General features: G+C 37.2%; 51 protein-coding genes and 1 other annotated feature (1 of these 52 only partly in view). Of the genes, 25 read left to right on the plus strand and 26 right to left on the minus strand.

What is annotated here, in order from left to right; genetic code table 11:
* Positions 1–64: 64 nt before the first annotated feature.
* Together O7776_RS17425 and O7776_RS17430 are read right to left on the minus strand one after the other, a co-directional pair.
* Positions 65–1,315, minus strand: coding sequence for an NRAMP family divalent metal transporter (locus O7776_RS17425; protein WP_274308198.1), 1,251 nt, complete (start codon positions 1,313–1,315; stop codon positions 65–67).
* Positions 1,305–2,081, minus strand: a complete 777-nt coding sequence (locus O7776_RS17430; protein WP_274308199.1) for a LamB/YcsF family protein — start codon at positions 2,079–2,081, stop codon at positions 1,305–1,307. Before O7776_RS17430 ends, O7776_RS17425 begins: the two co-directional genes overlap by 11 nt.
* 275 nt (positions 2,082–2,356) lie before the next feature.
* Here O7776_RS17430 and pxpB point away from each other — a divergent pair, with 275 nt between their 5' ends.
* Complete coding sequence (gene pxpB / locus O7776_RS17435; RefSeq protein WP_274308200.1) at positions 2,357–3,097, plus strand: 5-oxoprolinase subunit PxpB; 741 nt, start codon at positions 2,357–2,359, stop codon at positions 3,095–3,097.
* Positions 3,098–3,102: 5 nt separating this feature from the next.
* Complete coding sequence (locus O7776_RS17440; protein WP_337999446.1) at positions 3,103–4,086, plus strand: 5-oxoprolinase subunit C family protein; 984 nt, start codon at positions 3,103–3,105, stop codon at positions 4,084–4,086.
* 43 nt (positions 4,087–4,129) lie between these two features.
* Here the strand turns inward: O7776_RS17440 and O7776_RS17445 are convergent, their stop codons facing one another.
* Complete coding sequence (locus O7776_RS17445; RefSeq protein WP_274308202.1) at positions 4,130–4,888, minus strand: IclR family transcriptional regulator; 759 nt, start codon at positions 4,886–4,888, stop codon at positions 4,130–4,132.
* A 391-nt stretch (positions 4,889–5,279) separates the two neighbouring features.
* Here O7776_RS17445 and O7776_RS17450 point away from each other — a divergent pair, with 391 nt between their 5' ends.
* The 5 genes from O7776_RS17450 to O7776_RS17470 all read left to right on the plus strand — a co-directional run bounded on the left by O7776_RS17450 (position 5,280) and on the right by O7776_RS17470 (position 10,064).
* Positions 5,280–5,768, plus strand: coding sequence for a hypothetical protein (locus tag O7776_RS17450; protein ID WP_274308203.1), 489 nt, complete (start codon positions 5,280–5,282; stop codon positions 5,766–5,768).
* Between the two features lie 769 nt (positions 5,769–6,537).
* Positions 6,538–6,663 (plus strand): hypothetical protein, encoded by a 126-nt coding sequence (locus tag O7776_RS17455; RefSeq protein WP_274308204.1) that lies wholly within the window; start codon positions 6,538–6,540, stop codon positions 6,661–6,663.
* 33 nt (positions 6,664–6,696) lie between these two features.
* Positions 6,697–7,941: an amidohydrolase gene (locus O7776_RS17460; RefSeq protein WP_274308205.1), complete on the plus strand. Its 1,245-nt coding sequence runs from the start codon at positions 6,697–6,699 to the stop codon at positions 7,939–7,941.
* Positions 7,938–9,152 carry an amidohydrolase gene (locus tag O7776_RS17465; protein ID WP_274308206.1) on the plus strand — a complete coding sequence of 405 codons (1,215 nt, stop codon included), beginning with the start codon at positions 7,938–7,940 and terminating at the stop codon, positions 9,150–9,152. Before O7776_RS17460 ends, O7776_RS17465 begins: the two co-directional genes overlap by 4 nt.
* Before the next feature lie 3 nt (positions 9,153–9,155).
* On the plus strand, positions 9,156–10,064 hold the full coding sequence (locus O7776_RS17470) for a DMT family transporter (protein WP_274308207.1): 909 nt from the start codon (positions 9,156–9,158) through the stop codon (positions 10,062–10,064).
* A gap of 210 nt (positions 10,065–10,274) precedes the next feature.
* Here O7776_RS17470 and dgoD read toward each other — a convergent pair whose 3' ends face one another.
* From dgoD to O7776_RS17495, 5 genes are read right to left on the minus strand one after another with little or no spacing between them, the layout of a single operon-like run.
* Positions 10,275–11,426: a galactonate dehydratase gene (dgoD, locus tag O7776_RS17475; protein WP_274308208.1), complete on the minus strand. Its 1,152-nt coding sequence runs from the start codon at positions 11,424–11,426 to the stop codon at positions 10,275–10,277.
* Positions 11,423–12,298, minus strand: coding sequence for an SMP-30/gluconolactonase/LRE family protein (locus O7776_RS17480; RefSeq protein ID WP_274308209.1), 876 nt, complete (start codon positions 12,296–12,298; stop codon positions 11,423–11,425). Before O7776_RS17480 ends, dgoD begins: the two co-directional genes overlap by 4 nt.
* A 5-nt stretch (positions 12,299–12,303) precedes the next feature.
* Complete coding sequence (locus tag O7776_RS17485; RefSeq protein WP_274308210.1) at positions 12,304–12,942, minus strand: bifunctional 4-hydroxy-2-oxoglutarate aldolase/2-dehydro-3-deoxy-phosphogluconate aldolase; 639 nt, start codon at positions 12,940–12,942, stop codon at positions 12,304–12,306.
* Between the two features lie 11 nt (positions 12,943–12,953).
* Entirely contained in the window at positions 12,954–13,913 is a 960-nt protein-coding gene (locus O7776_RS17490) for a sugar kinase (protein WP_274308211.1), read from the minus strand.
* 11 nt (positions 13,914–13,924) lie between these two features.
* A complete protein-coding gene (locus O7776_RS17495; RefSeq protein WP_274308212.1) occupies positions 13,925–14,707 on the minus strand; it encodes an SDR family NAD(P)-dependent oxidoreductase in 783 nt (260 codons plus the stop codon).
* A gap of 300 nt (positions 14,708–15,007) precedes the next feature.
* On the opposite strand from O7776_RS17495, the gene O7776_RS17500 reads away from it, so the two are divergent.
* Positions 15,008–16,762 carry a glycoside hydrolase family 35 protein gene (locus tag O7776_RS17500; protein WP_274308213.1) on the plus strand — a complete coding sequence of 585 codons (1,755 nt, stop codon included), beginning with the start codon at positions 15,008–15,010 and terminating at the stop codon, positions 16,760–16,762.
* Positions 16,763–16,783: 21 nt separating this feature from the next.
* Positions 16,784–17,986, plus strand: a complete 1,203-nt coding sequence (locus O7776_RS17505; protein ID WP_274308214.1) for an ROK family transcriptional regulator — start codon at positions 16,784–16,786, stop codon at positions 17,984–17,986.
* Positions 17,987–18,528: 542 nt separating this feature from the next.
* On the opposite strand, the gene O7776_RS17510 is transcribed toward O7776_RS17505, so the two are convergent.
* Both O7776_RS17510 and O7776_RS17515 read right to left on the minus strand, forming a co-directional pair.
* Positions 18,529–19,599 (minus strand): nucleotide kinase, encoded by a 1,071-nt coding sequence (locus O7776_RS17510; protein ID WP_274308215.1) that lies wholly within the window; start codon positions 19,597–19,599, stop codon positions 18,529–18,531.
* Between the two features lie 186 nt (positions 19,600–19,785).
* Positions 19,786–20,232 carry an SRPBCC family protein gene (locus O7776_RS17515; protein ID WP_274308216.1) on the minus strand — a complete coding sequence of 149 codons (447 nt, stop codon included), beginning with the start codon at positions 20,230–20,232 and terminating at the stop codon, positions 19,786–19,788.
* 459 nt (positions 20,233–20,691) lie between these two features.
* Between O7776_RS17515 and O7776_RS17520 the strand changes: the two genes are divergently transcribed.
* Positions 20,692–21,153: a nucleoside deaminase gene (locus O7776_RS17520; protein ID WP_274308217.1), complete on the plus strand. Its 462-nt coding sequence runs from the start codon at positions 20,692–20,694 to the stop codon at positions 21,151–21,153.
* 256 nt (positions 21,154–21,409) lie between these two features.
* On the opposite strand, the gene O7776_RS17525 is transcribed toward O7776_RS17520, so the two are convergent.
* Together O7776_RS17525 and O7776_RS17530 are read right to left on the minus strand one after the other, a co-directional pair.
* Positions 21,410–22,771 (minus strand): sodium-dependent transporter, encoded by a 1,362-nt coding sequence (locus O7776_RS17525; RefSeq protein WP_274310538.1) that lies wholly within the window; start codon positions 22,769–22,771, stop codon positions 21,410–21,412.
* An 85-nt stretch (positions 22,772–22,856) separates the two neighbouring features.
* Positions 22,857–23,088: a binding site (T-box leader), on the minus strand.
* 1,116 nt (positions 23,089–24,204) lie between these two features.
* Positions 24,205–24,741, minus strand: a complete 537-nt coding sequence (locus O7776_RS17530) for a D-glycero-alpha-D-manno-heptose-1,7-bisphosphate 7-phosphatase (protein ID WP_274308218.1) — start codon at positions 24,739–24,741, stop codon at positions 24,205–24,207.
* Positions 24,742–25,335: 594 nt separating this feature from the next.
* Here O7776_RS17530 and O7776_RS17535 point away from each other — a divergent pair.
* The gene (locus tag O7776_RS17535; protein WP_274308219.1) at positions 25,336–25,644 is read left to right on the plus strand and encodes a hypothetical protein; all 309 of its coding nucleotides are present in this window, start codon (positions 25,336–25,338) and stop codon (positions 25,642–25,644) included.
* 537 nt (positions 25,645–26,181) lie between these two features.
* On the opposite strand, the gene O7776_RS17540 is transcribed toward O7776_RS17535, so the two are convergent.
* Together O7776_RS17540 and O7776_RS17545 are read right to left on the minus strand one after the other, a co-directional pair.
* Entirely contained in the window at positions 26,182–27,210 is a 1,029-nt protein-coding gene (locus O7776_RS17540; RefSeq protein WP_274308220.1) for a DUF4179 domain-containing protein, read from the minus strand.
* Positions 27,203–27,736: a sigma-70 family RNA polymerase sigma factor gene (locus O7776_RS17545; protein WP_274308221.1), complete on the minus strand. Its 534-nt coding sequence runs from the start codon at positions 27,734–27,736 to the stop codon at positions 27,203–27,205. Before O7776_RS17545 ends, O7776_RS17540 begins: the two co-directional genes overlap by 8 nt.
* Before the next feature lie 621 nt (positions 27,737–28,357).
* Between O7776_RS17545 and O7776_RS17550 the strand changes: the two genes are divergently transcribed.
* The 4 genes from O7776_RS17550 to O7776_RS17565 all read left to right on the plus strand — a co-directional run bounded on the left by O7776_RS17550 (position 28,358) and on the right by O7776_RS17565 (position 32,604).
* A complete protein-coding gene (locus O7776_RS17550) occupies positions 28,358–29,266 on the plus strand; it encodes a copper amine oxidase N-terminal domain-containing protein (RefSeq protein ID WP_274308222.1) in 909 nt (302 codons plus the stop codon).
* 226 nt (positions 29,267–29,492) lie between these two features.
* Positions 29,493–29,912 (plus strand): hypothetical protein, encoded by a 420-nt coding sequence (locus O7776_RS17555; protein WP_274308223.1) that lies wholly within the window; start codon positions 29,493–29,495, stop codon positions 29,910–29,912.
* 215 nt (positions 29,913–30,127) lie between these two features.
* Positions 30,128–31,045 carry a hypothetical protein gene (locus O7776_RS17560; protein WP_274308224.1) on the plus strand — a complete coding sequence of 306 codons (918 nt, stop codon included), beginning with the start codon at positions 30,128–30,130 and terminating at the stop codon, positions 31,043–31,045.
* 503 nt (positions 31,046–31,548) lie between these two features.
* Positions 31,549–32,604 carry an acyltransferase family protein gene (locus O7776_RS17565; protein WP_274308225.1) on the plus strand — a complete coding sequence of 352 codons (1,056 nt, stop codon included), beginning with the start codon at positions 31,549–31,551 and terminating at the stop codon, positions 32,602–32,604.
* A gap of 49 nt (positions 32,605–32,653) precedes the next feature.
* Here O7776_RS17565 and O7776_RS17570 read toward each other — a convergent pair whose 3' ends face one another.
* A complete protein-coding gene (locus O7776_RS17570; RefSeq protein ID WP_274308226.1) occupies positions 32,654–33,364 on the minus strand; it encodes a GDSL-type esterase/lipase family protein in 711 nt (236 codons plus the stop codon).
* Positions 33,365–33,904: 540 nt separating this feature from the next.
* Positions 33,905–35,272, minus strand: a complete 1,368-nt coding sequence (gene rlmD, locus O7776_RS17575) for a 23S rRNA (uracil(1939)-C(5))-methyltransferase RlmD (RefSeq protein WP_274310539.1) — start codon at positions 35,270–35,272, stop codon at positions 33,905–33,907.
* 187 nt (positions 35,273–35,459) lie between these two features.
* Between rlmD and O7776_RS17580 the strand changes: the two genes are divergently transcribed.
* Complete coding sequence (locus O7776_RS17580) at positions 35,460–37,145, plus strand: methyl-accepting chemotaxis protein (protein ID WP_274308227.1); 1,686 nt, start codon at positions 35,460–35,462, stop codon at positions 37,143–37,145.
* Positions 37,146–37,198: 53 nt separating this feature from the next.
* On the opposite strand, the gene cydS is transcribed toward O7776_RS17580, so the two are convergent.
* The 5 genes from cydS to O7776_RS17600 all read right to left on the minus strand — a co-directional run bounded on the left by cydS (position 37,199) and on the right by O7776_RS17600 (position 41,455).
* The gene (cydS, locus tag O7776_RS20395; RefSeq protein WP_420802130.1) at positions 37,199–37,300 is read right to left on the minus strand and encodes a cytochrome bd oxidase small subunit CydS family protein; all 102 of its coding nucleotides are present in this window, start codon (positions 37,298–37,300) and stop codon (positions 37,199–37,201) included.
* A gap of 12 nt (positions 37,301–37,312) precedes the next feature.
* Entirely contained in the window at positions 37,313–38,338 is a 1,026-nt protein-coding gene (locus tag O7776_RS17585) for a cytochrome d ubiquinol oxidase subunit II (RefSeq protein ID WP_274308228.1), read from the minus strand.
* Between the two features lies 1 nt (position 38,339).
* A complete protein-coding gene (locus tag O7776_RS17590; RefSeq protein WP_274308229.1) occupies positions 38,340–39,674 on the minus strand; it encodes a cytochrome ubiquinol oxidase subunit I in 1,335 nt (444 codons plus the stop codon).
* A 132-nt stretch (positions 39,675–39,806) separates the two neighbouring features.
* On the minus strand, positions 39,807–40,724 hold the full coding sequence (locus O7776_RS17595; RefSeq protein WP_274308230.1) for a diacylglycerol kinase: 918 nt from the start codon (positions 40,722–40,724) through the stop codon (positions 39,807–39,809).
* Positions 40,725–40,897: 173 nt separating this feature from the next.
* Positions 40,898–41,455: a thioredoxin family protein gene (locus O7776_RS17600; protein WP_274308231.1), complete on the minus strand. Its 558-nt coding sequence runs from the start codon at positions 41,453–41,455 to the stop codon at positions 40,898–40,900.
* Between the two features lie 356 nt (positions 41,456–41,811).
* On the opposite strand from O7776_RS17600, the gene O7776_RS17605 reads away from it, so the two are divergent.
* From O7776_RS17605 to O7776_RS17625, 5 genes are all read left to right on the plus strand, one after another.
* Entirely contained in the window at positions 41,812–43,437 is a 1,626-nt protein-coding gene (locus tag O7776_RS17605; RefSeq protein ID WP_274308232.1) for a peptide ABC transporter substrate-binding protein, read from the plus strand.
* Between the two features lie 242 nt (positions 43,438–43,679).
* Positions 43,680–44,609: an ABC transporter permease gene (locus O7776_RS17610; RefSeq protein WP_241370286.1), complete on the plus strand. Its 930-nt coding sequence runs from the start codon at positions 43,680–43,682 to the stop codon at positions 44,607–44,609.
* Positions 44,609–45,541 carry an ABC transporter permease gene (locus tag O7776_RS17615; RefSeq protein WP_274308233.1) on the plus strand — a complete coding sequence of 311 codons (933 nt, stop codon included), beginning with the start codon at positions 44,609–44,611 and terminating at the stop codon, positions 45,539–45,541. Before O7776_RS17610 ends, O7776_RS17615 begins: the two co-directional genes overlap by 1 nt.
* Before the next feature lie 14 nt (positions 45,542–45,555).
* A complete protein-coding gene (locus tag O7776_RS17620) occupies positions 45,556–46,602 on the plus strand; it encodes an ABC transporter ATP-binding protein (RefSeq protein WP_274308234.1) in 1,047 nt (348 codons plus the stop codon).
* A 1-nt stretch (position 46,603) separates the two neighbouring features.
* Positions 46,604–47,512, plus strand: coding sequence for an ABC transporter ATP-binding protein (locus O7776_RS17625; RefSeq protein WP_274308235.1), 909 nt, complete (start codon positions 46,604–46,606; stop codon positions 47,510–47,512).
* Positions 47,513–47,614: 102 nt separating this feature from the next.
* On the opposite strand, the gene pruA is transcribed toward O7776_RS17625, so the two are convergent.
* Positions 47,615–49,159, minus strand: coding sequence for an L-glutamate gamma-semialdehyde dehydrogenase (gene pruA / locus O7776_RS17630; RefSeq protein WP_274308236.1), 1,545 nt, complete (start codon positions 49,157–49,159; stop codon positions 47,615–47,617).
* A gap of 158 nt (positions 49,160–49,317) precedes the next feature.
* On the opposite strand from pruA, the gene O7776_RS17635 reads away from it, so the two are divergent.
* The 4 genes from O7776_RS17635 (at position 49,318) to O7776_RS17650 (ending at position 54,070) form a co-directional block, all read left to right on the plus strand.
* Positions 49,318–50,613: an AAA-type ATPase lid domain-containing protein gene (locus tag O7776_RS17635; protein ID WP_274308237.1), complete on the plus strand. Its 1,296-nt coding sequence runs from the start codon at positions 49,318–49,320 to the stop codon at positions 50,611–50,613.
* Positions 50,614–50,990: 377 nt separating this feature from the next.
* On the plus strand, positions 50,991–51,965 hold the full coding sequence (locus tag O7776_RS17640) for a proline dehydrogenase family protein (RefSeq protein ID WP_274308238.1): 975 nt from the start codon (positions 50,991–50,993) through the stop codon (positions 51,963–51,965).
* 91 nt (positions 51,966–52,056) lie between these two features.
* Positions 52,057–53,544: a sodium/proline symporter PutP gene (putP, locus tag O7776_RS17645; protein WP_274308239.1), complete on the plus strand. Its 1,488-nt coding sequence runs from the start codon at positions 52,057–52,059 to the stop codon at positions 53,542–53,544.
* 211 nt (positions 53,545–53,755) lie between these two features.
* Positions 53,756–54,070: a YbjQ family protein gene (locus O7776_RS17650; RefSeq protein WP_274308240.1), complete on the plus strand. Its 315-nt coding sequence runs from the start codon at positions 53,756–53,758 to the stop codon at positions 54,068–54,070.
* Between the two features lie 182 nt (positions 54,071–54,252).
* Here the strand turns inward: O7776_RS17650 and O7776_RS17655 are convergent, their stop codons facing one another.
* The 4 genes in view from O7776_RS17655 to O7776_RS17670 are tightly spaced (at most 1 nt apart) and all read right to left on the minus strand, a layout consistent with a single transcriptional unit that may run on beyond the window.
* Positions 54,253–55,113, minus strand: coding sequence for an ROK family protein (locus O7776_RS17655; protein WP_274308241.1), 861 nt, complete (start codon positions 55,111–55,113; stop codon positions 54,253–54,255).
* Complete coding sequence (locus tag O7776_RS17660; RefSeq protein WP_274308242.1) at positions 55,094–56,053, minus strand: GNAT family N-acetyltransferase; 960 nt, start codon at positions 56,051–56,053, stop codon at positions 55,094–55,096. The genes O7776_RS17655 and O7776_RS17660 overlap by 20 nt, the downstream gene beginning before the upstream one ends.
* Position 56,054: 1 nt before the next feature.
* Positions 56,055–57,629, minus strand: coding sequence for an FAD-dependent oxidoreductase (locus O7776_RS17665; protein WP_274308243.1), 1,575 nt, complete (start codon positions 57,627–57,629; stop codon positions 56,055–56,057).
* Positions 57,629–57,671: the 3' end of a hypothetical protein gene (locus O7776_RS17670; RefSeq protein WP_274308245.1), read on the minus strand. Its footprint extends 1,481 nt past the window's final position; only the last 43 of its 1,524 coding nucleotides appear in the window; the start codon falls outside the window, past its right edge; it ends in the stop codon at positions 57,629–57,631. The genes O7776_RS17665 and O7776_RS17670 overlap by 1 nt, the downstream gene beginning before the upstream one ends.

Consider the following 57,671-nt stretch of genomic DNA (forward strand, 5'->3'; position numbering starts at 1 on the left):
CCTATCTAAAAGAAATACTTCATAAACTAACCTATATTGATGATGCTCACCGATAGTTGTTAGATTAGCCAAATAATTTTTGCATTTGTTCCATCAGTGTAATTACGCTCAAATAGCCCATAAGGACGATGACGATTATACCCGTCACAGTTAACCAACGAGGGTGCTTATATGTACCCACAATGTCTTTTTTATGTGCTGCAATCAAAATAACACTAAGTGCTAATGGTAAAATCAATGCATTTAATGCCCCAACAATAATCAATACATTAACAGGCTTACCGATGAAGGCGAAAGTTGCTGTTGAAACAATGATAAATGCGATAATCACCCAGTTGTGATATTTATCAATTTTTGGATGGAATGAACGAATAAATGAAACAGATGTATAAGCCGCACCTACTACAGAAGTAATCGCTGCCGCCCACATAATCATACCGAACATGCGATAACCGATATTACCGGCAGCAAGTTGGAATACAGATGCAGGTGGGTTTTCAGGGTCAATAGCTAAACCTTGAGATACAACGCCTAGAACCGCTAAGAATAATGCAATACGCATAACTCCTGTAATCAAAATCCCTGTTACAGAGCTTTTTGTTACTTCTGGCAAAGATTCTTGACCTTTAATGCCAGCGTCCAACAAACGGTGACCACCAGCAAACATAATGTATCCGCCAACTGATCCACCGACCAACGTCACGATTGCAAACCAGCTAATTTCTTGAGGCATAAATGTACTCGCAATCGCTTCCCCTACAGGTGGTGAAGTTTTAAAAGCAACAAATACCATAAGTAAAATCATAATACCACCAGCTATTTGCGCTACTTTGTCCATTACCTTTCCTGCTTCTTTATAAACAAAGATAAATATAGCAAACAATGCACTTACGACTGCTCCGGTAATTGGATCTAAACCAATCATGGCATTTAACCCTAGACCAGCTCCAGCAACGTTCCCAATATTAAATGCTAAACCACCAATAACGATCATGATGGCAAGGACAACACCTAACCCTGGCAATATTTTATTGGCAATCTCTTGTCCACGTAGACCAGAAACAGCAATGATTCGCCAAACATTAACCTGTGCAACAATATCTAAAATTAAAGAAATTAAAATAACAAATCCAAAACTAGCAGCTAATTGCTGAGTAAATACCGTTGTTTGTGTTAAAAAACCTGGTCCGATAGATGAAGTAGCCATTAAAAATGCTGCGCCTAATAAAACGCTTTTACTAGCCGTTTTTTTCGCAAACTTACTTTTTTTCTTTTGCTCAAGTTCTTCTTGATTCACTTTGTTATTAGCTTCCATTTAGTTCCTCCTTGATTGCACAGACAGATATTTGCTGTTCTGTTAATTTTGCATGAATCTCTTTCGCGAATTCTACAGCATGTTCCCCGTCTCCATGAATACAAACTGTATCTGCTCGTAATCCAACTTCGATTTGCTGCTGTGATAGGACTTTGCCTTCTTTCACCATTTTCACAACTTGCCCGACAGCTTGTCCGTTATCCGTAATCAATGCATCCGATTGTTTACGAGACGTTAACGAACCATCCTGCTGATAAGTACGATCAGCAAACACTTCATGAGCTGTTTGAAGCCCAATTTTTTCTCCGGCTTTCGTTAATTCACTACCAGACAAACCGAATAACACAATTGAAGGTGAAATATCAAACACGGCTTGTGCGATGGCCTCGGCAATTGCTGGATCTTTAGCCGCCATATTATAAAGCGCTCCATGTGGCTTAACATGCTGCAATGTTTCATTGTGAATTGTTAAAAAACCTTGCAATGCTCCAACTTGATATATGACCATATCATAAGCTTCTTGAGGCGTAATATTCATTTCACGTCGCCCAAAGCCAATTAAATCCGGTAATCCAGGGTGTGCCCCAATTTTCACACCATTAGCAATGGCTAGCTTAACCGTTTCACGCATAACCGTTGGATCTCCACCATGAAAACCACAAGCAATATTAGCAGATGTTACATATTTCAAGATTTCTTCTTGCTCTCCAAGTTGATAACGACCAAAGCTTTCGCCTAGATCGCAGTTTAAATCAACACGAAACATCTTGTTCCCCCACTTTCTTTTCACTAACGGACTATTATGAATGCGTTTCCAAAAATTTGGTACCGATATTCGGAACTTTAGTTTTGAAATTTAAAAAAAATTTTAGCATACTTTATTATTGTAGGAAAGAAAAAATTTTAAATGTTAAGAAATAATATAATTTTTTCACTTTTAATAACATTCCGCTTGTTTTTACGCATTCTTAAAATATAATATTTATTATCCGTAATTTAAAACTTAAATACCGAATTACGAAACTTAAGGGGGTGGGTTTCATGCGAAATTTATTAGAAACTATTCAAATCAGACCTTTGAGCGATTCTGCACTTGTTGTTCAAGTCGGCGAAGGAATCAACGAGGTAACACATACAAAAGTAAAAACAATATTAAATTTATTAGAAAAAAATCCTTTTAACGGATTTATCGAGGCTGTACCTGCCTATAATAGTGTGACCGTTTATTACAATCCGATTAATGTATATTTTTCAAATTTGGAAAAAGGTGTCCAATCGCCTTACGAAAACGCAAAAACCAAAATTCTTTCTTTAATGAACCAATCAAACATAGCTGATACAACATATAATCGTCTTGTAAAAATACCTGTAGCGTATGGTGGTGAGATGGGACCAGACTTAGAATTTGTAGCATCTTATAACGGTTTAACACCTAGTGAAGTTATTAAAATCCATTCTTCAGCTCAATATCTTGTCTACATGTTAGGCTTTGCTCCAGGTTTCCCCTTTATGGGCGGAATGGATAAACAAATTGCAACACCACGAAAAGAATCGCCACGTTTAGCAATTGCACCTGGATCTGTTGGAATTGCGGGTAGCCAAACAGGGATTTATCCATTAGAAACACCTGGTGGATGGCAAATTATCGGACGAACACCATCTCGTTTATTTCTCCCTGAACAATCTCCCCCTACGTTATTACAACCAGGAGATCGAATTCAATTTGTGCCTATTTCATTGGAGGACTATGCGAAAGATTTGGAGGTGAAATCATGGGAGTAAAGGTATTGCAGCCAGGTATGCTGGCAACAATTCAAGACTTAGGAAGATTTGGACTGCAAAAGTTTGGGGTTATCGTAGGAGGAGCAATGGATTCAAATTCCTTACGAATTGCAAATTTACTCGTTGGAAATTCTGAAGGAGAAGGCGCTTTGGAGGTCACACTTTTTGGCACTAGCTTGTTATTTGAAAGTGATGAACTTATTGCCATTACAGGTGGGAATCTACAACCGACAGTAGATGGAAAAGAAGTACCTATGTGGCAACCGCTTTTTATTCGAAAAGGATCGGTTTTAAAATTTAAGGCTGCGATTAGTGGTAGCCGCGCTTATGTATCATTTAGTGGAGGCATTCAAGTACCCGAAGTAATGGGCAGTAAAAGTACCTATATACGTGCGGGCATTGGAGGTTTTCAAGGAAGAAAACTGCAAAAGAATGATGTTTTTGAATGCAATACACGAACAGAATCTGGAGAGGATCTTTTTAATCAATTACAAAAGAAAACCTCTTATCTTTCTTGGTCCGTTCATTACACACCTTTTGTTACTTTCAAAAAAACACAAACAATCCGTATTATCAGAGGCTCTGAATATGAGCGTTTTGATGAAGAATGTTTAAAAAAATTCTTTTCAACGCCTTACACCATCTCAACACACTCCGATCGAATGGGCTATCGATTTGAAGGAGAAGATGTCCAATTAAAAGAGCCGTTTGAATTATTATCTGAAGGGGTAACATTTGGAACAATTCAAGTCCCTTCTAATGGGCAGCCGATTATTTTAATGGCGGATTGTCAAACAACTGGGGGCTATCCGAAAATCGGACAAGTTATTTCTGCCGATTTACCATCTTTAGCACAAATGCAAGCAAATGATCAGGTATTTTTTAAAGAAGTCACGCTTGAAGAGGCGCAGTGGGCATTAATCCATCAAGAAAAAGAAATGACTAACTTGGCATTTGGACTAAGTATAAAAAGGTTGCATCAATTGTGAGTACAATAGGGAGTCTCAAACTTTAATTGAGACTCCCCGTTTTTTAAAGCTGTTCATAACCCAATTGTCTAGATATTTCGGCTGTGGCCATTTTTAGTTTCTCCACGAAGATTTCAGCCCTGCCTTCTTGGTAATTGGTCTCCAAGCCTGCGATGCTCATGGCCGCAATGACTTCGCCTTTATGATCGAAAATCGGCGCAGCAATAGCAGATGTATAATTTTCTAATTCTGAATGGCTAATTGTATAACCATGTTCTCTTGCATGGACAATCGCTTCATAAAGCCTTTCCTTATCGGTAATTGTTCCCTTTGCAAATGGTTTAAGTTCTATCGATTCAAGATATTCCTTTATTTCACCATCTGGTAAAAAAGATAAGACAGCACGAGAGCATGCCCCTGCGTAGAGAGAACTTTTTCTACCGATTGCTGTATAAAGTCGAACTTTTTGCTTCGTATCCACTTTCTCGATATAAATAGCTTCATCACCATCACGCACAATTAAATTAATCGCTTCTTTTGTATCATTATGTAACTCATTCATAATCGGATAGGCAATTTTCCGTACATCCAAACGCATGGAAACAAGGTGTCCAAATTTAAGGAACAAAATACCCAACCTATACTTTGCATCCGTCCCCTTTTCTAATAACTCCATTTCCTCTAATGATTTTAACATACGGAAAGCAGTCGTTTTAGGGATTCCTGATAACTCAATTACTTCTTGAAATGACAGTTCTATATGATCGATAAATAGATTTAAGATGTCCATTGAACGGACAACTGTTTTATTTTTATTTGTCAATTCAGGTTTGTCTTCCTTTCGTTTTAGACTTTAATTTAAGACAATATATATTCCTCTTAATTTCGAATGAATTCCTTCTATTAACCACTGTAAAATAGGTTCATAGATTTTTTATCCGTCTGATTGGCTTATCTTTCTTTTTCAAATTCTAATTATACCTAACAACTTACTGTTTTTGTATACCTTGTATATCGGTTAATATGGACGAGATAATTTGCTCCGTGGGTAAAAGTAATTGTTGAACTTTCGGTTGCTAGTGAAGAGTCCATTTTCTTCTTTTCTACATATAATGTTTAGGAGCTAACTTACTGGAGCTTTCACACGTTTTTTCAACTTAATGTAAAATTGGTACCGCGAGAAGGACTTTATCTTTTAATTACGGAGGTATAATATGACAAGTTTTCATTCGTTTCATGGAACGATAACGGAGATTACTAATTTTAATGCAGGTAAGGGTGAAAAAAAAGGTTGTAATAAACTTTTTACTGTAAGAAATAATTTGGGAGTCATCGTAAATTTCGTCGTTTCACCTTCAACTTACTTCGTTGACCATGAAATGTTAGTAGTGGGGGATAATGTGACAGGCTATTATGACGGAAATGCGCCTACTATCCTTATTTACCCTCCACAATATCAAGCGCTTGTGATGGTAAAGGATAACCCAAATCAGAATGTAAAAGTTGATTTTTTTAATAGTCAATTAGTGAGTAGTGATGGGCAATTACAATTAAATTTATCTTCTAATACCCACATCGTTTTAACAAATGGACAATTCTTTTCAGGATATCCAGGAAACCACGATTTAATTGTATACTACGGACCTACGACAAGAAGCATCCCAGCTCAAACCACGCCGTATCGTATTGTCGTTTTATGTTGAGGACAATATAATGACGTGTACTGAGTTCAAAAGTAATTCAGATAATTAACTAAAACTCAAAAAGCTGTGCCTGAAATTCCAATGGGTATCGGATTTTTTGGCACTGCCACTACTGTCAAAATCCAAATAGACGTTGGAAATTGATTTGTTTTTTATATCCCTGTAGTTCTTCTTTAAACCTGGTTTAGGGTCAGTACCATTTTCAACAGCTCCCTCATATTCCTTCACCCAATTTAGTGGATGTTGATACCTTTCAATTAAAAATGTATTCGTAAGCCATTCCTCCCACTCCTCTACCAAGTAACTCAGTCTTGTTGTTTACACTTACAGGCAGTCCTCCTGCTTTTGCGGCTTGTATCGCCATATCTTCCATCGGAACAAGTACAAAAACCGGTTTCGCTAAATCGTTCCCTAAATTTTATTTCATATATAAATTCAAATTCTCTCATTATTGGTACATAGTCAAACACTCGTACCTAGCTTTATTCATTTATGTCCCCAATGTCCTCGAAGGCGTTTTCTAAACTTGACCCGAACTGAGTTTAAAAAAGATATAGAAAGAGCTGTATCAAAAAATCCGATTTTCATTGAATTTTTCATTAATTAGTTGTGTAGACAATGCATTTAGATAATACATTTCGAATTATATCGAATAATCTGAATTGTTTTTATAGTGGGTGCAGATTATTATAAAGATGTAGATAAATAAATCGAGGAAGCCCGTAGTGAAGGAGTATTAGTAGAACGGGCAATTTTATAAGGATAATCAATGAAAATTGAGCTTGAAGAAGCTGTCTATATTCCTGTTCTTAATTACGAGCACTTTGGTGTTTATAGTAATAAAGTAAAGAACTTTTGGATAGATGCATCAAACTTCACGATGATAATGATGTAGAGTTTCAAAATAATAGAAAGGGTGATTTATAGAATGAAACAATTAATTAAGCAAGTTCATTTAGAAACAGGTTATCAATATGAAGATAGCGTAGTGATAGGGACGACGATTGCTCCTTTCGATATTTTAATAGAAAACGGGCAATTTTCGAAAATCGAACAGATGATTGAAGTGACATCTGATATGCAAGTAATGGAGGCACATGGGCAGTTATTATTGCCTTCCTTTAGAGAAATGCATATTCACATTGATAAAACTTATTTTGGTGGAGAATGGAAAGCACCTACAGCAATAACGAAAGGGATCTTAACGCGCATTGAAGAAGAGCAAACCTTACTCCCGAAGCAACTTCCTTATGCGAAAGAGCGTGCCATCAAAATGGTGGAACATCTAATCGCTAATGGACATACACATATTCGTTCACATTGTAATATTGATCCGCAAATCGGTACGAAACACATCGACATAACAATGGAAGTATTGGCATCATTCAAAGGTAAAATTACTTACGAAATCGTCGCGTTTCCACAGCACGGATTAATTCGATCAGCCGTTGAACCTTTAATGCGTGAAGCGATGGAAAAAGGAGCAACTCATGTTGGTGGTGTAGACCCAGCAATTGTTGACCGCGCAACACACCAATCTTTAGAAACGATGATTCAAATTGCTATTGATTATGATAAACATATCGATATTCACCTACATGACCGCGATACGCTTGGTGAGCATGAATTCCATGTAATGATGGATTTATTAGAAAAGCATAACTTTAATAATGAGGTAACAATTAGTCATGCAATTGCATTATCAGATTTACAAGGTGCTTCTTTAGAAAAGCTCACGAAGCGTCTTGCATCATTTAATATCGATGTAACAACTACAGTACCAATTGGACAAAATAGCTCGACAATACCTATTCCATATTTATATGAAAATGGTGTACAAGTTTCCGTTGGACATGATAGTTTAACAGATCACTGGTCTCCTTTTGGTACTGGCAATACGATACAGAAACTGAATGTATTAGCTGAGCGCTTTAAATATATTAATGAATATCAATTAAGCCAGTCTTTGAAATATGCAACAGGTGGTATTACTCCACTGAACGCACAAGGTGAGCAAGTATGGCCGAAAGTTGGACAAACAGCAAATGCATTACTTGTTGATGCAGTTAGCGCAGCCCATACAATTGCCCGTATTTGTCCAATTACTACCGTCATTTCAAAAGGTGCAGTTATTTTTGAGAATAATATCGAATTGAAAGGAGCTTACCGATGAGCCAATGGTTATTAAATGTTCGTTTAGAAATAGGCGAAGATTTACACGTAGATGGAAGTATCCGTACAAAGACAAATTTATTCCATATCGAAATCGATGATAAGGGACTTATCGTACAAATAAAGGAAAATGCCGCTTCATTCCAACCTGAAAATGCACAAGATATGCAAAGTCAATTAGCATTACCTGCCTTTAAAGAAATGCACAATCATTTAGATAAAACATACCTATCTTTACCGTGGAAAGCTTGCCGTACTGTGAGTGGACTTGAAGAGCGTTTGCATTTAGAGTCACTTGAACTTTCTGCTTTAGCAGAAAATTGTGAGCAACGTGCGAGCGCGATGATTGAGAAAATTTTAGGATTTGGTTCAAACCATATCCGTACGCACGTAAATATCGATCCCTATATTGGATTAAAAAATTTAGAAGGCGTTTTAAAAGCACTCGATAACTATAAAGATTATGTCACTGCAGACGTAATTGCTTTCCCACAGCACGGACTACTGCGAGATGATGTCCCAAATTTATTACGTGAAGCATTACGTAATGGTGCGACGATGCTTGGTGGATTAGATCCAGGTGGAATCGACCGCAATATAGAAAAGTCTTTACAAACGACGATGGAGATCGCCCAAGAATTTAATGTAGATGTAGATTTTCACTTACATGACAATGGACATTTAGGTTATTACACAATTGATAAATGGCTAGATATGGTCGAGGAAAATGATTTTAAAGGGAAAACGGATTTTAGTCATTCTTTCTCCTTAGGTGATGTGACAGTACCTGAGCAAATTGCGATGGCGCAAAGATTAAAAAGACACAATGTCGCAATTATGTCGACAGTGCCGTTTAATTTAGGACGCAATATTCCACCGATTGATTTACTAACTGCACACGGTGTAAACGTGCATTTCGGATGTGATGGATTCTATGATTCTTGGAGTCCTTATGGTTCGGGGGACATATTACAAAAAGCTTGTACATTTGCTGATGTTACACGAAAAATTACAGAAAGGGAACTTCGCCAAAGTTTAGCATACATTACCAACGGAATTACTCCGCTAGACAATGAAGGGAAAATGCAATGGCCACAAGTTGGTGATGAGGCAAGCTTTGTTTTTGTCGCATCTAGCTGTAGTGCTGAAGTTGTAGCAAGACCACCAGCAAAACGTCTATTGATGAATAAAGGAGTATTTTTTAAGCAATAATTTATGAAGTTAAAAATTTATGGAACTCTTATTTTTTGTGTTAGTTTATGGGCATCCAACTTTATTATAGGTGCAGTGCTGGTCAATTATTGGTCAGCACTACACGTCTCGATTTATCGGTTAATTTGTATTAGTTTATTTTTAGGCGTCATCGGCTTTCCTATGATACGAAAAGCACGTATTCGTCCGAAACAATGGCTATTACTATGCATCGCAGCTATTCTCGGTGTAAGCATTAACCATTTGAGCTTTTTCAAAAGTTTGGAAACGACGAGCCCTATTACAGCTGCCTATATTTTAGCACTCACACCCATTATTACAGGAATTATTAACGGCATTGTGCGGGGGGAAAGAAAAAGCTGGCTGTTTTGGCTCGGTTCTATCATTTCTTTCATAGGTGTCGGCTTTATTATTTCAGCAAAACAAGGAGCTAGCATGCAGTTTGGCATCGGGGAATTTTTTAGTTTTTGTACAATGCTTAGCTTTGCGATTTTCCTCGTAATGCTTGATGTATTACGGAAAGAGCTTGATAGTTTTACAATCACTTTTTTCACAAGTTTTCTAGGCTGTATTGCACTGCTCCCTTTTTTATTTTTCGCACAAGTGCCCGTAAAACAGGTAGCAGAATTACCTATCATTTTATTATTAATCATTTCAGCTATTCTCGTACATGGTGTGAGTAACCTTGTATGGAACGCAAAACAACACGAAGTTGGCTCTACAAATGCCGCGATATTACTAAATTTAGAGCCTATCATCACGATGATATTGAGTATGATTATTTTACAAGCCATTATCCAGTCAAATCACATTATCGGTGGTGTACTCGTATTGGCAGGGATTGTAATTTCAGTTATAGTGAATGATAAAGTGCTACTGCAAAAAAATGTTAAAAGCAAACTACAATTTTAATGAGTAGTTTGTTTTTTTATGGCTTGAGCCAGTGCCTCCAGAAAAGCGTCCGCCAGAACGGAGAACAATAGCTAAGAAGTAGAAATAAAAATAAAGCAGTTCAAATTTTACTCAGCGTAAATTTGAATTGCTTTTAGTTTTGAGGTGGGGTTTGTCCCACCTCTTTTTATTTATAATAAACTCATTATTTTCAAGAATCTTAAAGAGCATTTACCACTCTGCAATAGAGCCATCTTTATGACGCCAAATTGGGTTCTTCCAATCATGTCCTTGTTGTGCCATTTCCCTTATATAAGCCTCATTCATTTCAATACCTAAACCCGGTCCATCAGGAATAGTAATAAAGCCTGCTTCATAATGAAACACTTGGGGGTTTTTTAAATAATCTAATAAATCCTGACCTTCACGATTATAATGAATCCCTAAACTTTGCTCCTGTATAAACGCATTATAGCAAGTAGCGTCTACTTGTAAACAACTAGCCAATGCAATCGGACCAAGCGGACAATGTGGAGCTAAAGCAACATCATATGCTTCTGCCATCGAAGCTATTTTTTTCGTTTCTGTAATACCTCCTGCATGCGATAAATCCGGCTGGATGATATCGACAAAACCTTCTTGTAGTACTTGTTTAAAGTCCCATCTTGAGAACATCCTTTCACCGGTTGCAATTGGCGTCGAACTATTTTTCGTAATATCTTTTAGTGCTTCTAAATTTTCAGCAAGAACAGGCTCTTCTATAAATAATAAGTTGAATTGCTCTAATTCTTTTATTAATACTTTTGCCATCGGTTTATGAACCCTTCCATGGAAATCTAAACCGATATCTAAGTCATATTTAAATGTATCTCGAAGTAATCCAATGCGCTCGACCACCTCATCGACCTTTTTGAATGAATCGACTATTTGCAATTCTTCTGTGGCATTCATTTTAACTGCTGTGAACCCTAAGTCCATCACTTTTTTAGCTTCATCTACCAAATCCTGTGGACGATCTCCACCGATCCAGCTGTATGTTTTTATTTTAGAGCGGCATGCCCCTCCCATTAACTCATGGATGCTTGCATTATAAAAATGCCCTTTAATATCCCAAAGTGCCTGATCAATACCAGCAATTGCACTCATTAGAATAGGACCTCCTCGGTAAAATCCACTCCGATACATCATATTCCAATGATCCTCAATGTGAAGAGGATTTTTGCCAATTAACTGGCTCATTAATTCTTCAACTGCTGCCTTTACCGTATGGGCCTTCCCTTCAATCACCGGCTCTCCCCATCCTACAAAGCCCTCATCTGTTTCAATTTTCAAAAACAGCCATCGTGGTGGGACTTGAAATAATTCAAAACGGGTAATTTTCATTTCGTTTCTCCTCTATACAATGAATTTTTTGCTCCCTTTGTATTCATTTGAACAGCAAAAACACTTCCAGATAACGGGTATTGTTGTAGTTGATCCTCTGTTAAATCACTTTTTGCTGTAGTAATCCAGAGCGTATCCAAAAATTCACCGGCAAATGAACAGCTTGTAACATACGGTGCTGGGACAATAATTTCACTTACAATTTCTCTACGTTGTGGATTAAACTGAATTACCTTTCCACCGCCCCAAATTGCTATCCATATATCCCCTTCCGAGTCGATTGTTATGCCATCAGGTGTCATTCCCTCTGGCAAACAAAAAATAACTTCTTTATTATCCCAATCATATCTATTATTTTTCTTCTGTACTGTATACAATTCCCTTTTGCCGCTATCTACGATGTACATCGTGTCGTTGAACCAGGAAATACCATTCGGAATAATAAAGCCTCGTGCCTCCTCTATAAGCTGACCTGTTTTTGTATAGCGGAAAATCGAACCATGCGGCTCTACAGGATTGTATTGCATTGTTCCAAACCAAAAATCACCATGCGGATCCACCTTGCCGTCATTACATCTCATATGAGAAGGAAGTTGGAAAGACTCACATAGCTGTTCATATTGATGGTCATCAAAAGAATAGCTAAACAAGCCTTTACTTGTGGCTAGTAGCATACGCTCTTCTTGCTCGTAAAATGCAAAACTACCAATATGAAATGGCAACTTACGCTTTTCAATTGCATCTCCTGTGATGTTTGAACGATATAAGCAACCATTTAAAATATCAGTCCAATATACTTTTTGACCTTTTTTATCGCAAAGCGGTCCTTCCCCTAAAGTTTGCTGTAATTTAACTTTTAATTTGGCTTCCATTGTCCTCACCTCTTTTGGAATTCATTTACAATCATTGTTATTTCCAGCGCTTTTTTTACAATTTCTTGATACTCAAGATCACCTATTGTTTTTCCATTTACGGGGAACGCACTTGATACACCTAAACAATATGCACCAGCTTCAAGGTATTCTAAAATATTCGAGGAATCTATACCACCAGTTGGTGCACATGGAATGAAGGGTAATGGGCCTGATAAATCCTTTATAAATTTACTACCTAGTAAATGCGCGGGAAAAACTTTAATGACTTGTGCACCTGCCTCATATGCTTCCAACATTTCAGTAGGGGTAAACGCACCTGGTATCATAATACAATCATTCAAAACAACTTTTTGAATGACCTCTTTATTCACAACAGGTGATAGCATAAAATCAACATGACAATTAAGCAATTGCTCTGCCATGTCTATTGATAGCACTGTCCCTGCACCAACTTTCATGGATGGGTAACGTTTTTTAATTTCACCAATTGTTGACACAATATCTTCTGAATCAGCTGTAATTTCCACACTCCTTACGCCACCTTCATAAAGCGCTTGGACAGCTTTTAAGCAATTCTCTTGTGTTAAACGCCGTAAAATAGCGATAATAGGATACTTTTTTAAATGCTCTAACGTGTTCATCTTTGCACTCCTCATCGAAAGACAGTATCATTTCCAGTAATTCGCTTTAGAAATCTGTCGAGTTCATCTATAGTCGGTAAATTTTCGATATCCCCCTCAGCCATAACAGCCATTGCGCCCATTGCATTTCCTTTCAATACACTGTCTCTCAAACTATCATTATGCAACGTGCTGTAAATCATACCAGCGGCAAAGGCATCGCCTGCTCCTATCGCATCCACCTCTTCTACTTCAAATGCTTCGACAAATCCACTCTCTTCTGGACTGAAAAAATAAGTACCTCTAGTGCCATCTTTTAAAATAATAAAAGCCTTTATTTCACTAGCCAGTTTATCGAGAATAACTTTCGGATCGGTAGATGTAATATTGAATAGAAATTGCGCTTCATGCACATTGGGCATAAAATAATCACAATGCATGACTAATTCTTTTAATTTTGCTATTTGGTCGTCACTTGATAACAACTTCATACGAATATTTGGATCAAAAAATATGCGCATCTGGTGTTTTTTTGCTAATCGTACACATTCCATACAGGTTTCATAAGCACTTTCACTCAACAATGGCGTAATTCCAGTAATATGCAAAATTTTCGCTTGTATGAACAATGACTCATCAATTTGTGTCTTATGAATTTGTGCAAAAGCAGAGTTTTGTCTGTAATAGTAAACGTTTGTCATCTCTACATTTCGATTTTCCTTCAACATAAGGCCTGTCGGGGCTTTCGTCGTAAATTTAACATTTGATATATCAACGGAATGCCCTTTCATAAATGCATAAATCGCATGCCCTAATTCATCGTCTCCTAGCTGACTAATCCATGACACTTGAACTTTCAAATTAGATAAAGCTATCGCTACGTTGGACTCTGCTCCAGCAAAGCTTCTTTTATAGCTAGAGGCATAACGCATTTTCCCTCTTTGGCTAGCAGTAAAAACTGCCATTGTCTCCCCTAATGTAATGACCTCCAAACCGTTCTCCCCTATTCGTATTGTGAAGTATATAATCTCGTGCTTAATCCACCATCTAAGACGATATTTGCACCGGTCATTTGCTTTGCCAGTGAAGAAGATAAGTAGACACACATATTGCCTACTTCCTCTGGATTACCAATCCTTCTTGTTGCATGCAATCCATTAATATGTTCTTGTACAACATCTGGTTGTTCAAATTGTGTAAGCCAAGTTCTATGATGATGTGTATCCATAAATCCTGGGGAAATCGCATTTACCCTTATTCCCTTATCACCTAAGCTTAATGCCAAACTTTTCGTGAAACCAATGACACCTGATTTTGCGGCAGCATACATCTCTGTATTTGGTAAAGTAGCTAGTACATGATTTGAAGCAATATTGATGATTGCCCCATTCTTTCTTTTCACCATTTCCTTACCGACTGCTTTCGATAATAAGAAAACACTTCTTAAATCCGTGTTCATGATTTTATCCCAATCTTCTAATGTGCAATCAAATATCGATTTAAATATGGTAATACCTGCATTGTTCACTAATGTATCTATTTTCCCGAATTCTTCAATTACTTGTTCCACTAATTGATCGATTTGAGATGCATTTGTTACATCTGTTTGTATAAACTTTGCTCGGTATCCAGCGCTCAATAGTTCTTGCTCAAGCGCCATACCTAACTGCTCCTGCAGTTCAGCAATAATAACAATCGCTTCCCTTTTCGCATATTCCCATGCAATGCCTCTGCCAATTCCTTGCCCTGAACCTGTCACGATAACTACTTGACCTCTTATATCCATTAAAAAGCACCTCACTTAGAACTTAATTAATTAATTTTATTAAGAATATACTATAACGTTATTGAACAATCAAACACAATATTGCATTTGTTTGAAATATTATTAAATTTCAGTTAATTAATTGACTACTATTTTTTATTTTGCTACATTCTATTTAAATAAAGTTAATTAATTAAATTTATTTAAGAGAATCAATTTATAACTTGTTCAATGGTAAGAAAGATAATATTTTCAGTTGTAAGCATACAGTTTATTTCTAATATTTTAGCGGGAACTATTAAAGAATAAGGAGCGAAAATGATGAATTCAAAAAAATTATTATCTTATAAAGGGAAACAACTATTTTTAAATGAACAGCCAATACAATTAATCTCAGGAGCGATTCATTACTTCAGATCAATGCCTGAAGATTGGGTTGATTATTTAACAAAACTGAAGGCTTGTGGATTTAATACTGTAGAAACCTATTTACCTTGGAATTTGCATGAACCTGAAGAAGGTGTCTATAACTTTGAAGGTTTAGCAAATGTAGAAAAGTTTTTTGAAATTGCTCATTCATTAGGGCTTTATGTCATTGCTCGACCTAGTCCTTATATTTGTGCTGAATGGGAATTTGGCGGCTTACCTTATTGGCTATTAAAAGATCACAACATTAATATTCGAACGTATGATAAGAAGTTTATAGAAAAAATAGATGCCTATTATGATGTATTAATCCCTAAATTAGTTCCTTTCCTCTCTACTAATGGAGGGCCAATTATTGCAGTACAAATCGAAAATGAATACGGTAGTTTCGGCAACGATAAACAATATTTAAATTACTTAAAAGATGCACTTCAACAAAGAAACGTAGATGTACTACTGTTTACAAGTGATGGACCTACAGATTGGATGCTTACTGGCGGTACGGTTCAAGATGTTTTACCAACTGTCAACTTCGGTTCACGCCAGGCAGAATCTTTTGAGGTGTTAGAAAAACATGCTGGTTCGGTACCACATATTGTCATGGAATATTGGAATGGTTGGTTTGATCATTGGAATAATGGCCATCATACACGCAATGTAGATGAAGCCGTAGATATCTTTAAAGAAATGTTATATAACGGCGCTTCTGTGAACTTTTACATGTTCCATGGTGGGACGAATTTTGGATTTTACAATGGCGCAAATTGCGGCGAAAAATACAATCCAACAATTACAAGCTATGACTATGATGCCCCACTTACTGAAGCAGGAGATATCACCGAAAAATATTTAAAATTAAAAAATGTCATTGAAGAATATACAGGTATAGATGCTGGACCAGTACCAGATAACTCGAGGAAAATGGCTTATGGTACAGTACAACTTTCTCAAAGCACGCAACTATTCGATGCCTTAAATCAACTTAGTACCCCAATCCGAAGCCCACAGCCATTAACAATGGAAAAGGCAAATCTGGATTACGGCTTTATTTTATATCGAACGATTTTGCCAAAAAATATGGGTGCTGGATCGATTCGTATAGACAATGTGGCAGACCGTGCACATATTTTTATTAACCAAGAATTCAAAGGCATCATTGCTCGCTGGGATCAACAAGAAATCGATATTCATGTAGGAGAGAATGATGTACAATTAGATATATTAGTAGAAAATTTAGGACGGGTAAATTACGGCGAAAAAATGTTTGATCCAAAAGGCATTGTTAAAGGGGTTCGCTTTAAAGGGCAGTTTATTTTCGATTGGGAAATTTATACGTTACCATTAACAAATATAGAGCAGCTTTCATTCAATCCGCTACAGCCGGTTCGCAAAAATGAACCTACTTTTTATAAAGGTACTTTGACACTTAATGAAGTAGCCGATACTTTTATTGAGGTGCCTTCAGGTGGAAAAGGCGTTATCTTTATCAACGGGTTTAATATAGGTCGCTATTGGTCTGTTGGTCCGCAAGAAACGTATTATGTACCAAGTAGCATTTTGCGTAAAGGAACAAATGAAGTCATTGTTTTTGAGCTAGACGCTGAAGAATTACAAACTGTGCAATTTACAGATATTCATCGCCTTGGATAACAAATAGTAGGAGGAAATATTTTGAGACTAGGTACATTTGAATGGATGAAATCAGTGAATCGATCCATTATTATTAATAAAATCAGAATAAACGCACCTATATCTAGAGCTCAAATTGCCAAAGAAACCAAAATCACTCCTCCAACAGTAAGTAGCAATGTAAAAGAATTAATAGCATTAGGCATTGTCGAAGAAACAGATTTTGGCACTTCAAGTGGTGGTCGCAAACCGAAAATGCTTATGCTAACTAATAATAAATATTTTGTAGTAGGCGTAGATGCCGGTTCGCAAAATATTCAAGCTAGTTTGTCGAACTTAAATGGGGAAATTTTGTATCGCTCCCACTACTCACTAGAGGGAGTCAATACTAACGAATTGTTTATTGAAGCTCTTACGACAAGCATCGATACTATCTCATCATTTCTAAAACCTAATCAAGACATTTTAGGCATCGGAATCGCTATGCATGGTGTGGTAAATCCTATCGAAGGGGAGGCCATTTTTGCCCCCAATTTAGGATTAACAAACATCTCGATTAAAGAAAGGCTATCTGAGCATTTTCAAGTGCCAATCCATGTAGAAAATGATGCAAGAGCAATGGCAATGGGTGAGGTTTGGTTTGACAAAACTAACGCTCCTCAATCATTAGTTACCCTCAATATCGGACGTGGTGTCGGCGCTGGGATCATTGTTGATGGGAAGCTTTTTTATGGCAAAGATTACTTAGCTGGTGAAATTGGTCATATGACGATTGATATGAATGGCGATATATGTGACTGTGGGAATCGTGGATGTTTACAAACGTTAACTTCCGGAAAAACAATTGTTTCTAAAGCAAAGGCACGAATCCCCTCCATTCATTTTGAACGGTTTAATGACCAAATTACAGGAGACACGGTATTTCAGCTCGCCTGCTCTGGAAATGAGGAGGCCATTAAAATCTTTCACGAAATTGGACATGCGATTGGTATTGGGCTCATTAATCTCATTCATTTGTTCAATCCCGAACGTATTGTCTTAGGCGGAAGAGTGATGGATGCCTCACAATACTTACTACCGATCGTAAAGCAAATCATTCAAGAAAAAGGGCTAACAGGGAAAGCCAAAAATAGTCATGTTGAAATTTCTAGATGGGGCCATGATGCTACATTAAAAGGAGCTATTGCCATAGTACTTTCCCATGTCTTTAACGATGTTGCAGAGGATGAACTCACTTACGAATGATATATGTTTGAGTAAAAACTAAGATAAATCCTCACTTGGATGTTTAGGAAAAGGCCACCCCCTTCCTAAACATCCATTTTTCGTGTTGCCATAATTATTGCGACTTTGCGCATTGTGACTGTCGCTGCGCTTTCGTTATATCAAAAGCGCATGACTCTCCGTGCTCATATCGATTGACCCCTTATGTTAGGGGGTTAGTAACGTATATCCCATCCATTCAACTAATTTATATACATTGCATAAAATAGATTTGAATGATTAAAAAAAGGATGATGAATATTAAAACTTTGGTAATTTGGCAGCTTATTGTGGCAAGAACTTGTCGCCTAACGAATGCTGAAGAAACAACCAATGACTTGGATATTGATCGTTGGGAGAATGATGGCGGCAGGTAAAATCAAAGTCACATTCTTGTAATATGTTTTCGATTAATAAAATCAATAATTGTATTTTAATAAAAGGAAACACCTTCGACAGAGTATCTTGCTGAAGGTGTTTCCTTTTATTTCATTGTTATCGTGACATATTAATTTTTTTAAATCTTACAAAGTCTGAAATAATTTTGCTGTTCGTTTATTAAATTCCTCTATATTTAGTGAAGCATCAATCGCTTCTCGAACTTTTCTTTCTTCCTCGGCAAATAACTTTGCGAAACGTGTTGCCTCAGCTATTGAAGCTTTATATTTAGCAACAATTTCTTTAATATTATTTTCTTCTGCTTCTGTTGGATGGCAATGCTTGGCGATATCAAAAATCTCATCGCCAGAACGGCTTTTATCCGGGAAGTAAACATGTGGCTCTGTGCTATCAAATATACAAAACTTTAATTCAGGCAAAATTACCATATCAATTGAATTGGAGTCTAACCCACACCACACGAGCTGTACGTCGTATCCCCGCTGCAAAGCGTCGTTCGCCAATTTTTTCATCATCGAAGACTTTCCTGTACCTGGATAGCCCTTGATGAACAATCGTTTTTCAAGATTTTGCGTGATGCTTTGAACTGTATCACGAGCCCCTGCTGGTGTTAATGTTCCAAGTAGGCGATGTGTTAACTTTGCGGACTTCTCTAATTGGTTCTCTCCAAAAAGCTGCTTTGTTAAATCAGCAAACTGTTGATTTAATCCATTCCAATCCATACTTTTTCTCGTCTCTACTTCCCAATCATCGTGAATGTGAATGGCATTTGAAAGTGAGTCAAAGCATTTATCATAATATACTTGCTTTAATTCGGTTATGGAGTGCATCGGCATATTTGAAGAAACCTTTTGCTCATCCAAACAATCATATAGAGAAATGACAATATCCCGATCACCAGTAATTAATGGTTCAATCGCTGGATTTGATGCAGCAAGAAATAAAATTGCAAAAGGTGCTTTTACAAATGTCGCTTCAATTGAATGTTCAAACAAAGGGTCATGAAAATATTCGATTTCTGCACCTTGATCATGATAGTAGGTGCCTAGTTTTTGGAGTAGCTCAGAAATTTTAAATCCATGTGCACCTTTAAGAAAATACACGGTTTTCGCTTCATTCATAACTTCCTTATAGACATTTTTTATACCCTGCCCAGTCATTGCCTGCCCAAAGAAATGGGTAATTGTACTACTCAAAACGTCATCCTTCCATCACCTTATTATTCTTATTTTTATGTTAATAACCTAAAAAAGGTACCGTACCATGCCAACCCTTTACAGTGTGCGTGCACATGGAAATATATAGATGTGAGTAGGTTTAATGGAATCGTTTTTAAATTTCACCTAAAGCGCTCTTTGCTTTAAATAAACATGCTACAAACATTACAATTGTTTTTCAGCGCATTGTTTCAATGCCTTCATTTGTTTTTCTAAACCTTTTTTCATAAATACACGAAAAAGGATACTTAATATCTTTCCTGAAACAGTTTTAGCTGTCACTTCTTCTGTAATAGAAAGAATACTGGAATTAGGGCTAACTTCTTGAAGGTTATATGCAACATTGATTAAGAAAGAAGGATGATTCATTTGAATACTTAATTTATTATTTTTATTGAACTCAGTAACTTGTCCTTCATACTCTTGAATACGATTCCCTTCCCTTAGTTTTTGTTTAAACTTAACACCAACTGGATTACTACTATCAAACTTCGTTAAATACTCAGTTCCTTCTAATCCTGTCATCCATTCTTTTTGTTTATCATTATCTTCTAAGTAAGAGAAAACTACCTCAATAGGGGCTTGAATCTCCATCTGACTTGTAATTAACAATGTTTTGTACCTCCAATTATTAGCATTAGTTATTATTTATTAACTTTTATCCTCATGTAATTACCGCGCATATGTGCTTTTCATCAATGAATTGCATGGCTTACCCTAGCAAAAGTTGCTCTAATTATTTCCTGATCATGCCAATCTTTTCATGACCCAACCTTAGTTGAAATTAGGATAAAGTGGTTCTTCAACTAACTCCCCCATCTCAAGAATGCTACACTGGTTAGTCCGATTATACACTCGCTTAAAAACCTACCTTATAAAATTTATTTTACCAGACGGGTCTAATTGTCAATTATGATTTACATTCATTTTCTTTATGAATATGATAAATCTTCTTTTATCATTTGAATTCGTTCATTGACGATGTATTTCATCCAACGTGTCTCAATCTCATTTCGTAGGTTCAAACTGTGTAAGTTTTAGTTATAATGGTTACAGATGGAGGTTTTATTTATGACACAAAAAGATGAACAATTTATGGATATAGCTATTAAATTGGCTTTAAAATCTAGAGAAGATGGTAATGAACCCTTCGGAGCTATTTTAGTAAAAAATAACGAAATTGTAATGTATGGTGAAAATAAAATAAATAGTAATTGTGATCCTACACATCATGCTGAAATTGGACTTATACGCAATTATTGCTCTGAGAACAATGTTTTTGATCTTAATGAATATACCTTATACACTAGCTGTGAACCTTGCGTAATGTGTACAGGGGCTATGGTATGGTCAAATTTAGGGAAAATCGTTTACAGTGTTTCACATGATCAACTAGCAGAAATTGCAGGCAGTAATATAATGATTTCATGTAAAGAAGTTATCGAAAAAAGTCCAAATAAGCCGATCTTAGTTGAACAGGTTTTAAATGCTGAAGGGCTAAAAGTATTCGAAGGATATACATTTACTCACTAATTTTATAAGTTACTTCAATATTTATCCATGGTATTTATGAATATCATGGATATTTTTGTCCGCTTTTCAAAGTAAGTGTCAAGTGAGACCTAAAGACTCCCTTTCTTTTATTAAACTAAACATTCCCCATTGTTCAATTACTTCAACAAAAAAATGATTTCTACCGTAAGCCCGAAATACAAAAAGTGCTGAAGTTAAGCAGAATTTCTGCTAGCTTCAGCACTTTTTATTGGGTTTCTTCAAGTAGTTTTCTTATTTAAAAGATAGAAATAATTTTATCTAGTATTCCAGTAATATCAAGGAATACGATGATAATTACTAATGGAATAATATATCTCATGATAAAGAACCAAATGTTAAATGCAGTAGCACCCAAACTAGAGTGCTGTAATACTTCTTCACGCAATTTACTTTTCTCAATCTTAAGTGGTACGAAAATAGAGATTAAAAAGACGCCAAGTGGCATTAATATATTACTAACTAAATAATCTGCGGAATCAAATATGTTCTTTGAGAAGATGGTAATATCATCAAGAACACTATATGATAATGCAGATGGAACTCCAACTGCGAATATTAAAACACCGACAATATATGCATATTTTGTTCTCTTCTCTTCTTTTCCTTTAACTAAAGAAGCTACAATAATTTCTAACATAGAAAATGCCGAAGTTAATGTGGCAAATAAAAATAAAGCTAAAAATCCTAATAAAAATGCTTCTCCAAAGATGATTTGATCAAACACAGCAGGCAATACAACAAATAGTAAACCAGGTCCTTCAGCAGGTTCTAAACCTAATGAAAATACAGCCGGGAAGATTGCTAAACCTGCTAATAAAGCGATAAATAAATTCATTGAAACAATTGAAATAGCCGGTTGAATTAAACTTTCTTTTTTTGAAAGATACGAACTATAAGTAACCATTACTGATACACCGACGCTTAGGGAGAAGAAAGCCTGTCCCATTGCATACAGAATACTTTCAGATGTGATACTTGCGAAATCAGGTGCTAAGAAGAATTTCACACCTTCCATAGCATTATCGAGTGTAAGTGAACGAATGATAAGTACAAAAAATAGGATAAATAAGGCGGGCATCAAAATTTTACTTACTTTTTCAATTCCATTTTGAATCCCTTTTGCTACAACTACAACTGTGAAGGCTAAGAATGCAAATTGAGCTCCGATAACTAACATGGGATTTCCAATCGTGTCGTTAAAGACAGATGCATAATCTGCGCCTTCACTAATAATTCCACCTAACAAACCTTTTGCAAAATAGATAACAATCCAGCCACCAATTACACTATAAAAGGACAATAGAAGGAAACATGTGAATACCCCTAACTTGCCGATCCAATGCCAATTAGTATTTGGAGCTATAGTACGATATGCACTTACTGCTTCCTTTCCCGTGCTTCTACCAATGACAAACTCTGCTAATAACAGCGGAAAACCTATGAATAATGAAAATAGGATAAACAGTAGAAAAAATGCTCCCCCTCCACTTATGCCAGTTACATAAGGCAGCTTCCAAATTGCGCCTACTCCAATAGCTGATCCTGCTGCTGATAAAATAAAACCAATCTTAGATGACCATTGCTCTGATGCTTTAATACTTACCAATCCAATCTATATATATTATGAATATTCCTTTAGAAAACTAAGAAAAAGACAAAAAAGCCACGTCTCTATCTTTAACGATAGGGACGTGGCTGTTCACGCGGTACCACCCTAATTGGAAATAATTCTAGTTTCCCACTTACTTGGTAAAATAACGGTTTAATCCGTTTTTATACTTTCTTCACTATGATGAAGTATAAAAAAAGCTCTAAGAATGAAATTCACCAAAATCTATGTATCAGTTTCCACCAACCACTGATTCTCTGTCAACAGGGAGACCCGGCTTAATATGTTCTTGTCATCGCTCATTTGCTATTTAGAATATTAAACGAAATTATAGTATGAGAACACATTACGGTCAAGAGTTTTTTCAGAGTTTTACTATTAGTGTGGACGTTATAGTCCATTTTCTAACTTTGAAGACATACTTCTACCGTTACTAACGTATGTCATAAATCCTCAAGAATGTTACAAAAACACAATGTCTTCTTTTTGAAGTAACCTGCCCCATAAGTTAATTCATTTCAAAAAAGAAGACAACACCCCATTAGAGTAATTGTCTTCTAAACGATTAGTTATCTTCTTTTAAAATGAGTTAAGCCACCGCTTTGCAATATGCGGAGTGCATGTGGCAACACATTGTTGCTAGTGGGTTTTTAAAAAATGCTTGGTTCTTTTTAATCACTGAGCAAATACCTACATACCCGTCACTTAACAAGGAATTTTCTTGGCGATTCGGCAGTGGCTGCTATCCTCTTACATAAATACTATTTTGGGCAAACATCCATCCCAAGCTTTTGCATTGAGAATAAACTGGTTATTATGTCTAATTTCAAAAGGAGGAAATCTTAACTTATGCGAAATATGGAACAAATGCCTTTCTATGGCCAGAATCCTAGGGGTCTTGATAATTGTATTTTTCGTTTCACGTATATGTGGCTTAGAAACGGAGACAATTTTTGGTTCTTTTTGACGACTGTTGGACACGAAAGAGTTTATGGCTATAGGTTTTTCGGCGGAAGATGGAATCAATATTCAATAGCTTTAAGAGATATTGTTTCCTTCCACTGCTCTCCCCCGACTCCAACTCCATATTAAAAACTGCACCTGACCTTTGTAAACTTATCATTCGATCTCACTTTAAACACGTCCGGGCTTTCATAATTAAAGATCGTTTTTTTGAATCTAATACAGTAAACACAGGATGTCCTACACCAGGGTGTTCCCTTCCATCTTGTATAAAACGTTAATCATTTCCCTTAACGTTTTTTATACTGAAACTAGACTGAATACCATACGAATATAAGTTTAATCCTCCACAACTTGATTTGTATTATAAAAATATGCTTTTACTTTCCTCTACAAACTGGCCCTTTGGCCACTGTTACAACTACTAAAACCCACAATGGATAATTTTCCACTGTGGGTTATTTCTTATCATTTTTAATATCACGAATAATCCATTGTGCCGCCTCTTTTAAATTTGGGAACACTGCATCTGCTAATGGATCGCTCTCACCAATAAAAACGGTTCTTGTACCTGCTTTTTTACCTGCCTGAATATCCGTATAAGTATCTCCAACCATATATGATTTTTCAAGATCAATTTTGTATTTTTCTCCTAAGTCTAAAATCATTTTGCTATTTGGTTTTCTACATTCACACCCAGCCTTTGGTTTATGAGGACAATAGGCAACCTCATGAATCGTTGCTCCTTTTTTTTCTAATTCAACCACCATATAGTCATGAATTTTATTTAACTGCTTTTCCTTCATATAACCTAATCCAATTCCACCTTGATTTGTTACGACAAACACATAATCAAAATACTCATTTAAACTTTTAATTGCTTCTTCTACACCAGGTAAAAAATAAAATTGATTCGGCTCGTTTACAAATTTCACTCGATCAGTTAGTACTTCATTTATTACTCCATCTCGATCTAAAAAAACTGCCCTTTTCATCCAATCACACCTTTAATTTTTAACATTACTTTTATTATGTTAAAAATTATCGGCTTTAATCAGTCTTATTTCGGATGTCTAATAATTTCCATAATGAAATCCATCAGCTAAAAAAAATAATTTAAAATCTTTTTGCGCCCTATTGTTGAAGATCACAAAAGATAAAAAGTGACGACTGCATACATACGTTTTAATGAAATAAACTAAGCTAATAAAGAACAACTGACTTTGTGCTTTGTTAGTTTAGTTTGACTCTTCTATAGGAGTTGGATAACTACTGAATATAAGGTAAGAATTATTAAGAAAAGAAGGAGAGATACGATGTTCGATCAAGTTGCGTATTTTATTTTAAAAGCCCTGGTAATTCTAACGGTTTTGGTTGTTGTGGTTGGAATCCCTCTTGGGGATACACTGTTTAGAAAAAAATGAGATTGCTTCCAAATGGATGCAGTTTTTGATTTTACATCTTGCTTCGTTTCTATAATAGATTTAGGGATTGGTGAAAAATAGTGAACCATATTGAAGTAAAGCGTCCGATTGTTGTATAACGGGTGGCATCAAATTTATGCATTTACAAGGTTAAGGAAGAAAAACGTGTCCAAACATCGCTTTGGGGACATTTTCAACTTTAATTTATGGCAAAATAATACAAAAATTAATGAGGTATTAACGTTTAAAGAAGGGGGATATTATGAAGAAAAAGGAAAAATTAAAAATATGTTAATAATTTTAATTATATTACTGCTAATTGCTGGATTAATATTATTTTTTTTAGGACATTATAGTATATCTTTTATTTTACTCGGGATTTTTGTAATAATTATAACTGCTATTAGTAATTGGTTACAAATGGAAAATGAAGTTTACATTCACGAAAAAAGCTATAAGAATCATAATAAGTGATAACTATAGTGAACAGTTATTAGAGAAACGACGACCCTAAAGCTCTATATATTATGGATAAACAAACTAACAAAGCTGATGCAGCCAATAAGGATTATTACAATTGATAAAGTTTTGTTTTCATGATTTCCACAACACCTAAATATAAAGGTTCTTTATTGATACTCTATTTTCAAGATTAACTAAAATGACCGTTAGCCATCCATGAAGCGCAAAACCAGCGCTACACCACAGAGAATAAAAGATTATTACGTTCTTTCATGGGAGTTGAAGTAGAAAAAGGCTCTACTCCTTATTGAAGTAAAGCCCGTTAGTAAAAAACTCACTTTAAAAATGACTTGTAAAAATACTCCATTACTAGTAGGAGTAGCGTCAGGAAAATGCGGATTTACAACGTTAAGAAAATTTAATGTGAAAAAGCCGGATTCCAATGGCAATGGAATCCAGCTTTCATTACGGCTTTTAATAAAACTCGTTATTCAACTATCGCGTGTTCATTAGCTTAAGGCACTTCCGCGATATGAGCAAACGAGGTCATCATTTACTTTTATTTAAAGGAACGACCAATTCTAATTCCTTTATTTCTTTGCTAAAACCTTCACTATTTTGTCGACTTGGCTTAAGTGTAAATGATTTTGGTATTGTATCCATTGGAGGTAAAGTCAGTACCATATGATGACCATAGTTCCCAAAAACCATGCCTGCTTGTAGTTTCTCTTTATCATATACCTGACCATTATCATCAACTACAGAGAAATCAAACCATGGCCAAGTATCGTTTTTATCCATTTCAACAGGGTAATCAATCGTTAGGTCTATTCTGGTTGATAGAGGGGAAAAGGTTACTTTGTCCGCTGTTAACTTATAAACATCATCAACCGTTTTAGTTGTAACCTTTGGATAAAACTCAAACACATCGCCTTTTATTTTTTTAAGTGGGAAAGCCACCTTCAACTTGCCCTCATAGCCAAATAAGTTTTCTCCATGGACCTCAATCTCAATGTTATCGCCAAATTCATTATATTTAGAGAAGGTAAATTGATGATGTTCAATTATTGTTTTCGAGTTTATGTCGTCCTGACCTGTTGAACCAATTACTGGTTTAATTTCTTGTTGTCCATTAATTGTTATATAGCTAAAGCCGGCCTTTTCTTCTTCCATCGAAAGTTCTTTTTGACCTGTGTAAACTACTGTTACGATTAACCGGTTGCCATCATAAGCTGCTTCTTTTACAGTCATTGTTAAGCCGTTTTTACTATCTTGTTTATCAATTACTGTCGTAAGTTGATCGTGTTCAATTTTCTCTGAGGCAATGTCTCTAAAATCCTTATAAATTGGACCAATCAGGGGGATATTTGATAATGCTTCTGCCATGCCTGTTGAAACAAATCCAGAACCAAGCAAAGATATACATAACCCACATGCAACCAAGACTGACCGTTTTGTGGTTTTTCCTACTTTTCTTTTTTTCTTAGCTTGAAAGATAGCCGCCTTCTCCCTAGCCATTACCTTTTCAATTGGTACATTTATGTTGTCGATAGATCGATTGAATTTGTCTTTATTCATAAAGATAGCCCTCCTTTAAAATGGGTCTTAGCTCTTTTTTCGCCCGATTTAAGTGTGATTTCACGGTTCCTTCCGGGTAATTCATGATGGTGGCAATTTCTTTAATGGACAAATCGTGATAATACCTCAACAAAATAATGGTCTTAACAGTAGGATTTAAAAATTTAAAGGCCTCTGATAAATCCATCGAATGCATGATAAAATCAACATTTTCAGAAGCGATTAATTCAGTAAAGATTTCCTCATTATCTGTAGTAAAATAGCGGGACTCTTTCCGAATAAAATCAATCGATTTAAAAACTAAAATTTTTGTAATCCAACTTGAAAAACTTTCAGGCTTTTTTAATGTCTTTATTGAAATATAGGCTGTATAAATTGTTTCTTGATAGACATCAAGAGCATCTTGTTCATTTCTAACGTATGCATAGGCTGTTCGGTACAGCTTTTGTCGAACAGAACCAATCAGTTGTTCAAATGATTCATCATCACCCTTTTTTGCCTTTTTCACTAATTTTGCTATATCCATTTTAGTTCTCCTCTCCGTTACACAATAAAGTCGAATGAGGAAGTAAATCGGTTGCAAAACAATTAAATGCATTAAAATTGTTACACATTGTATTTCAATGGCATGATTCATACCTTGATGCTTATCTGTATATTTTTTAACTCTTCCTCGATATTTCCCCTTTTGCTTGGCCATTTTAATTGTAGCTTTGAAATAAAGTTTGAGCAAAACACCTCGTAAATCCTTATTTTACGATAAATAAGAAGAATCCATTTTGAAAAAAAGTTTCATCAAAATGGATTCTTCTTTAGCAGTTTTAAGTTTGTTTTTTATAGAAAAGTTTGTTCATTTTCTTCCTGTGTTACTCCACAATCGCGTCCGATTGTTGAAGTTCGTTATGTTGCTGTCGGAAAGTAAAGTCACCTTTTTTAGTAGCAGAAGTTTTTCTAAAAGAATTAGAAGTCACAGGAAAACGATATAAAAAATCGTAGCAATTTTTGAAAAAGCACCAGTAAATTAAGTAAAAATAGATTGAGAGTATTGGCTTTCTGGTGGTTTTGCTTTAAATTTCCCTGTAATTGATGAAACTTTTACCAATTTAAAGCTACTACTACCGTGAACCACATATTAAGGAGAGATTTTATGAACATGAAAAAATATGCACCTGCAGCAGCAATGACAGCTTTATTATTTGGAAGTGTACTAGTACCAGTCGCTTCAGCAAATGAAAATCCTACAAAAACAGAACAAAACATTCCTCAAATTCAAATCGATCCTGTTCACATTTTCAACAATACGCACGGAACAGTTGAGAATATCAAAAATGGTGAAAATATTAAATATTACACTGTAAAAGATGGTGATCAAACGAACATTTTAGAGATATCAAAAGATACACTAGTGTTCGATAATACAGGTAAGAAAGCAGAGCTTAAAAATGGGGATAAAATAGTAGCTTATACATTTGCAAACAAGCCGCAAACATTAATTTATCCACCAAAATTCAATCCTGACGTTGTCATTGTTGAAACAGAGGAAGCTGGATTAGTTGAAGTTGATTACTTCTATGAAAACTTAACAAATACTTATGATATTTTAAAATTAAACATAAGTGAAAAAACTGAGCTTCTAAACTCCAAGGGGGAGAAAGTTACAGCTAAAGATTTAGCAGAGAAGCACTTAGTTGTTTTTTATACAACCTCAATAGAAAGTGTCTCTGCTCAAACAACACCTTCAAAGGTGATCATTCTTGATGAGTCTGAAAATACCATTGCAGCAGAAATTGAAGCCATAATCGCGGCTGATTTTTATGAGGTAGATGGAACAAAGATGGTTCCGTTACGCTTGATTGCCGAAAAACTGGGCTATAAAGTTGAGGCGATAGATAAAGGTGCCATTGTATCAAAAGAAAATTTATCTTACACTATTACACGCGGAGAAAAAATATTTGGTTTTAACAAAGCATTACGTCCACTTCCTGTAGCACCTGTATTGTTAGAAGCAAATAAAACATATGTCCCCGTTGAATTTGTTGAAGAATACTTAAAATAAGATGGGAAGGGGCCATCCCAAGGATGTTTCTCCATTAAATATCCATAACACAAAGTGCCGAAATGTTGATTTAAAAGTGTTTCGGCACTTTTTGCTATATATATAATAGGGTGAAAAATTAGGCTCTGGGTTCGTAAATAATTGTAATTAAACCAATTATAGAAAACGTCTTTTCTTCGTGATTTTTGAGAAGGTGTGCTATATTCATAGTGTCAGGAGTGAGTTGATGAAAAAGTTTTTAACAATTACCGCAATATTTTTTGTTTTACTTGGAGCAGCTGGCTATGCTGTGTGGCATTTTGGGACAAATATCGCTTCCGAAAAAATAATCGAAAAAGCGGAATCTACTTTAAATGATGAGAATCTGGAAGAAGTAAAATCCTATATCGAGAACGATTCGAAGGTTCAAGAAATTGTGAGCGAGGCAGCAACTACAAATCCAGATACTCTTCCCTTCCAAACTAAGGAAGAAGCGACACGTGTGTTAATAAAAAAAGTGGGCGTTAATCGTTTACTAGATATTCAGGAACAAGCGCAAAACGGTTCAATTAATAAGGATGAAGTATTATCCGAAATTGAAGGTAAACTGACTGAAGATGAAATTTCTGCTTTAAAATATGTTTTATATAAGGAATTGTATAAATAAAACTAACCATTTAAAAGTTTAAAAAGCAGAGAGCTGAGATTCACATAATAGGTACCTGTAGTTTGGACACTTGAATAAGAGTGTTTTAACTGCAGGTATTTTTTTATCTACTAGATATTCAAGATTAAAAGACAGACTAGAGCCTAATAAGACGAGAGTATAGCACAATCATTCATATTAAATCTTTCATATACTTTCTTGAAAGGATGATGTATATGGGAATAACACCGTATATGATTGATTTAGGTACACTTGGGGGAACATTCAGTTCTGCTAATTTTATAAATGAACGTGGACAGATTGTGGGACTTTCGACTACGGCTAATGATTTGGAATTCCACCCTTTCCTATGGCAAAATGGCGTGATGACCGATCTCGGTACGTTTGGTGGATTCTTTAGTCAAGCTCTTGGTATAAATGAACATGGACAGATTGTAGGAGGTTCGGATACGGCTAATGGGGAAGATCGGGCTTTCCTATGGCAAAACGGTGTGATGACCAATCTCGGTACGCTTGGGGGAAGCTTTAGTCAAGCTAATAGTATTAATAACTGTGGACAGATTGTGGGAGGATCGAATACGGCTAATGAGGAAACTCATGCTTGCCTATGGCAAAACGGTGTGATGACCGATCTTGGTACGCTCGGGGGAACATTCAGTTTTGCTACTAGTATAAATGAACGTGGACAGATTACGGGATCTTCGGATTCGGCTAATGGAGAAAGACACGCTTTCCTATTGCAAAACGGTGTGATGACTGATCTCAGTACGCTTGGTGGGAGCGAGAGTTTTGCTGCGAGTATAAATGAACATGGACAGATTGTGGGACTTTCAAATGCTGCTAATGGGGAATTCCATGCTTTCCTATGGCAAAACGGTGTGATGACCGATCTCGGTACGCTTGGGGGAACATTCAGTTTTGCTCTTGGTATTAATAACCGGGGACAGATTGTGGGATCTTCGGAGACGGCTAATGGGGAAGAACACGCTTTCCTATGGCAAAAAGGTGTGATGACCGATCTCGGTACGCTCGGAGGAACATCCAGTTTTGCTTCTGAGATTAATAACCGTAAACAGATTGTGGGAGATTCGGGAACGGCTAATGGGGAAGTTCATGCTTTCCTATGGAAATAGCAGATTCCCTCATTCGCTTTAAAATTTTTTCAAAGTACCCCTAAACTCTGCTTAACTCTGTTCAACAAAACATTGCTTTTTTTCTCTATTTATTACTACTCCGTTAGTTCAATAACTTCAACAAAAATACCTTTAATCCTTTTAAAAAGCCAAGAAAAAAAGAACGAATTCCACCATCGGATATTCGTTCTTTTTTCATTATACTAATTCCAATCACGCAACCGCTTCACAATGCCATGAATGCTGAGCGTGAACAATTTAGATGTAATAGAGTCACATTAAACTGCCTGTCGCAATTCTTTCAGCAAGAATTATCCGAGCTGAAACCGTCACTTCTGTTCAGTGGTTAGGAATTTCTTTTATGATTATAGACACCACAAGAATCCTTTATCTCCGTATATTACCGTTTATTTAACAATTACATATCTATACTGTTACATTGCACTATTAACACGAAAAGAGGGTATATAATAGCAGCATATTTCTTTTAGAGGTGTATATTGATGAAGAAAAAACGGATAACGTGGGTGGATATTACGAAAGGGTTCTTAATGATCCTTGTCATCATCGGGCATTATCCAGGAGAGCTCGACTTTCCACTCGCGAAATATATCTATTGGTTTCATATGCCTGCATTTTTCATATTAAGCGGTTTGTTTTTTAAGCCGGTTTTAGATAAAAAGGATATAAAGCTTACGATTCACAAGCGTTTCATGCAATTAATCTTCCCTTACCTATTTTTCCTTGCTAGTATTACACTAGTTCGTTATGGAATGGAGCTTTTTTCAGGCAATTGGGATTTAGAATGGTATCTTAATGACATATGGACACTTGCCATAGGGGGGCGTTTTATTCGCGGAGCATATGGTGTTTTCTGGTTTGTGACGACATTATTCTTCACATACTTATTATTCATGTGGTTGACGACCTACTTCAATCGGATGAAACAGTTTATAATTCTAGGACTCTTTTATGCTATCGCACATTTTGAGAGCATCATCGCTATGAATGTCATCGGCGGCAAGCCCTCCGAAGCAGCGCAATCGATTCCAATGATTTGGAACATCGATGTTGCGCTGATGGCAATCGTCTATTTTGCAATCGGGTATTATTTCAAAAATCTGTGGATGGATATTTCAAAACGATGGATGAGTACGGCCGTGTTCCTGAGTGCGACGGCGGTATTGCTTGATAGCTTCAATATCATCGATTATCGACTGAGTATGAAGTTCTTACGGTATGACCATCTTATATTGGATTTGGTCATTCCTTTATCATTTACAATCGTATTAGTAGGATGCTTCCAGTTGCTCGCAGCAAAACTGTCGCTCAACTGGCTGCAGAAAATAGAAAATCACTCGCTTTCCATTATGTATTTGCATATATTTGCAGATATTATTTTAAATGATTATTTCACGTACGGGCTTATTGGTTACACAACGATTGGAATATTCATTCCTATTATTGTTTCAATTTTAATAAAAAAATTGCTACCGAACGGGACAATTCTGCTTGGCGGGTTTTCAATCAAGAAAGAAAAGACACCTATTCCGACGTAAAAAAATGCTGGACCTCATCTGTGAGGTTCAGCTTTTTATATACTTGATTTTATTTTGAGCGAAGCCTATCGACCCAAACTTCATACCCTTTCCCATTTAGATGAAGCCCATCACCTGTGAACTGCTTATCCAGTTGCCCGTTTTTATCGATAAAGCTCGAATGCAGATCGATATACTCAATTCCCTTATCATACGCAATCTGTTGCAAAATAATATTAAATCGCATCACTTTGTCATTTGTCACTTCATTTCCGAATAACCCGTTATTCACAGGTAGGATTGATTGAATAGCAAGCTTTGTATCTTTTCCTTCAAACGAATGCACGATTTTCTCTACGTTACTTTTAAATACTTCGGCTTCTGTTCCATAACGGATATCATTGACACCAATCATCAAATACGCCTCTTTCGGGTTGCGGTCCACTACTTCCTGTATCCGATTCAATACACCTTCTGCCCCATCATTCCGGATTCCTCGATTCAGCACAACTTCACCGGGAAAGTATTCTTGGAATTCTCCGTAATCGGAAATACTGTCACCAATGAACACTTTATCTATATTACTAATTGACGAATGTTCAAAGATGCTTTTTTTCGTAAAGTAATAGGCGGAATCCTTCTTGGGAGATGGTGTTGACTGCAGTTTTGTTTTAACAAATTCAAATCCGCCGATATTTTTCACCACATAGCTTCCTGTTCCTAATAACAGTACATTTAATAGTAATGAAATTATAAATATAATATAACTCTTTTCCAACATAAACACTCCTATTTCTAACTTGGCTCTGGGATGTTATTCCCGCTGAGCAGCCGAACAAAATGCAAAGTTCGCTACGTCCTGTTGCAATGCCTTATTTCCACGCCTCCTGCAGAACCCAATCAATCGGGCTTTTACTGGCAGTTGCTCCCCGTATTGACGCAATGCTCTATGTATAATTTGGGGCTTTATCGAAGCGATATACGCTTCGTTATTAGCGGCATGCCTCGAAATACCCGAATCAACCGATTTCACTTGTCATGGCAGCAGCATATCATTTACTACCCTCTTAAGATTGAACTGTAACATGGCGTATCTTTTCGAACTTAAGCATTTGTCTACATGAAACTCTATGTACTAAAATTACAATATCAATTTTAGCCCGCTTCATCCAAATTATAAAAGTAAAAACAGACGGCCAATTAGAGGTGCATTACCGCACTTCTAAACCGTCTGCTTTTTATGTTTTAACAAATATTAAGTTAGATATACCAAAGACACATCCGTATAAAGCGTACGTTAATAAACTCACCTAAATAAGGATTAGTCAGCTAATTCAAGCCACGCAACCGCTTCACAATGCGTCGTATGCGGGAACATATCTACCGGCTGTACTTCCTGCGTCTTATACCCACCATCTTCTAAAATACGAAGATCACGTGCTAGTGTGGCTGGGTTACACGAAACATAAACAACACGTTTTGGTTTTTGCTCGATAATTGTGTATAGTAGTGCTTCATCGCAGCCTTTACGCGGTGGGTCTACTACTAATACGTCGGCAACTTTACCTTCTTTGTACCAGCGTGGAATGACTTCTTCGGCAGGGCCTGCTTCGAAATACGTGTTCGTGAAGCCGTTTAGCTCGGCATTGCGTTTTGCATCTTCAATAGCTTGCTCTACAATTTCAACACCCATAACATGACCGGCTTTTTGTGCTAAAAATAGCGAAATGGAGCCGATACCACAGTACGCATCAATAACACGCTCATTGCCTTCAAGCTGTGCATAGTCTAGTGCTTGCTTGTAGAGCACCTCTGTTTGAATTGGGTTTACTTGATAGAACGAACGCGCTGAAATTTCGAAGCGTACGTTGCCGATTGTGTCTTCAATCGTATCTTTGCCCCATAGTGTGAACGTGTCATTACCGAAAATGACATTCGTTTTTTCGCCGTTTACGTTTTGTACAATCGACGTCACGTTTGGTACAAGTTCACGGATTTTAGCGACGACTTCCTCTTTTTGTGGGAATTTTTTTGATTTCGTGACAAGTACGATCATTACTTCGCCTGTTGCGCGACCTTTACGCACAACAACATGACGTAGCATTCCTTGGTGAGAAGCTTCGTCGTATGGACGTACCCCTAATACCATGAGTTCACGTTTTAATTCAGCCATCACCGTATCAGCTTCACCATTTTGGATTAGGCAGCGCTCCATGTTGACGATGCTATGCGATTTCGTTTTGTAGAAGCCCGCAACAATTTCGCCTGTTTCTGATTGCGCAAATGGGATTTGAGATTTGTTGCGGTAATGCCATGGCTCGTCCATTCCTTTTACTGGATGAACCGGTGCATCAATTTTCCCTAAGCGCTTCATCACATTTTCGACCATTGATTGCTTCCATTTTAATTGTCCCTCATATGAAAGGTGCTGTAATTGGCAGCCACCACACTGTGCAAAATAGTCGCATGGTGCATCTACGCGATCTGGTGATTTCGTTAAAATTTCAATAATTTTTGCAAAGCCGTAATTTTTCAATGTTTTCAAAACATGCACTTCAATTGTTTCGCCAGGAAGTGCCCCTTGAATGAATAATGGATAACCGTCGATTTTTGCAACGCCATTGCCATCATGTGTTAAATCTTCTATATAAACCGTTGTACGATCATTCTTTTTAATCGGTGCCGTCATATCAGTTCGTCCTCTCATTTCAATCTCTCTATTGTACCATGTCGCTCTAAAAATGCACTTCTAGAAATTCCATCATTTAATTCTAATAATTTTGCCTATTATAGTTTGTGTGGTATTTACTTCCTAATGCTACTATAATTTATAATTACTAATTAAGTTAAAATTTTTCAAAAAGGAGACTTACAGTATGTCTGTTCGAATGAAATTGAATTTAGGGTTTCTAACAATTGGAATGCTCATGTTAGCTTCCGTTATTTTTGCAGCTGTTCAATTTTTCCGCATTGGCAACGAAGTATCAAATGCGGTAGATGTACAAATGGCACAAATTCAGCGTATTAATGATATTCAACAAAATCTACTATTACAAAGTAATTCTGCGCGCGCTTACACGGTTGATCCGTCTCAAAAAAATTTAGAAGCCGTTACTACATATTCGAATAATCTTACCGAACTGATTGCTGAGGTAGAAAAACAAAATACCTTAAAGGATGCAACTACGCTCATTTTGAATTTACAAAATCAGCTTGCACTCATTAACGAGCAAATTTCGAAAATGACAGCTGCGGTTCAAAATCGTGACGTATCAGCAGCACTAACCATCGTTAATGGTGATTATAATTACACAAGCTCCTTCACCCATGAATTGACCGAAAAAATTGAGGTGCTTGAAAATACACAGCTCGATACAATGGCAAACGATACAAAAACACAAATTAATATTTCAACTATTGTCACTGTTGTCTTTATTTTCATTACGATTATTGTCGTAGCCAGTTATATGCTCTATACAAAGCGCGGCATTACAAAACCACTTCAAATCATTTCAAAGGATTTAGAGCAAATGGCAGACGGAAATATTAAAATTGACCATAGACCCTTTAAATCTAATGATGAAATTGGAAAGCTTTCACGTGCATTTATCACTTTGCAGCACAACTTTGAAGAACTACTATCAAATATTCAACACAACTCTGATGAACTCACAAAATCCTCAGAGCAGTTGACACATAATAGTCATGTCATTTCAAAAGAAACCGCTCAAATTCAGCAGCTTATCATGCACACTACCCAAACCTCTGAAACGATGGCTATTGGAGCAAATGAAGGTGCCGATGCAGTAGATGAAACTTCTCAAGGAATCAGTGAAATTGCGCGTGCTACACAGGAATTGTATAGCGGTGCAATGACCTTAACAGAGGCCGCAACAGCAGGTGTAGCGATTGTTGATGATGCAAACAGTCAAATGGCAACAATGCACGAATCAACGCAAAATATTTCAAAATTAACACAAGTCTTAATCGAGCAATCCGAGCAAATTAGCGCCATCACAAAAGCGATTACCGACATTGCCGATCAAACAAATTTACTAGCATTAAATGCCTCAATTGAAGCAGCGCGTGCTGGTGAGCATGGGAAAGGCTTTGCGGTCGTAGCCGATGAAGTACGCTTACTAGCCGAACAATCCAAAAAATCTGCCGAACAAATTGTTGGTCTCACGAGTACCATTCAAGCAAACTCACAAAACGTGAGCAGCGCCGTGGAAAGTAGCCTGCAATGCGCAGAGCAAAGTGTATCCGTTATTAATCGTGCTGGTCAGGCATTCCATGAAATTTCTAATTATATTGGAGAAATGTCACAGCAGGTTGAACAAATTTCGGCAACATCCCAAGAAATTTCGGCAAGTGCCGAAGAAGCTGCTGCTACTGTTATGGAAATTTCACACGGTACGGAACAAACAGCAAATAACGTAGAACAAATTGCTAATGCAACAACTGAACAGGCTGCTGTTATCCAACAAGTCGATGCATTATCTGAACGTCTTGCTGCTCAAGCATTGGAATTACGAAAAAGCCTTCATAAGTTTAAAATATAAAAAACAAGCCTTCTTTCAATGTGATTTAACAAATGAAAGAAGGCTTTAGTTAATTATCGCTCACTTTTATTATCCTTAGGTGCTACATAAAACGCCGCGACAAGTGCTACAATGACTACTAAGAACGGTGCAAAAAATATTAAAAATTCAAACATCATCCATTCCTCCTACACATGCTCGTCACGTGCCCCTTCTACATAATCCTTATCAAATACAAATAGTTTAAACAATAAATATAGCGATGGAACAAGTAGCGCCGCACCTAATATAAAGACAATAATAAGCGCAATCCCCATTTCATGATTCGTAACACTGTCATGAATTGTTAAGTACGGATACAGTAAATATGGATAATGCGAAATACCATACGCAAAAAACGCAAATGCAAACTGCGTAAATAATAAAATAATCGCCATCCCATAACTTCGCTTCATCCATATTAAATAAGTAGTAATTAAAAATAGCACACCTGAAATTGCAAACAGCCACCATACATCTATAATGCGTTCAAAGCGAAACGGATTATGCCCTTTAAATTCAATGATTATCCCGATAGCCGCAATTGCAAGTGGCGCCGACCAAATGAGTGCGTATTTACGCATTAGATTTGCTGCATTTTTGTCGCCCGCTTTATGCGCATACCATGTTAAAAATACCGCCGAAATATACAATACTGCGACAATACTCAGCACAACAATACTCCACGTCAACGGACTCGTAAATAACTCCCTATAACTAAGCTGTGGCACACCCCCAACCATTTCCACATAGCCACCTTCTGAAATCGTCAGCACGACCGACAACGAGGCTGGAATCAGAAGCCCTGCAATGCCGTAAGCCGTCGCATAACCTTTATGCCCTGCCACACCATACGATTCAAACGCATAATAGGCACCGCGAACAGATAGTAATATTAGCGAAATACTGACGGGTACTAACAATATTGTTCCGTAATAATAGGCCGTTTGTGGAAAGAAGCCGACAATCCCAACAAAGAAAAACACTAGGAATACATTCGTTACTTCCCATACAGGTGACAAGTAACGTTTAATCACACTACTCAAAATATCCGAACGATTTGTCAACACACTGTAAGCATTATAAAAGCCTGCCCCAAAATCAATCGAAGCAATAATGACATAGCCAAATAAAAACGCCCATAATACACAAATACCAATCAGTTGCAATGTCATCTTACACATCTCCTTTCGAAGAGCGTTTGGCAATTTCTTTTACGATTGGATTGTTTTTAAACATACGATGTAGCGTCACAATGCTACCAACCGCTAAAATGAAATATAAAATAGAAAACAGTATGAGCATTAGCTCCACATGATCACTCGTCGTTGCCCCTTCTGCTGTTGTCATGTAACCCCGTAAAACCCATGGCTGACGTCCAACTTCAGCTAACCACCAGCCTGTTTCAATCGCAATTACTGATAAGGGTCCACCTAAAACAACGATAAAACGAAACCATTTTGAACGAATAAATGACCACTTGCGCCAAATGGCGAGTAAATAAATAGCTGAGATAAAAAGCATAAACATCCCTATCATCACCATAACATCAAAAAAGTAATGAATATAATATGGTGGGTGTTCTTCCACAGGAAATTGATCCAGTCCAATTACTTCTGCGGTAGGATTACTGTGCGCTAACACACTAAGAATGTAGGGAATTTCTATCGCATACTTTATTTCTCCATCATCCAGAACCCCAAACAGTACAAGCGGGGCATTTTCACTCGTTTCAAAATGCCATTCTGCTGCCGCAAGCTTTTCTGGTTGGTACTCCGCTAAATACTTACCTGAGAAGTCGCCAATAATGACGGTCGCCACTGTAAAAATAAAGCCTAATTTCATCAGTAAATACAACGCTTTTTTATGATAGATATGATTTGAGCCGCGCATTAATTTATACGCTGCAATCGAGGCTAATATAAAAGCACACGTCATATACGCTGTTACGAGCACATGGGCTACCTTTGTTGGCATCGCAGGGTTGAACATGGCCACAAGTGGTTGAATATTAATCAATTGACCGTCGACCATATCAAAGCCTTGTGGCGCATTCATAAACGCATTCAAAATCGTAATAAACATCGAAGACATCGAAGCACCAATCGCTACAGGAATCAGTAATAATAAGTGCTTCTTCTGATTTTCGAAGCGATCCCATGTGTATAAGTAAATACCTAGAAATATTGCTTCAAAGAAAAATGCGAATGTCTCCAAAAAGAGTGGCAACGCAATGAGCTGTCCCGCCACCTGCATAAAATTCGGCCAAAGTAACGAAAGCTGTAAGCCCATTACCGTCCCTGTTACAACCCCAACAGCAACGGTAATTACGAAGCCACGCGCCCAACGTCTCGCCATTAAAATGTAATGTTCATCATTATTTTTAATGCCAACCCACTGCGCAATCATTATGAGAATTGGTACTCCTACCCCAAGCGTCGCATAAATAATATGAAAAGATAACGTAACTTCGGTTAATATACGACTCCAAAAAACAGCAGACTCGTTCATCGGAAAAAAAATCCCCCTCAACAATCATGTCATTATCGTTACTATACCCAACTAGTCTGCATTTGAACGGATTACATGAACAAGAGCAAAAAACCTGCAAGGAATAAAAATCCTCACAGGTTCACATAAAAACTATTCTATTACATTGATTTCACTTATATCATTTAATGGCACAAATACTTCAATATGGCGCTTTAAGTTTTGGAAGGTAGCTGGAACATCGCCACCGTACTCGCCATCTAAGTTTAAGTGCACATCTTCTTCTGAAGTTACCTCGACACGACTTGCTTTACGATAAATCAAGCGCTCATCTGACAGGTGCTCTCCACGCAATGCTAAAGAAGCAATACGAATGAAATCAGCAATATTACATTCCTTTAAAATCATGACTGTAAATAAACCATCATTAATCGATGCGTCTGGCGCGATTTTTTCGAAGCCACCTACAGAGTTTGTTAAACCACATAAAAACATCATCGCATTGCCTTCAAATTCTTCGCCGTCCATTTTAATATTCATATGTGTTGATTTAATAGAAGGAATCATTTCGATTGCTTTTAAATAATAAGCCATTTGTCCAAGTAAGGTTTTCATTTTGCTTGGTACTTCATACGTTAATTCCGTAATACGGCCGCCTGCAGCGATGTTAATAAAATAACGATCGTCATTTAATAGCCCTACATCTACTGGAATCGTTTGACCGCCAATAATGATTTCTAACGCTTCCTCAATATTACGCGGGATGTGCACGGCACGAGCAAAATCATTTGTCGTACCCATTGGAATTAAACCGACCTTTGGACGCTTTTCACATTGACTAACACCAGCCACCACTTCATTTAATGTACCATCTCCACCAACTGCAATGACCACATCGAATTCACGTTTTACCGCTTCAATCGCTGCCTTTGTTGCATCTCCAGCACCAGTTGTGGCATGACAAGATGTTTCGTAACCTGCGATTTCAAGTTTTTCTAATACTTCTGGTAAATGTTTTTTAAACGCTTCACGACCAGAAGTGGGATTATAGATTATTCTCGCTCTTTTCATAAGTTTTATCATCCTGATTTATAATATTTTTCATTCTGTTCAAAGTATACTGTTGTTTGATTTTGAAAAGCAACAAATCATTCTCTCCTTACTCGCCTCTCAAAACCTAAAAAGTTCTTACTATATTATATAGTAAGAACTCATAGTAAAAAATAGGATGTTTTGACTTAAATTTATAGAGATGGTGCTACTTTTTGTTTGAATGATTCGTAGACATAATTCCATAGCTTTGCGTCTTCTACATATTGTGCACGCATTTTTTCGTAAATGGCTTTTTGTGCCTCATCAAATGTCGGGTCCTCTTTATCTGGTAAAGTTGCACGAAGATCCATTACTAGTTGCTGTAATTCAGGTGCACGTGGACCCCAAGTTGTCGTAACTTCACCTGCTTCATTTAAAATTAAGTACATTGGAATTGCGCGACCACCGTTTGTTAAATAACGGTCAATTAAGTCCGTATCTGCATCACGAAGCGCTGTACGTACTTCTACATCAGCAGCTTCTGCAATTTTTCGGATAATTGGGTTATTAATCATCGCATCGCCACACCAATCTTCTGTAATTGCTAGAATATGCACATTTGCTTGTTTTAGTTGCTCGATAAACACATCGTCGTTAGGTAAAGTAAAGCGATCATAAATCGTAAAACTTTGTTCCTTTAGCTGCGACATATCTTCCATATAATCTCGCATTGCCTTACTTTCTTCATAATATTGTTGTTCTTTTTTCATAATATAACCACCTTTTTATTTCTTTCTCCTAATTTTGCACTATTTTTAGAAAAAAAGAAAGTTAAATGTGTCTAAATTGTTAACTAAATAAATAATTCTAAATTTTCAATACAAGATACCTTAAGTAGAATTTTAGATACATATACGACAAGATTTTTGTAATTTCGATTTATTGTATTTATATCGATCTTTAATAACATAAAATTAAGAATTTTAACAATTATTTGATTTTTTAATAAAAACAATAAATTAAATCTATTATCTTTTCTTAGTAAAATTTTTCTGATATATTGTAGTAACGCATCAAAATATTATCAGAAAATTGAGTATACATCATTTTCTAGGGGGTTTTTAGAATGAAACACAAGAAAAAAGTCGCACTTACTGCAACAGCTCTTTCATTATCAGCAATTTTAGCAGCATGTGGTGCAGAAGAAGAAAAAAAATCAACAACATCGTCAACTGGTGATGAAGAAAAAGAATTAAACCTATTAATCACATCTGAGCCACCATCATTACACCCACAATTAGCTACAGATACTACTTCAGGTGCTATTTTAGAAAACACATTTGAAGGTTTAACAACACTGAAAGACGGCGTGCCAGAATTAGCTGCTGCTGAAGACTATGTTGTTTCTGAAGATTTATTAACTTACACATTCACTATTCGTGACGCACAATGGTCAAATGGTGAAAAAGTGACTGCTGAAGACTTTGCTTACGCTTGGTTATGGGCATTAAATCCAGAAAACGCATCTGAGTATTCTACAATCCTTTACCCAATTAAAGGTGCAGAAGCTTACAACAACGGTACTGGTACTGCTGAAGAAGTTGCTGTAAAAGCAATCGACGAAAAAACATTAGAAGTAACATTAGCAGCACCAACTCCATATTTCTTAGAGTTAACTGCTTTCAAAACGTTCTACCCTATTCATAAAGCAACAGCCGAAGCAAATCCAAAATGGTACACAGAAGCTGATTCATATGTAGGTAACGGTGCATACACACTTTCTACTTGGAATCACTCTGGTGACATCGTATTAGAAAAAAGCGAAAATTACTGGGATGCTGAAAATGTAGCAATCGACACTGTAAACGTTGCAATGGTAGAATCTGAAACAACTCAAATGACTATGTTTGACGCTGGTGAAATTGATTTCTTAGGTGCTCCATACGGCACAATTTCACTTGATGCTATCGATCGTTTAAAATCAGAAGATAAATTAAACGTAACAGACCTTTCAGGTATTTACTGGTACAAATTCAATACAAAAGATGAAGTAATGCAAAACGAAAACATCCGTAAAGCATTAACATTAGCAATCGACCGTGAAAGCTTAATTTCTAACATTGTTAAAGGTGAAAAACAACCAGCATTAGGTATCGTTCCTAACTCTGTAGCAGGTTTCGGCGATGACGAAGGTTACTTCCAAGATGCTAACATCGAAGAAGCGAAAAAATATTTAGATGCTGGATTAAAAGAATTAGGCTTAGCAAGCCCTGCTGATTTAGAAGTAAAAGTTTCTTATAACACATCAGAAGCTCACTCTTCTATCGCTCAATTCATCCAACAAGGCTGGACTTCTAACTTAGGTATTTCAGTTAAATTAGACAATGCAGAGTGGCAAGTATACTTAGATAAATTAAATAACGCTGATTATCAAATTGGTCGTCTTGGTTGGTCAGCCGACTACAATGACGCTTACTCATTCTTAGAAATGTATAACTCAGCTACAAACGGTAATAACCAAACTGGTTGGTCTAGCGAAGAATATACAAACTTATTAAAAGCTTCTACTACTGAAACAGACGCTGCAAAACGTACTGAATTATTATTACAAGCTGAAAAAATCATCATGGACGACATGCCAGTTGCACCGATTTACTACCAAACAAACTTATTCATCAAAAATGATGAAGTAGAAAACATGGAACCGGATGCATTAGGTCATGTCAACTTAAAATTCGTTGACGTTAAATAATTTTCATTATTCTTGGTAAATACAAACCGTATTTGCTTCATATAAAGGAGCTGACCTAAAAGAATTCATTTTTAGGTCATGCACCTTCATGATTTAGCTATCCGCTTAATGCGGTTCTTCTGCGATGGTCAAATAATTTTTTACCATCCTCAGTGCAAAGGGATTACCCGGAATTCAATCCAGGTAATCCCTTTCACTCTATATAAGAATATTCAAAATAATAAAAAAAGGAGGTTAGGACATTGCTTAAATTCATAATTAAACGATTACTTTATATCGTACTCGCAATGTACTTAATTATTACAGCGACGTTCTTCTTAATGCAATTAGCACCAGGTAGCCCGTTTGCAAGTGAGCGTGAATTACCGCCTGCAATTGAAGAACAATTAAACGCCAAATATGGTCTGGATAACCCTTGGTATATCCAATATAAAGACTATTTAGTAGATACAATTACTTTTGATTTTGGTGAATCAATGAAGTATAAAGGGCGCTCAACAAACGATATGATCTCCGAGAGTTTCCCTGTTTCTCTTGCATTAGGTTTAGAAGCAATGATACTAGCCATTGGCCTTGGGATTTTACTAGGAGTTGTTTCGGCGCTCTATCACAATAAGTTCCCAGATTATGCAGCAACAATCATTGCAGTCTTAGGTATTTCGGTGCCGTCATTCATTTTAGCCGGCTTACTGCAATACTACTTAGCATTCCAAGCTGGTTGGTTCCCAGTAAGTGGGTGGAAAGGTTTTGCGTATACAATCTTACCTGCATTTGCAATTGCAATTTCGCATGTTGGTTTCATCGCCAAGCTGACTCGCTCTAGTATGTTAGAACAAAACAACTCCGAGTACGTAAAATTAGCGCGTGCAAAAGGCCTTGGTAAATGGACGATTGTTTTCAAACACTCGCTACGTAACGCGTTATTACCAGTCGTAACTTATCTTGGTCCATTATTTGCTGGGGTTATTACTGGTAGTTTCGTTATCGAACAAATCTTTGCCGTACCAGGACTTGGTCGCCACTTCGTAACATCAATTACGAACCGTGACTACACAGTTATTATGGGTACGACAGTATTCTATTCACTAATTTTATTATTTGCAGTTTTAATCGTCGATATTTTATACAGCGTAATCGACCCTCGTATTAAATTGAAAGGAGCGAAAAAATAATGGCTCAAAACGAACAGCAAATTCCAAAAGTTTCACCTGATATGTTCGAAGTGGTTGGCCGTTCTGAAAATACGGACGCATTATCGAAAAAACAAGTGTCTTATTGGAAGGAAGTATTTTATCGTTTCTCTCATAACAAATTAGCAGTATTAGGCTTATTCTTATTAGCGATTATTGCAGGCTTTGCGATTTTCGCGCCGATTTTCTCATCTTATTCGTATGAACAAAACGTTGGTTTATACAATTCTGCCCCTTCTGCAGCAAACTGGTTTGGTACAGATGACCTTGCGCGTGATATTTACGTTCGTGCTTGGGAAGGTGCTCGTATTTCTTTATTCATCGGTATTACTGCTGCGGTGATTGACCTAATCATCGGTGTTTTATGGGGTAGTATCGCAGGTCTTGCAGGCGGACGCGTAGATAACATCATGATGCGTATTGCCGACGTATTAACAGCTATTCCATACTTATTAGTTGTAATTATTTTACTTGTAGTTATGGAGCCAGGTTTAGTGCCAATGATTATCGCCCTTTCGATTACGGGTTGGGTGAACATGGCACGTATCGTACGAAGTGAAGTATTAAAAATCAAAAACCAAGAGTATGTGCTTGCTGCTCGTACTTTAGGTGCAAACCAATGGCATATTATTAAGCGTCACTTAATCCCTAATGCTATGGGTGCTATTTTAGTAACAATGACAATGACAATTCCAAGTGCAATCTTCACAGAAAGTTTCTTAAGCTATTTAGGTTTAGGGGTACAAGCTCCTCTTGCCAGCTGGGGTACAATGGCCTCTGAAGGTTTCAAAGCACTTCAATCTGCACCATGGCGATTATTGTTCCCTGCATTCTTAATCTCGATTACAATTTTCGCATTTAACGCAGTTGGGGACGGCTTACGTGACGCACTTGATCCGAAATTACGTAAATAAGGGGAGCGTACACTATGAAGAAAAAAGTATTAGAAGTAAATGACTTACGTATTAATTTCAAAACGTACGCTGGTGTTGTACAAGCCGTACGTGGCGTTAGCTTTGAACTATATGAAGGCGAAACGCTCGCAATTGTTGGTGAATCTGGTTCTGGTAAATCGGTAACAAGTAACGCCTTAATGAAATTAATCCCTCAGCCACCTGGTATTTATGCCGGTGGTGAGATTAAGTTCAACGGTCGTGATATTATTCCATTAACAGATAAAGAAATGATGAACGTGCGCGGGAACGATATCGCAATGATTTTCCAAGATCCAATGACGGCTCTTAACCCAACAATGCGTATTGGGAAGCAAATTACTGAAGTTATTTTAAAGCATAAAAAAGCAGCTTCAAAAGAAGAAGCAAAAAAACGTGCGATCGAGCTACTTGATCAAGTAGGGATTCCATTCCCTGAGCGCCGCTACAAAGCATACCCACACGAATTATCAGGTGGTATGCGTCAACGTGTTGTTATCGCGATTGCACTTGCAGCAGATCCAAAACTATTAATTGCAGACGAACCAACAACTGCACTTGACGTAACAATCCAAGCTCAAATTTTAGAGCTGATGAAAGACATCCAAAAGAAATCAAATACGTCGATTATTTTCATCACGCACGATTTAGGTGTTGTAGCAAACGTAGCTGATCGCGTTGCAGTTATGTATGCGGGTCAAATCGTTGAGTACGGTACAGTAGAAGATATTTTCTACAATCCAAAGCACCCTTACACATGGGGCTTACTTGGTTCGATGCCAGACTTAAACAATTCTACGGATGAGCTACTAATGGCGATTCCTGGTTCACCACCAAACTTAATCGATCCACCAAAAGGCGATGCGTTCGCAGCTCGTAACGATTTAGCGATGAAAATCGACTTTGAAATGGAGCCGCCAATGTTTAAAGTATCAGATACACACTTTGCAAAAACATGGTTACTACATCCAGATGCGCCACCAACTCCACTTCCTGATGCGGTAGCACGCCGTATTTCTGGCTATCAACAGGAGGGCAAATAATATGGCTAATAAAATTTTAGAAGTAAAAGGATTAAAGCAATATTTCGGAACTGCGAAAGCACCAATTAAAGCAATTGATGGCATTTCATTTGATGTCTATGAAGGGGAAACATTAGGTTTAGTTGGGGAGTCAGGTTGTGGTAAATCTACAACAGGCCGCTCAATTATTCGCCTTTATGATATTACAGAAGGTCAAATTAACTTTAAAGGTCGCGATATTTCAGAATTAAAATCACGTAAAGACTTGTTACAATTCAACCGTGAAATGCAAATGATTTTCCAAGATCCATACGCATCACTAAACCCGCGTATGACTGCTGGCGAATTAATTGCGGAAGGCTTTGAAATTCATGGTCTTTATAAAAATAAAAAAGAACGCATCGAACGCGTTGGCGAGTTACTAGAAGCAGTTGGTTTAACACGCGAGCATGCAAACCGTTATGCCCATGAGTTTTCAGGTGGTCAACGTCAACGTATTGGTATAGCACGTGCACTAAGCTTAGATCCAAGCTTCATCATTGCAGATGAACCAATTTCAGCACTTGATGTTTCTATCCAAGCACAAGTTGTTAACTTATTAAAACAACTGCAAAAAGAACGTGGCTTAACCTACCTGTTCATCGCGCATGATTTATCAATGGTGAAATACATCTCAGATCGTATTGCAGTTATGTATCGCGGGAAAATTTTAGAGCTTGGTTCGGCGGATGAAATCTACAATAATCCAATCCACCCATACACGAAGTCTCTACTATCCGCTGTGCCTCAACCGAATCCTGAGTATGAGCGTAGCCGTGTGCGTATTCCATACAAGCACGTAGAACATGATCCAGCAGCACAAGTAATCGAAGCCCGTCCAAATCACTTTGTCTTCGGTACAGAAGCACAAGCGAAAGAATGGGTTAAATAATTTAGTTTCGATATGATAGAACATGAAAAACTCCTTCACGAGGCAATTGTGAAGGAGTTTCTTCTATATATAAGGCAACTTCCAAAATCGTAGTTTTTTAAATTAGAAAGCTTCTGACGTCGTTTTCGCTTGCATGTGCAATGTTAAGTAGTCAGGGCCACCTGCTTTAGAGTCTGTACCCGACATGTTGAAGCCACCAAATGGTTGGTATCCAACGATTGCGCCTGTACATCCACGGTTGAAGTATAGGTTCCCTACGTGGAATTCATCGCGTGCATATTCTTGGTTCATGCGATTTGATGTAATAACCGCGCCTGTTAAGCCGTATTCTGTGTTGTTCGCAATCGCAATCGCATCTTCAAACGTATCTGCTTTTGTTATCGCGACAACTGGACCGAAGATTTCTTCCTTCATAATACGTGCTTCAGGATCAACATCTGCAAATACAGTTGGGTTCACGAAGTAGCCTACTGTATCGTCTGCCGTGCCACCAGCAACTAGGCGCCCTTCCTCTTTACCAATTTCAATATATTCGCTAATTTTTTTGAATGCCGCAGCATCAATTACCGTTGCCATGAAATTTGATGGGTCAGCTGGATCACCGATTGTTAGAGACTTTGTTAACTCTTCTACACGGTTTACCACTTGGTCGTATACATCTTTTACAATGACAACACGTGAACATGCCGAACATTTTTGACCTGAGAAGCCGAATGCTGATTTCACGATTGATTGTGCTGCTAATTCTAAATCTGCTTCATTATCGACAACGATTGTGTCCTTACCGCCCATTTCAGCGATAACACGTTTAATCCAGATTTGGCCTTCGCTTAATACAGAAGCTCGTGAGTTAATGCGTAAGCCGACATCACGAGAGCCCGTGAAGCTGATGAAGCGTGTTTTTGGGTGATCTACTAAATAGTCCCCTACTTCTGCACCGCTACCAGGTACATAGTTGACAACGCCTTTAGGTAAACCTGCTTCTTCAAGCACTTCAATAAATTTATACGCGACAACTGGAGTCGTTGATGCTGGTTTTAGTAATACCGTATTCCCAGTGACAACAGCTGCTACTGTAGTACCCGCCATAATTGCGAATGGGAAATTCCACGGTGAAATGACAATACCAATCCCTAAAGGAATATAGTCATAACGGTTATATTCATTTGATCGGCTTTCTACCTTACGACCATCTTTCATTTCTAACATTTGGCGACCGTAGTATTCTAAGAAATCGATTGCTTCTGCTGTATCTGCATCCGCTTCATTCCATGGCTTCCCTGCTTCTTTCGTTAACCAAGCAGAGAACTCATGCTTGCGTCGACGAATAATTGTCGCTGCTTTGAATAATACGTCTGCACGAATTTCAGGCTTAACTTTTTTCCATGATTGGAATGCCTTATCCGCTTCTTGCATCGCTTTTTCAGCTAGCTCCTGTGAAGCCTTTGATACAGAACCGATAACTTCTGTTTTTTTCGCTGGATTGTACGATACAATTTTGTCTTCTGTTGTGATGCGCTCTCCACCAATAATAAGTGGATATTCTGCGCCTAGTTGTGACTCTACTTTTTTCAACGCTTCTAAATATGCTTGCTTGTTTACTTCTACCGAAAAATCTGTGAATGGTTCGTGCTTATAGTTAATCATTTATCCATTACCTCCGATATAAGGTGCATTATTTTTTTGCATTATAAGATATTACTTAATTCGAATTATGCAATATTTTATTGCTTTTTGCAATATTTTTTCTTAAAAACAAAAAATCTCTTATTCATGCTAAAATAATGCTAAGGGGGTTACACCGCATGAAACAGCTAGATATTTCTAGTGTCTTTGAATTTATGATTGAAAAAATTGAAACAGGGCTTTGTGCCATAGATGAAAATGGACGTGTGATTGTTTACAACAAAAAAATGCGTGGACTAACTGGAGAATCGCTTGAGCAAATTACACAGCGTTTTCTATCACAATCACTCGATTTTAACTTAGAGCAAAATATGCTACAAAAAGTGTTAGCCTCTGGTCAAAGTTTTAAACATGTTAAGCAGACATTTTGGAATGCACACGGTGAAGAAGTGACCACGATTAGTGACTACTATCCTTATACCCTTAACGATGGTACACAAATCGCGATTCAATTGTCACGTGATATTACACAACAAGAGTTCTTAATGGATCGCCCTCTAAGTCGTTACGGTGCACCATTAACATTTGATATTATTACTGCAGTCTCAAAATCGATGAAGCAAGTCATTCAGCAGGCAAAAATTGCAGCACTTGGCCGAATCCCTGTCATGTTAGTCGGTGAATCAGGAACCGGGAAGGATATGATTGCAGAAGGTATTCATCACGAGCTACAAGAAAAAAATGAGCGATTCGTAACACTCATTTGCCGTCGTAACGAAGAAACACTGCTTGCACAAATTGAAAAGTATATTGCCGAAGAAAAAAATTACACGTTTTTTGCAGAGCGCATCGATTTTTTATCGAGCCTAGCACAAGAACGAATTATTAAGTTATTGGAAATGCATAATGACCGCAATCATGTATTTGTTGCTAGTATTGGTGAAGATCCGATTGATCTAATTCAGCAAGGGCGTCTTTCGAAAAACTTATATTATTTGTTTTCGAATTTAACGATTCAAGTACCAGCACTTCGTGAACGTCGCGAGGACATTAAGCCCTTTATCGATGACTATTTTGCGCGCCGTCGCAATGATTACGGCATGTTTGTAAAAGGACTTGTTCCAGAGGTTGAGGAAATTTTCTTAACTTATGACTGGCCCGGAAATCTGAAGGAACTTGAAGTGCTGCTGGATGATATTAGCGCACTACTAACAAACGAAGAATACGTAGAAATGTCACATATTCCAGCATACTTTAAGTGGAAGCTAAAACAAACAGAGCCTGCTTATACAGAAGTTGAGCAACTTTTTGATTTTTCACAGCAGGAATTACAGCCACTTGATGAATATATGCGCAAAGTTGAAGATCATTACATTAGCCATGCCCTTCAACTTAACGGTGGTAACATCTCGCAAACCGCAAAAGCATTAGGCATTCATCGTCAGGGCCTACAATATCGATTAAAACGCAAATAGCTTTAACTTGCTTCAGCTGGAGTTCAAATACCAGCTGAATAGAGAAACTCTGACTAAAAAAACTCATCGCAATTGAATAATTGGAAAATTATTAAGCAATATTGTTGAAAAAGACCCCTGTTGACAAGGGGTCTTTTTCATTTTCCATCTATGCACTATTATTTTGCACATATCAATATTTCCGTTTTACTAAGCGATTTTTAGCATTAAAAAGATATTTCAATAAAATTTTTTAGCCCACAAACCGTTGGTATGACTTAATTTTCATTTTTCACAAACCTTATTCCGCTCAATTTCTATTTCCATTTTTAATATTTTTGTTTTATACTCTCCTCAATGTTAATAAAAACAATTCTTTCTCAGGAGGAGAACTTAAAATGTCATTAAAAGATTTTTTTATCGCACTTTCTGAAAATCAAACTTTAAATTCTGCAGCCCAAAAATACGGTTATCAACTTGGGGCGCAAACTGTCGTTGCAGGTACAAATATCGATGAGGTTGTAGAAAGCATTAAGGCATTAAACGCTCAGGGTATTGCTTGTACCGTTGATAATTTAGGTGAATTTGTATTTGAAAAAAGTGCTGCACTTGCTGCAAAAGAGCAAATTTCAACTGTGATTGAACGCATTCATTCGGAAAATTTAGATGCCCATATTTCACTAAAACCATCACAATTAGGCTTAGATATTGATTATGATTTCTGCTACGAAAACTTAAAAGACATCGTTGCATTAGCAAATGAATATCAAATTTTTGTTAACTTTGATATGGAAAACTATGCGCGTTTACATCCATCATTTGAGCTATTAGAGGCACTTCACGCAGAATATGGGAATGTCGGAACTGTTATTCAAGCGTATTTCTTTGAATCTGATGACAACGTTGAACGCTTTAAAGACTACCGTTTACGCTTAGTTAAGGGCGCATACAAGGAAGATCCATCTGTCGCGTTCCAAGACAAAGTAGACATTGACCGTAAATTCATTGCTCAAATTGAATACCATTTACTACATGGTAAATTTACGTCAATCGCGACACATGATCATAATATAATTAATCATGTAAAACAATTCGTAAAAGAGCACAACATTCCGAATGAAAAATTTGAATTCCAAATGCTTTACGGCTTCCGTACAGATATGCAAGTAAGTCTTGCAAAAGAAGGGTTCAACTTCTGTACATACGTACCATTTGGACAGGACTGGTACGGCTACTTTATGCGTCGTTTAGCAGAGCGCCCTCAAAACATCAATTTAGTAACGAAACAAGTATTTAACAAAAAAACAAACACATTTTTAGCTGTAGCAGCTGGGGCATTTTTATTAGGTCGCTTAACAAAAAAGCGTAAATAATCGCTTTAGGTGCTACGATATATTGCATTGACGGAGGACTATTGGTTCATGCTAAACTTAGCAGAAAATTATCAATAGAGGAGCTGTTTTTATGTCGGATTACAGTTATCAATTATTAGCAATTATTATTTACATGATTGCTATGCTTGGTATTGGCTGGTATGCGTTCCGAAAAACAAGCAACTTAACGGATTATATGTTAGGTGGACGTGGACTTGGTGCTGCGGTAACAGCTTTAAGTGCTGGTGCTGCTGATATGTCAGGTTGGCTCTTAATGGGGTTACCTGGTGCCATATACGTATCAGGTCTTGTAGAGGCATGGATTGCCATTGGTTTAACGATTGGTGCTTATTTAAACTGGTTACTAGTAGCACCGCGCTTACGTGTTTACACACAAGTAGCCAACAATTCAATTACGATTCCAAGTTATTTAGATAATCGTTTACGTGATCACACAAAATTATTACGTATTGCTTCAGGGATTATTATTTTAGTATTCTTCACGTTTTACGTATCGTCAGGTATGGTTTCTGGCGGGAAATTCTTTGAAAGCTCGTTTGGTATGGATTATCACACTGGGCTATTGTTTGTATCGGCCGTCGTTGTTGCATACACATTATTTGGAGGATTTTTAGCAGTAAGTTATACGGATGTTATTCAAGGGCTTATTATGGTAATTACGCTTATTGCGGTACCTGTTGTTGGAGTGTTTTTGACAGGTGGCATTGGTGAGACCGTAGATTCAATTAAAGCTGTTAATCCAAATATGCTTAACTTAATTCCCCCTTCTGCAACAGCTGCCGTTATTATTTCATCGTTAGCTTGGGGACTTGGTTATTTCGGACAGCCCCATATTATTGTACGCTTTATGGCTATTGCTTCGGTAAAAGAAACGAAATCAGCACGTCGTATTGGTATTGGCTGGATGATTTTCAGCTTACTTGGTGCACTTGCAACAGCGCTTGTGGGGGTTGCTTATTTCCAACAGCAAGGTACGGAATTAAAGGATGCCGAAACAATATTTATCGTATTAGGACAAATTCTATTCCATCCTTTCATTGCAGGGATTGTATTAGCAGCCATTTTAGCAGCCGTTATGAGTACGATTTCTTCTCAATTAATCGTAACAAGCTCTGCGCTCATAGAAGATATTTATAAAGCGCTGTTCAATAAAACAGCAGACGATAAACACTATGTGTTTTTAGGTCGTGTAGCGGTATTACTTGTCGCCATTTTTGCCGCAATTGTCGCTTGGAATCCTGAAAACACCATTTTAGATCTTGTTGGATTCGCGTGGGCCGGCTTTGGTTCTGCATTCGGTCCAATTATTTTGTTATCGCTTTTCTGGCGTAAACTCACAAATTACGGCGCTCTAAGCGGGATGGTTGCTGGTGCAATTGTAGCGTTTTTTTGGGGACGTACAGAAAGCCTTTCAAGCATGTTATACGAAATCGTACCGGGCTTTATCGCCTGTCTTGTTGTAGCGGTTTTTGTAAGTATGTTTACGTACAAGCGAAACACTGAAATCGAAAAAGAATTCGATGAAACACTGCGTATTTTAAACGAAGAACGTAACTAATTATGTGAACTAGTCTCTCCTGTAGAGACTAGTTTTTTCGTTATAATGAAAATAAATTGAACGTTTTTTAAAACTGCTGCGTCTAATCGACAAAGGAGGAATAGATGATGGAAGAGATGCTTTTGAAATTGAAATTACCTATTTTAAATAAATGAAACCTTTACAGTTTGTAACCGTATTGATTAGTACTACATTTTAAGGAGTGGGCGCTATGTTAGTAGTTACAACAAACGCAATCGAAGGAAAAACAATTGAAACGTATTACGGTATCGTATCAGGTGAAGCGATTATGGGCGCAAACATTGTACGTGATATTTTCGCATCTGTAACAGATATTGTTGGTGGACGCAGTGCTTCTTATGAAGATAAATTAGCAGAGGGCCGCAAAATTGCGCTAGAAGAAATGCAAGACCGCGCGCGTAGCTTAGGGGCAAATGCCATCATTGGTGTGGATTTAGACTTTGAAACATTGCGTGAAGGCATGATGATGTGTGTTGCAACAGGTACTGCTGTAACAATTCGCTAAGTGCTCAAACATAAGTGGCAAGAAATTAAGCTAAACTTTAATCTAGCAAAACGCATTTCTTCGATCCAGCTACTGAAAAGCGTATTCGTTAGACGAAGAGAAATTAATTTCTTTCTATTCAAAAATCACCATTTTCGATTTTGAAAAATGGTGATTTTTTGTCTTGTTTAAATCTATTAAATTTATAGTAGCGCTGCACCGATTAATCCTGCATGGCCTTTATTAATACTCGCTTGTACGCGCCCTTTTTTATGATCAAAAAACGGTAGCGTAAAACAATTATCTACTTCTTGTGCAATTTCACTCACCATTTGCGGATGATGGTTCATCACACCTCCACCTAAAACAACGACATGTGGATCGAGTAAAAGTATAAAACTATGAATCTTTTGTGCAATTTCTTGTTGCCACTGCTTAATAATTGGAACAACCTTGTCGTCCTGCGAATAATAGCTCTCAAAAAATTGCTGAAGTGTATCTGTACGATTTGTTTTTTCTTGTAGCCACTTTGTTAACCCCGGGCCTGCACATACGTCTTCAAAAAAAGCACCCTTCTTCGTTAACGAAAAGCCGACCTCGCCAGGAATGCCCGCACCTCTTAAAAATTTGCCTTCGTGAATGGAGCAGCAAGCAATCCCTGTACTAACCGTTAAATAGATTAGCGTTTCCTGCTCAAAATGACGAATTTTATATTCGCCATTCGCGGCTGTCATCATATCAGTTTCCATTCTTATTAAAGCGTTTGGATACGCTTCCTGTAAACGAGCTACTAATGGAAAGTCCCTCCAGGGTAAGTTTTGCTGATAAACAACCATTCCTTGTTGTAAATTTAAAATGCCAGGAAGTCCAACCGCAACTTTTACAATTTCCCCTTCATGTCCTTGCAAAAGTTCATTGAATCCTTCAATCATCGCCTCAAATAATGCTTCTGATTGTTGAGGGCTTGCGATTTCTAACTCATTAATCAACTTTTCGGGTTGCTCTTGCTTCGAAATTGCTAATGCTAATTTTGTGCCTCCAATATCAGCGCTTAGTATCCACATATTCATCCACCTGCTTTACGAAAACTCCATAATTTTTCCAAACAGAATACCCTAATTTTTCATAAAAAGCAATTAAATCTGTCCAATCGATAAATAATGTAGTCTTATTTCGTTGCTGTAAATAATATTCTGCTGCCTCTACAACGGCTCTGCCTAACCCATATTTTCGATAGTGCTCATTAATCCCTAATGGACCAATTCCACCTAAATTTCCAAATTGCTCTGCCCAATTATAATTTGGTCCCTTCCAAGCGCTTTGTTCATCATTTATGCGGCAAAACCCAACAATTTGCCCTTCCCATTTTACGACGACATAATCTCGACCCGTGCCACCTTTAGCAAAATAGTCATGTGCTTCGAATGTCCAACGTCCAGGGAAAGAATTTGAAATAAAATCTAGAAATTGCTGTTGTTCCTCTGGTTGTAATAAAACAAATTCGGCTTTTTCCTTTTGAGGAAGTGCTTGTGGATCCGTTACCGCTCTTGTAAAGTCCACACTTTCAACAAGCTGTTTAAAACCAAATTTTTCAGCAAACGCTACGCCTGCTTGTTGCGCCAGTGGAATTCCACATAGTAAATGTCCTAAATCGCCACCAATTTGAATTTTCGAAACCCCCATTTCAATCAGTGCCTGCTCGGCATGCTCATAAAGCGCGGTTGCAATTTTTTGCTGACGATAATCTGGATGCACAAGTAGCATTTGAATCCAACCATGTGCTTTATTTAATTCCACACCATACGTATCGTGCCAGCTTTTTGCAATGACAACACCAACCACTTTGTCATCTTGTACTTTAACAGCACTACCTTCTTGTAAAACATAAGGTGATTGCCATGTATTTTGATCAAATAAACGCGTTGTTAATAGAAAATCAGGTAAGCATTCATTCCATAAATTTAAAATCTCTTCATGAAATTCTTTCGTTAATGGCTTTAACAAATTATTTCCCCCCAAACGTTTCTTCCATCCGGCGAATCGGATCATCTACTATAACTCCATCCCATTCAAAGATATGCCCCTGTTGTACTAACTGTTGCTTTATTTCCTCATATGGTAATTGTTGAACTGGTTTTTGTGCTTGCATTGCCTGTGCTGCAATGGTTCCAGCTACTTGGCCAAGCATCATAAATACCGGCTCCATTCGAATCGAACCATAGGCAATATGCGATGCACTGATGCAAACAGGCACTACTAAATTTGTACATTCCTCCTGCTTAGGTAAGAGCGCACGCAAATCAATCGCAAATGGCTTTACTGGAATTTGAATATCCCCTTCATTCACAACACGCCCATTTAATACAACGCGACGACAGTGATGAGAGTCCATATGGAAAGACGCAACGGCAATCGGTTGCTCACAATGTATTCGCCGAAGCGCATGATGCTCCGTCATACAATAATCTGCAATCATTCGACGCGCCTCTCGAATATACAATTGTCTTGGCCAATGATTCGTTTCAATAAATTCATCTGCCGCTAATCCCCATTGGTTCACTTCTTGTTGAACAGTCCCCGGCACTTCTTCATCCGTTGCTAAAAAGTATAATAATCCGGCTACATACGTGACATGTTGCTGAAAAATTTCTTCACGTAATGTATAGCTGCCATCTGGAAAGGCATAATTCATACCGATAAAATCCGTTGAAAATGCTCCGTGATTATTTAAATCGGTTTTGCCGTTCATTAATGTCGTATGAAGCTTCATTGCGTCCCAATGTCCCGCTTGTAAATAACGCAATAATAACTCATAATGCGAGCGGTTATAGCCGTTTGGTTTAGGAATTGGGACTTTATTGTTCTTTGTTAAACAGATTCGGAAGTTATAAGCTTGAATGCGTTTATCTCCTGCACCATTTAGTTCCGTTACTTGTTCGTTCGCAATGCCATACAATAAACCACTATTCGGATTCCCTTCTTCTTGATAAGGATCAATATAACTTTCAAATTTATGATGCTGTGTCCCAAACTGCACGCCATTATAAATTTCTTTATACACGATACTTGCTTCGCGGCCAACAATATATGAAACTTTAGCATGTGCGAGTAAATCTCCTTCATAGCTTGCATCGATGAATTGCTTTGCCTCATAGGTTGTCCCATCGGTCATCGTAATTTGATGAATCGCTTGATGCTCTTTCACAACGCTTTCAATAAATTGCTCAGTTTGCACATCAATTTTAAATTCTGTTAACCATTTTTTAAAGATTCCCTCGGCTACATGTGGCTCAAAGCGTACACATTTTTCAACCTGATAATGCGCGGCGATTTCTTCATAAAATTGCTTTGCCAAGCCCCCTAATGCGTCTTCAGCTCCTAAGTCGGTTGCTCCTAAGCCGCTCGTTGTCATTCCGCCAATAAAGCGACTACATTCAGCAATTCGTACGTCGAAGCCTTGCTTTTTTAACGTAATAGCTGCTGTAATTCCTGCAGGAGTTGCTCCATATATTAAAACCTCTTGTTTCAAATAAAGTGACCGATGTTCTTTTTCGCGATAATAATAAACGCAATCCCACATTATAATGCCTCCCAGCGTTCCTTCGTTATACGCACAACTTCT

Source organism: Solibacillus daqui (assembly GCF_028747805.1).
Classification (GTDB): Bacteria; Bacillota; Bacilli; order Bacillales_A; family Planococcaceae; genus Solibacillus; species Solibacillus daqui.

Bases quoted from the DNA above. Each gene is read 5' to 3' on its own strand.
- O7776_RS17425 (WP_274308198.1), bottom strand. From the start codon at position 1,315: ATGGAAGCTAATAACAAAGTGAATCAAGAAGAACTTGAGCAAAAGAAA.
- O7776_RS17430 (WP_274308199.1), bottom strand. From the start codon at position 2,081: ATGTTTCGTGTTGATTTAAACTGCGATCTAGGCGAAAGCTTTGGTCGT.
- pxpB (WP_274308200.1), top strand. From the start codon at position 2,357: ATGCGAAATTTATTAGAAACTATTCAAATCAGACCTTTGAGCGATTCT.
- O7776_RS17450 (WP_274308203.1), top strand. From the start codon at position 5,280: ATGACAAGTTTTCATTCGTTTCATGGAACGATAACGGAGATTACTAAT.
- O7776_RS17455 (WP_274308204.1), top strand. From the start codon at position 6,538: ATGAAAATTGAGCTTGAAGAAGCTGTCTATATTCCTGTTCTTAATTAC.
- O7776_RS17460 (WP_274308205.1), top strand. From the start codon at position 6,697: ATGAAACAATTAATTAAGCAAGTTCATTTAGAAACAGGTTATCAATAT.
- O7776_RS17465 (WP_274308206.1), top strand. From the start codon at position 7,938: ATGAGCCAATGGTTATTAAATGTTCGTTTAGAAATAGGCGAAGATTTA.
- O7776_RS17470 (WP_274308207.1), top strand. From the start codon at position 9,156: ATGAAGTTAAAAATTTATGGAACTCTTATTTTTTGTGTTAGTTTATGG.
- dgoD (WP_274308208.1), bottom strand. From the start codon at position 11,426: ATGAAAATTACCCGTTTTGAATTATTTCAAGTCCCACCACGATGGCTG.
- O7776_RS17480 (WP_274308209.1), bottom strand. From the start codon at position 12,298: ATGGAAGCCAAATTAAAAGTTAAATTACAGCAAACTTTAGGGGAAGGA.
- O7776_RS17485 (WP_274308210.1), bottom strand. From the start codon at position 12,942: ATGAACACGTTAGAGCATTTAAAAAAGTATCCTATTATCGCTATTTTA.
- O7776_RS17495 (WP_274308212.1), bottom strand. From the start codon at position 14,707: ATGGATATAAGAGGTCAAGTAGTTATCGTGACAGGTTCAGGGCAAGGA.
- O7776_RS17500 (WP_274308213.1), top strand. From the start codon at position 15,008: ATGAATTCAAAAAAATTATTATCTTATAAAGGGAAACAACTATTTTTA.
- O7776_RS17520 (WP_274308217.1), top strand. From the start codon at position 20,692: ATGACACAAAAAGATGAACAATTTATGGATATAGCTATTAAATTGGCT.
- O7776_RS17530 (WP_274308218.1), bottom strand. From the start codon at position 24,741: ATGAAAAGGGCAGTTTTTTTAGATCGAGATGGAGTAATAAATGAAGTA.
- O7776_RS17540 (WP_274308220.1), bottom strand. From the start codon at position 27,210: ATGAATAAAGACAAATTCAATCGATCTATCGACAACATAAATGTACCA.
- O7776_RS17545 (WP_274308221.1), bottom strand. From the start codon at position 27,736: ATGGATATAGCAAAATTAGTGAAAAAGGCAAAAAAGGGTGATGATGAA.
- O7776_RS17550 (WP_274308222.1), top strand. From the start codon at position 28,358: ATGAACATGAAAAAATATGCACCTGCAGCAGCAATGACAGCTTTATTA.
- O7776_RS17555 (WP_274308223.1), top strand. From the start codon at position 29,493: ATGAAAAAGTTTTTAACAATTACCGCAATATTTTTTGTTTTACTTGGA.
- O7776_RS17560 (WP_274308224.1), top strand. From the start codon at position 30,128: ATGGGAATAACACCGTATATGATTGATTTAGGTACACTTGGGGGAACA.
- O7776_RS17565 (WP_274308225.1), top strand. From the start codon at position 31,549: ATGAAGAAAAAACGGATAACGTGGGTGGATATTACGAAAGGGTTCTTA.
- O7776_RS17570 (WP_274308226.1), bottom strand. From the start codon at position 33,364: ATGTTGGAAAAGAGTTATATTATATTTATAATTTCATTACTATTAAAT.
- rlmD (WP_274310539.1), bottom strand. From the start codon at position 35,272: ATGACGGCACCGATTAAAAAGAATGATCGTACAACGGTTTATATAGAA.
- O7776_RS17580 (WP_274308227.1), top strand. From the start codon at position 35,460: ATGTCTGTTCGAATGAAATTGAATTTAGGGTTTCTAACAATTGGAATG.
- cydS (WP_420802130.1), bottom strand. From the start codon at position 37,300: ATGTTTGAATTTTTAATATTTTTTGCACCGTTCTTAGTAGTCATTGTA.
- O7776_RS17585 (WP_274308228.1), bottom strand. From the start codon at position 38,338: ATGACATTGCAACTGATTGGTATTTGTGTATTATGGGCGTTTTTATTT.
- O7776_RS17590 (WP_274308229.1), bottom strand. From the start codon at position 39,674: ATGAACGAGTCTGCTGTTTTTTGGAGTCGTATATTAACCGAAGTTACG.
- O7776_RS17595 (WP_274308230.1), bottom strand. From the start codon at position 40,724: ATGAAAAGAGCGAGAATAATCTATAATCCCACTTCTGGTCGTGAAGCG.
- O7776_RS17600 (WP_274308231.1), bottom strand. From the start codon at position 41,455: ATGAAAAAAGAACAACAATATTATGAAGAAAGTAAGGCAATGCGAGAT.
- O7776_RS17605 (WP_274308232.1), top strand. From the start codon at position 41,812: ATGAAACACAAGAAAAAAGTCGCACTTACTGCAACAGCTCTTTCATTA.
- O7776_RS17615 (WP_274308233.1), top strand. From the start codon at position 44,609: ATGGCTCAAAACGAACAGCAAATTCCAAAAGTTTCACCTGATATGTTC.
- O7776_RS17620 (WP_274308234.1), top strand. From the start codon at position 45,556: ATGAAGAAAAAAGTATTAGAAGTAAATGACTTACGTATTAATTTCAAA.
- O7776_RS17625 (WP_274308235.1), top strand. From the start codon at position 46,604: ATGGCTAATAAAATTTTAGAAGTAAAAGGATTAAAGCAATATTTCGGA.
- pruA (WP_274308236.1), bottom strand. From the start codon at position 49,159: ATGATTAACTATAAGCACGAACCATTCACAGATTTTTCGGTAGAAGTA.
- O7776_RS17635 (WP_274308237.1), top strand. From the start codon at position 49,318: ATGAAACAGCTAGATATTTCTAGTGTCTTTGAATTTATGATTGAAAAA.
- O7776_RS17640 (WP_274308238.1), top strand. From the start codon at position 50,991: ATGTCATTAAAAGATTTTTTTATCGCACTTTCTGAAAATCAAACTTTA.
- putP (WP_274308239.1), top strand. From the start codon at position 52,057: ATGTCGGATTACAGTTATCAATTATTAGCAATTATTATTTACATGATT.
- O7776_RS17650 (WP_274308240.1), top strand. From the start codon at position 53,756: ATGTTAGTAGTTACAACAAACGCAATCGAAGGAAAAACAATTGAAACG.
- O7776_RS17655 (WP_274308241.1), bottom strand. From the start codon at position 55,113: ATGTGGATACTAAGCGCTGATATTGGAGGCACAAAATTAGCATTAGCA.
- O7776_RS17665 (WP_274308243.1), bottom strand. From the start codon at position 57,629: ATGTGGGATTGCGTTTATTATTATCGCGAAAAAGAACATCGGTCACTT.